At 56.5% G+C, this 56,412-nt stretch carries 53 protein-coding genes, 1 tRNA gene and 8 pseudogenes (2 of these 62 only partly in view); 31 read left to right on the plus strand and 31 right to left on the minus strand.

All coding sequences use genetic code 11. The features are described 5' to 3' along the window. Together AC0L7U_RS04165 and AC0L7U_RS04170 are read right to left on the minus strand one after the other, a co-directional pair. Window positions 1-582 carry the start of a TrkH family potassium uptake protein gene (locus tag AC0L7U_RS04165; protein WP_473695651.1) on the minus strand. Its footprint begins 843 nt before the window's first position, so the window shows 582 of its 1,425 coding nt (coding positions 1-582); its start codon is at window positions 580-582; its stop codon lies beyond the left edge, outside the window. A 292-nt stretch (window positions 583-874) separates the two neighbouring features. Beyond that, window positions 875-959, minus strand: a tRNA-Leu gene (locus AC0L7U_RS04170). A 237-nt stretch (window positions 960-1,196) separates the two neighbouring features. Here AC0L7U_RS04170 and map point away from each other — a divergent pair. Then, window positions 1,197-2,051, plus strand: coding sequence for a type I methionyl aminopeptidase (gene map, locus AC0L7U_RS04175; RefSeq protein WP_473695653.1), 855 nt, complete (start codon window positions 1,197-1,199; stop codon window positions 2,049-2,051). Continuing rightward, window positions 2,048-2,764: a RadC family protein gene (gene radC, locus AC0L7U_RS04180; protein WP_473694040.1), complete on the plus strand. Its 717-nt coding sequence runs from the start codon at window positions 2,048-2,050 to the stop codon at window positions 2,762-2,764. Before map ends, radC begins: the two co-directional genes overlap by 4 nt. 46 nt (window positions 2,765-2,810) lie before the next feature. On the opposite strand, the gene tenA is transcribed toward radC, so the two are convergent. Then, the gene (gene tenA / locus AC0L7U_RS04185) at window positions 2,811-3,503 is read right to left on the minus strand and encodes a thiaminase II (RefSeq protein ID WP_473694042.1); all 693 of its coding nucleotides are present in this window, start codon (window positions 3,501-3,503) and stop codon (window positions 2,811-2,813) included. Window positions 3,504-4,063: 560 nt separating this feature from the next. Here tenA and AC0L7U_RS04190 point away from each other — a divergent pair. Further along, on the plus strand, window positions 4,064-6,358 hold the full coding sequence (locus AC0L7U_RS04190) for a putative bifunctional diguanylate cyclase/phosphodiesterase (RefSeq protein WP_473694044.1): 2,295 nt from the start codon (window positions 4,064-4,066) through the stop codon (window positions 6,356-6,358). 111 nt (window positions 6,359-6,469) lie between these two features. Here AC0L7U_RS04190 and ppdK read toward each other — a convergent pair whose 3' ends face one another. Further along, the gene (ppdK, locus tag AC0L7U_RS04195; RefSeq protein ID WP_473694046.1) at window positions 6,470-9,160 is read right to left on the minus strand and encodes a pyruvate, phosphate dikinase; all 2,691 of its coding nucleotides are present in this window, start codon (window positions 9,158-9,160) and stop codon (window positions 6,470-6,472) included. 541 nt (window positions 9,161-9,701) lie between these two features. Here ppdK and AC0L7U_RS04200 point away from each other — a divergent pair. The 3 genes from AC0L7U_RS04200 to AC0L7U_RS04210 are packed head-to-tail and all read left to right on the plus strand — an operon-like array spanning window position 9,702 to window position 12,443. Then, window positions 9,702-11,045 carry a tetratricopeptide repeat protein gene (locus AC0L7U_RS04200; RefSeq protein ID WP_473694048.1) on the plus strand — a complete coding sequence of 448 codons (1,344 nt, stop codon included), beginning with the start codon at window positions 9,702-9,704 and terminating at the stop codon, window positions 11,043-11,045. Between the two features lie 46 nt (window positions 11,046-11,091). Continuing rightward, entirely contained in the window at window positions 11,092-11,532 is a 441-nt protein-coding gene (locus AC0L7U_RS04205; protein ID WP_473694049.1) for a tetratricopeptide repeat protein, read from the plus strand. A gap of 8 nt (window positions 11,533-11,540) precedes the next feature. Beyond that, on the plus strand, window positions 11,541-12,443 hold the full coding sequence (locus AC0L7U_RS04210; RefSeq protein WP_473694051.1) for a 4-(cytidine 5'-diphospho)-2-C-methyl-D-erythritol kinase: 903 nt from the start codon (window positions 11,541-11,543) through the stop codon (window positions 12,441-12,443). 12 nt (window positions 12,444-12,455) lie between these two features. Here the strand turns inward: AC0L7U_RS04210 and AC0L7U_RS04215 are convergent, their stop codons facing one another. Further along, the gene (locus AC0L7U_RS04215; RefSeq protein WP_473694053.1) at window positions 12,456-13,472 is read right to left on the minus strand and encodes a polyprenyl synthetase family protein; all 1,017 of its coding nucleotides are present in this window, start codon (window positions 13,470-13,472) and stop codon (window positions 12,456-12,458) included. Between the two features lie 164 nt (window positions 13,473-13,636). On the opposite strand from AC0L7U_RS04215, the gene AC0L7U_RS04220 reads away from it, so the two are divergent. Genes AC0L7U_RS04220 through AC0L7U_RS04230 form a run of 3 tightly spaced genes read left to right on the plus strand, consistent with a single transcriptional unit; the run spans window position 13,637 to window position 14,695 of the window. Then, entirely contained in the window at window positions 13,637-13,873 is a 237-nt protein-coding gene (locus AC0L7U_RS04220; protein WP_473694055.1) for a putative signal transducing protein, read from the plus strand. Continuing rightward, complete coding sequence (locus AC0L7U_RS04225) at window positions 13,857-14,105, plus strand: hypothetical protein (RefSeq protein WP_473694057.1); 249 nt, start codon at window positions 13,857-13,859, stop codon at window positions 14,103-14,105. The genes AC0L7U_RS04220 and AC0L7U_RS04225 overlap by 17 nt, the downstream gene beginning before the upstream one ends. Beyond that, a complete protein-coding gene (locus tag AC0L7U_RS04230) occupies window positions 14,069-14,695 on the plus strand; it encodes a tRNA1(Val) (adenine(37)-N6)-methyltransferase (RefSeq protein ID WP_473694059.1) in 627 nt (208 codons plus the stop codon). The genes AC0L7U_RS04225 and AC0L7U_RS04230 overlap by 37 nt, the downstream gene beginning before the upstream one ends. A gap of 79 nt (window positions 14,696-14,774) precedes the next feature. On the opposite strand, the gene AC0L7U_RS04235 is transcribed toward AC0L7U_RS04230, so the two are convergent. After that, window positions 14,775-15,503, minus strand: a complete 729-nt coding sequence (locus AC0L7U_RS04235) for an SDR family NAD(P)-dependent oxidoreductase (RefSeq protein ID WP_473694060.1) — start codon at window positions 15,501-15,503, stop codon at window positions 14,775-14,777. A gap of 44 nt (window positions 15,504-15,547) precedes the next feature. Between AC0L7U_RS04235 and AC0L7U_RS04240 the strand changes: the two genes are divergently transcribed. Then, window positions 15,548-16,549 (plus strand): AraC family transcriptional regulator, encoded by a 1,002-nt coding sequence (locus AC0L7U_RS04240; protein WP_473694062.1) that lies wholly within the window; start codon window positions 15,548-15,550, stop codon window positions 16,547-16,549. Window positions 16,550-16,762: 213 nt separating this feature from the next. Here the strand turns inward: AC0L7U_RS04240 and AC0L7U_RS04245 are convergent, their stop codons facing one another. Beyond that, window positions 16,763-17,200, minus strand: a complete 438-nt coding sequence (locus AC0L7U_RS04245; RefSeq protein WP_473694063.1) for a rhodanese-like domain-containing protein — start codon at window positions 17,198-17,200, stop codon at window positions 16,763-16,765. A 99-nt stretch (window positions 17,201-17,299) separates the two neighbouring features. On the opposite strand from AC0L7U_RS04245, the gene ftrA reads away from it, so the two are divergent. Beyond that, a complete protein-coding gene (gene ftrA, locus AC0L7U_RS04250) occupies window positions 17,300-18,322 on the plus strand; it encodes a transcriptional regulator FtrA (protein WP_473695655.1) in 1,023 nt (340 codons plus the stop codon). 13 nt (window positions 18,323-18,335) lie between these two features. Here the strand turns inward: ftrA and AC0L7U_RS04255 are convergent, their stop codons facing one another. From AC0L7U_RS04255 to AC0L7U_RS04290, 8 genes and pseudogenes are all read right to left on the minus strand, one after another. Then, window positions 18,336-18,860 (minus strand): L,D-transpeptidase, encoded by a 525-nt coding sequence (locus AC0L7U_RS04255; protein ID WP_473694065.1) that lies wholly within the window; start codon window positions 18,858-18,860, stop codon window positions 18,336-18,338. Window positions 18,861-19,106: 246 nt separating this feature from the next. Beyond that, a pseudogene (locus AC0L7U_RS04260) lies at window positions 19,107-20,221 on the minus strand (branched-chain amino acid ABC transporter substrate-binding protein). Window positions 20,222-20,383: 162 nt separating this feature from the next. Beyond that, on the minus strand, window positions 20,384-20,635 hold the full coding sequence (locus tag AC0L7U_RS04265; RefSeq protein ID WP_473694067.1) for a DUF6867 family protein: 252 nt from the start codon (window positions 20,633-20,635) through the stop codon (window positions 20,384-20,386). A gap of 34 nt (window positions 20,636-20,669) precedes the next feature. Continuing rightward, a pseudogene (locus tag AC0L7U_RS04270) lies at window positions 20,670-20,750 on the minus strand (hypothetical protein); the annotation flags it as partial. A gap of 10 nt (window positions 20,751-20,760) precedes the next feature. After that, entirely contained in the window at window positions 20,761-21,492 is a 732-nt protein-coding gene (locus tag AC0L7U_RS04275; protein WP_473694069.1) for an ABC transporter ATP-binding protein, read from the minus strand. After that, window positions 21,489-22,337, minus strand: coding sequence for an ABC transporter ATP-binding protein (locus AC0L7U_RS04280; RefSeq protein ID WP_473694071.1), 849 nt, complete (start codon window positions 22,335-22,337; stop codon window positions 21,489-21,491). Before AC0L7U_RS04280 ends, AC0L7U_RS04275 begins: the two co-directional genes overlap by 4 nt. After that, window positions 22,334-23,659, minus strand: coding sequence for a high-affinity branched-chain amino acid ABC transporter permease LivM (gene livM, locus AC0L7U_RS04285; RefSeq protein ID WP_473694073.1), 1,326 nt, complete (start codon window positions 23,657-23,659; stop codon window positions 22,334-22,336). Before livM ends, AC0L7U_RS04280 begins: the two co-directional genes overlap by 4 nt. A 3-nt stretch (window positions 23,660-23,662) precedes the next feature. Continuing rightward, window positions 23,663-24,595: an ABC transporter permease subunit gene (locus AC0L7U_RS04290; protein WP_473694075.1), complete on the minus strand. Its 933-nt coding sequence runs from the start codon at window positions 24,593-24,595 to the stop codon at window positions 23,663-23,665. Between the two features lie 401 nt (window positions 24,596-24,996). Between AC0L7U_RS04290 and AC0L7U_RS04295 the strand changes: the two genes are divergently transcribed. From AC0L7U_RS04295 to AC0L7U_RS04305, 3 genes and pseudogenes are all read left to right on the plus strand, one after another. Beyond that, window positions 24,997-25,533, plus strand: a complete 537-nt coding sequence (locus AC0L7U_RS04295; RefSeq protein WP_473694077.1) for a flavin reductase — start codon at window positions 24,997-24,999, stop codon at window positions 25,531-25,533. A 34-nt stretch (window positions 25,534-25,567) separates the two neighbouring features. Further along, window positions 25,568-26,573 (plus strand): annotated as a pseudogene (locus AC0L7U_RS04300) (P1 family peptidase). A gap of 124 nt (window positions 26,574-26,697) precedes the next feature. Beyond that, window positions 26,698-27,186 carry an Lrp/AsnC family transcriptional regulator gene (locus AC0L7U_RS04305; protein ID WP_473694079.1) on the plus strand — a complete coding sequence of 163 codons (489 nt, stop codon included), beginning with the start codon at window positions 26,698-26,700 and terminating at the stop codon, window positions 27,184-27,186. A gap of 29 nt (window positions 27,187-27,215) precedes the next feature. On the opposite strand, the gene AC0L7U_RS04310 is transcribed toward AC0L7U_RS04305, so the two are convergent. Beyond that, window positions 27,216-28,487 carry an NAD(P)/FAD-dependent oxidoreductase gene (locus tag AC0L7U_RS04310; protein WP_473694081.1) on the minus strand — a complete coding sequence of 424 codons (1,272 nt, stop codon included), beginning with the start codon at window positions 28,485-28,487 and terminating at the stop codon, window positions 27,216-27,218. Between the two features lie 210 nt (window positions 28,488-28,697). Between AC0L7U_RS04310 and rpe the strand changes: the two genes are divergently transcribed. Further along, window positions 28,698-29,369, plus strand: coding sequence for a ribulose-phosphate 3-epimerase (rpe, locus tag AC0L7U_RS04315; protein ID WP_473694082.1), 672 nt, complete (start codon window positions 28,698-28,700; stop codon window positions 29,367-29,369). Window positions 29,370-29,422: 53 nt separating this feature from the next. On the opposite strand, the gene AC0L7U_RS04320 is transcribed toward rpe, so the two are convergent. Next, entirely contained in the window at window positions 29,423-29,770 is a 348-nt protein-coding gene (locus AC0L7U_RS04320) for a hypothetical protein (RefSeq protein WP_473694084.1), read from the minus strand. Between the two features lie 239 nt (window positions 29,771-30,009). Here AC0L7U_RS04320 and purB point away from each other — a divergent pair, with 239 nt between their 5' ends. Further along, the gene (purB, locus tag AC0L7U_RS04325; RefSeq protein ID WP_473694086.1) at window positions 30,010-31,338 is read left to right on the plus strand and encodes an adenylosuccinate lyase; all 1,329 of its coding nucleotides are present in this window, start codon (window positions 30,010-30,012) and stop codon (window positions 31,336-31,338) included. 188 nt (window positions 31,339-31,526) lie between these two features. After that, window positions 31,527-31,895, plus strand: coding sequence for a hypothetical protein (locus tag AC0L7U_RS04330; RefSeq protein WP_473694088.1), 369 nt, complete (start codon window positions 31,527-31,529; stop codon window positions 31,893-31,895). Window positions 31,896-32,057: 162 nt separating this feature from the next. Here the strand turns inward: AC0L7U_RS04330 and AC0L7U_RS04335 are convergent, their stop codons facing one another. After that, window positions 32,058-32,378, minus strand: coding sequence for a hypothetical protein (locus tag AC0L7U_RS04335; RefSeq protein ID WP_473694090.1), 321 nt, complete (start codon window positions 32,376-32,378; stop codon window positions 32,058-32,060). A gap of 31 nt (window positions 32,379-32,409) precedes the next feature. Here AC0L7U_RS04335 and AC0L7U_RS04340 point away from each other — a divergent pair, with 31 nt between their 5' ends. Together AC0L7U_RS04340 and AC0L7U_RS04345 are read left to right on the plus strand one after the other, a co-directional pair. Next, window positions 32,410-32,514 carry a BA14K family protein gene (locus tag AC0L7U_RS04340; protein ID WP_473694092.1) on the plus strand — a complete coding sequence of 35 codons (105 nt, stop codon included), beginning with the start codon at window positions 32,410-32,412 and terminating at the stop codon, window positions 32,512-32,514. 243 nt (window positions 32,515-32,757) lie between these two features. Continuing rightward, window positions 32,758-33,300: an RBBP9/YdeN family alpha/beta hydrolase gene (locus tag AC0L7U_RS04345; protein WP_473694094.1), complete on the plus strand. Its 543-nt coding sequence runs from the start codon at window positions 32,758-32,760 to the stop codon at window positions 33,298-33,300. A 139-nt stretch (window positions 33,301-33,439) separates the two neighbouring features. Here AC0L7U_RS04345 and AC0L7U_RS04350 read toward each other — a convergent pair whose 3' ends face one another. Beyond that, the gene (locus tag AC0L7U_RS04350; RefSeq protein ID WP_473694096.1) at window positions 33,440-33,763 is read right to left on the minus strand and encodes a DUF1476 domain-containing protein; all 324 of its coding nucleotides are present in this window, start codon (window positions 33,761-33,763) and stop codon (window positions 33,440-33,442) included. Between the two features lie 399 nt (window positions 33,764-34,162). On the opposite strand from AC0L7U_RS04350, the pseudogene purC reads away from it, so the two are divergent. The 4 genes and pseudogenes from purC (at window position 34,163) to AC0L7U_RS04370 (ending at window position 36,370) form a co-directional block, all read left to right on the plus strand. After that, window positions 34,163-34,934, plus strand: a pseudogene (gene purC / locus AC0L7U_RS04355) (phosphoribosylaminoimidazolesuccinocarboxamide synthase). 164 nt (window positions 34,935-35,098) lie between these two features. After that, window positions 35,099-35,338, plus strand: coding sequence for a phosphoribosylformylglycinamidine synthase subunit PurS (purS, locus tag AC0L7U_RS04360; protein WP_473694098.1), 240 nt, complete (start codon window positions 35,099-35,101; stop codon window positions 35,336-35,338). A gap of 14 nt (window positions 35,339-35,352) precedes the next feature. Next, a pseudogene (gene purQ / locus AC0L7U_RS04365) lies at window positions 35,353-36,019 on the plus strand (phosphoribosylformylglycinamidine synthase subunit PurQ). 102 nt (window positions 36,020-36,121) lie between these two features. Beyond that, window positions 36,122-36,370, plus strand: a complete 249-nt coding sequence (locus AC0L7U_RS04370) for a DUF2164 domain-containing protein (RefSeq protein ID WP_473694100.1) — start codon at window positions 36,122-36,124, stop codon at window positions 36,368-36,370. Window positions 36,371-36,382: 12 nt separating this feature from the next. Here AC0L7U_RS04370 and AC0L7U_RS04375 read toward each other — a convergent pair whose 3' ends face one another. Then, on the minus strand, window positions 36,383-36,817 hold the full coding sequence (locus AC0L7U_RS04375) for a DUF1127 domain-containing protein (RefSeq protein WP_473694101.1): 435 nt from the start codon (window positions 36,815-36,817) through the stop codon (window positions 36,383-36,385). Between the two features lie 110 nt (window positions 36,818-36,927). On the opposite strand from AC0L7U_RS04375, the gene AC0L7U_RS04380 reads away from it, so the two are divergent. From AC0L7U_RS04380 to AC0L7U_RS04390, 3 genes and pseudogenes are all read left to right on the plus strand, one after another. Continuing rightward, complete coding sequence (locus tag AC0L7U_RS04380) at window positions 36,928-38,439, plus strand: aminotransferase-like domain-containing protein (protein ID WP_473694103.1); 1,512 nt, start codon at window positions 36,928-36,930, stop codon at window positions 38,437-38,439. A gap of 147 nt (window positions 38,440-38,586) precedes the next feature. Then, window positions 38,587-40,781: pseudogene (gene purL / locus AC0L7U_RS04385) on the plus strand (phosphoribosylformylglycinamidine synthase subunit PurL). Between the two features lie 72 nt (window positions 40,782-40,853). Further along, window positions 40,854-41,087, plus strand: a complete 234-nt coding sequence (locus AC0L7U_RS04390; RefSeq protein ID WP_473694105.1) for a BolA family protein — start codon at window positions 40,854-40,856, stop codon at window positions 41,085-41,087. 9 nt (window positions 41,088-41,096) lie between these two features. Here AC0L7U_RS04390 and AC0L7U_RS04395 read toward each other — a convergent pair whose 3' ends face one another. Beyond that, window positions 41,097-41,270, minus strand: a complete 174-nt coding sequence (locus AC0L7U_RS04395; RefSeq protein ID WP_473695928.1) for a hypothetical protein — start codon at window positions 41,268-41,270, stop codon at window positions 41,097-41,099. On the opposite strand from AC0L7U_RS04395, the gene AC0L7U_RS04400 reads away from it, so the two are divergent. Then, on the plus strand, window positions 41,232-42,053 hold the full coding sequence (locus tag AC0L7U_RS04400; protein WP_473694107.1) for an RNA methyltransferase: 822 nt from the start codon (window positions 41,232-41,234) through the stop codon (window positions 42,051-42,053). The two genes, AC0L7U_RS04395 and AC0L7U_RS04400, sit on opposite strands and share 39 nt — an antisense overlap. A 97-nt stretch (window positions 42,054-42,150) precedes the next feature. Here AC0L7U_RS04400 and AC0L7U_RS04405 read toward each other — a convergent pair whose 3' ends face one another. Next, entirely contained in the window at window positions 42,151-43,881 is a 1,731-nt protein-coding gene (locus AC0L7U_RS04405; protein ID WP_473694109.1) for an EAL domain-containing protein, read from the minus strand. A gap of 688 nt (window positions 43,882-44,569) precedes the next feature. Between AC0L7U_RS04405 and rpsD the strand changes: the two are divergent. After that, a pseudogene (gene rpsD, locus AC0L7U_RS04410) lies at window positions 44,570-45,188 on the plus strand (30S ribosomal protein S4). Window positions 45,189-45,321: 133 nt separating this feature from the next. Then, window positions 45,322-46,320, plus strand: a complete 999-nt coding sequence (gene ttcA, locus AC0L7U_RS04415; protein ID WP_473694111.1) for a tRNA 2-thiocytidine(32) synthetase TtcA — start codon at window positions 45,322-45,324, stop codon at window positions 46,318-46,320. Window positions 46,321-46,473: 153 nt separating this feature from the next. On the opposite strand, the gene grxD is transcribed toward ttcA, so the two are convergent. The 4 genes from grxD to AC0L7U_RS04435 form a co-directional block, all read right to left on the minus strand. After that, window positions 46,474-46,812 carry a Grx4 family monothiol glutaredoxin gene (gene grxD, locus AC0L7U_RS04420; RefSeq protein ID WP_473695657.1) on the minus strand — a complete coding sequence of 113 codons (339 nt, stop codon included), beginning with the start codon at window positions 46,810-46,812 and terminating at the stop codon, window positions 46,474-46,476. A gap of 130 nt (window positions 46,813-46,942) precedes the next feature. Then, window positions 46,943-47,830, minus strand: coding sequence for a DUF1028 domain-containing protein (locus AC0L7U_RS04425; RefSeq protein ID WP_473694113.1), 888 nt, complete (start codon window positions 47,828-47,830; stop codon window positions 46,943-46,945). 85 nt (window positions 47,831-47,915) lie between these two features. Further along, window positions 47,916-48,455, minus strand: coding sequence for a GNAT family N-acetyltransferase (locus AC0L7U_RS04430; RefSeq protein ID WP_473694115.1), 540 nt, complete (start codon window positions 48,453-48,455; stop codon window positions 47,916-47,918). Between the two features lie 12 nt (window positions 48,456-48,467). Then, window positions 48,468-49,034 carry a helix-turn-helix domain-containing protein gene (locus AC0L7U_RS04435; RefSeq protein ID WP_473694117.1) on the minus strand — a complete coding sequence of 189 codons (567 nt, stop codon included), beginning with the start codon at window positions 49,032-49,034 and terminating at the stop codon, window positions 48,468-48,470. Between the two features lie 429 nt (window positions 49,035-49,463). Between AC0L7U_RS04435 and AC0L7U_RS04440 the strand changes: the two genes are divergently transcribed. Beyond that, window positions 49,464-50,678, plus strand: a complete 1,215-nt coding sequence (locus tag AC0L7U_RS04440; RefSeq protein ID WP_473694118.1) for an NADP-dependent isocitrate dehydrogenase — start codon at window positions 49,464-49,466, stop codon at window positions 50,676-50,678. 259 nt (window positions 50,679-50,937) lie between these two features. Then, window positions 50,938-52,575 (plus strand): annotated as a pseudogene (locus AC0L7U_RS04445) (Na/Pi cotransporter family protein). Between the two features lie 64 nt (window positions 52,576-52,639). Here the strand turns inward: AC0L7U_RS04445 and AC0L7U_RS04450 are convergent. The 5 genes from AC0L7U_RS04450 to AC0L7U_RS04470 form a co-directional block, all read right to left on the minus strand. Continuing rightward, window positions 52,640-53,746, minus strand: coding sequence for a bifunctional transcriptional activator/DNA repair enzyme AdaA (locus AC0L7U_RS04450; RefSeq protein WP_473694120.1), 1,107 nt, complete (start codon window positions 53,744-53,746; stop codon window positions 52,640-52,642). 104 nt (window positions 53,747-53,850) lie between these two features. After that, window positions 53,851-54,543 (minus strand): aspartate/glutamate racemase family protein, encoded by a 693-nt coding sequence (locus tag AC0L7U_RS04455; RefSeq protein ID WP_473694122.1) that lies wholly within the window; start codon window positions 54,541-54,543, stop codon window positions 53,851-53,853. A gap of 36 nt (window positions 54,544-54,579) precedes the next feature. Then, window positions 54,580-55,854, minus strand: a complete 1,275-nt coding sequence (locus AC0L7U_RS04460) for a cyclic nucleotide-gated ion channel (protein WP_473694124.1) — start codon at window positions 55,852-55,854, stop codon at window positions 54,580-54,582. A 77-nt stretch (window positions 55,855-55,931) separates the two neighbouring features. Next, on the minus strand, window positions 55,932-56,291 hold the full coding sequence (locus AC0L7U_RS04465; RefSeq protein ID WP_473694126.1) for a GGDEF domain-containing protein: 360 nt from the start codon (window positions 56,289-56,291) through the stop codon (window positions 55,932-55,934). Between the two features lie 63 nt (window positions 56,292-56,354). After that, window positions 56,355-56,412, minus strand: the end of a protein-coding gene (locus AC0L7U_RS04470) for a hypothetical protein (protein ID WP_473694128.1). It continues 632 nt past the right edge of the window; the window shows 58 of its 690 coding nt (coding positions 633-690); its start codon lies off the right edge, out of view; it ends in the stop codon at window positions 56,355-56,357.

Genomic DNA, 56,412 nt, shown 5'->3' on the forward strand with positions numbered 1-56,412 from the left:
GCCCGTCATCAGATAGGCAACGATGCACAGAAACGTCAAAAACACATAAGCAAAGCCAATAAGGCGGATCAACTCAACCGACCGGCTGACGATCTTTTCTGAGCGATCCGAATTTTCGCTCTGGAACAGCTGCATACCACCGATGCGCAGAAACGGCAGCAGCACAATGGCCATGACGATAATGCCGATCCCGCCCATCCATTGCATGATCGACCGCCACACCAGCAATCCCGGAGGCAGGCCATCCAGGCCTGACAGCGTCGTGGAGCCGGTCGTGGTGAAGCCGGAGACCGCCTCGAAAACCGCGTCGGCGAATCCGACACCGAGGCCAAGAAACGGCAGCGCACCGAAGATCGGCAGCGTCGACCAAGCCAAGGTCGTCAGGATGAAGGTTTGGCGGGTGGTCAAGCCGTGTGCCAGTGACCCGGACAGGGCGATAGACAACAACAGACCAACAAGACCGGTCAGAAGCGCGGAAAAGACAAAGGCCTGCCAATCGGCATTCTTGTTTGCGACATCCACCATCGCCGGAATGAGCATGGCCGTCGCCAGCCCAACATAGACAAAGCCGAGAATATTCAGAACGGGACGAATGGTTTTCAACTAAGAGCTTCCCGGCTTGGTTTAAGCCCTTGGGCGCAGCATGCAGCCATGAGAGCGGGTAGATCGCATCCATGAAGAAACCTGTCAGGTCCTTCTCATCCTGATCTTCCCTACACTGACACGCCCAATTTGCCAACGGGTCGTCACAGTATCATCTCCCCAACTAGCAGGCGTGCTGTGCGGCATCCAACTCGGGGAAAAGCACTTTTCACACGAAGCGAGCAGCCAATCTGACAATGACGGCGTACAAGCCGAAATCTGTTCGGCAAAATGGTACGGGCGGCGGGACTCGAACCCGCACGGCCTAGGGCCTCCGGATTTTAAGTCCGGTATGTCTACCATTCCATCACGCCCGCATGGTGAAGACACGTTCTGGGTAGCCTTCCCCCTTGCATGTGCAAGCCACTTTGAAGGTTTTTAAAGGGCTTTTGCAGGGTCCTTGATAATCGCGCTCTAGCCAGATCCGTTTCAACACGATATTTCAATATCAGAACATATTGATCCTGAGGCTGGTGGCGACCCGATAAGACGCGCCTGATGGCGCGATCCCCGGTGTGAACGCACCGCCTGTGAACGAAAGCGATAACGGACGCATGGTCACCTACATCGACGCCGCCGGGGCCCCTTTGAAGAATACCGGTCAGATCAAGCTCTATGGTCCTGAGGATTTTGCCGCAATGCGCAAGGTCTGCAAGATCACCACAGGCTGTCTTGATGCACTGGCCGATTTCGTCAAGCCCGGTGTCACGACACAGGAGATCGATGACTTCGTCTATGACTACGGCGAGGCACATGGGGTCGGCTCCGCATCTCTGAATTATCGCGGCTACAAAAAGATCTGCTGCACCTCGATCAACCATGTCGTTTGCCACGGCATCCCCAATGACAAGGCGCTCAAGGAAGGCGACATCGTCAATGTGGACGTCACCTTCTACCGGGACGGCTGGCACGGTGATTCCAGCCGGATGTATCCCGTCGGGGAATTGAAGCGTGCCGCCGAGCGCCTGATCGAAGTCACTTACGAATCGCTGATGCGCGGTATCGCCGCCTCGAAACCCGGCAACACCACCGGAGACATCGGCCATGCCATCCAATCTTATGTCGAGGCAGAACGTTGTTCGATCGTTCGTGATTTTTGCGGTCACGGCGTTGGTCAGGTGTTCCACGATGCGCCCAACATTCTGCATTACGGTCGCCCCGGCGAAGGTGCCGAGTTGAAGCCTGGCATGATCTTCACCATTGAGCCAATGGTGAACCTTGGCCGCCCGCAGGTAAAAATCCTCAATGATGGCTGGACCGCGGTGACCCGTGATCGCTCGCTCACCGCCCAGTTCGAACACACCGTCGGCATCACGCCGGAGGGCTGCGAGATCTTCACAACGTCGATGAACAACACCGATATGCCTCGGCTTCCCGAGAGGCTAGGCGCAGGCAGGAGGCGGCAATGAGTGAGAAAATCACGGGATTGGAAGAACGCCCGGCTTTCTCCGCCGACCTCAACAAGGGTCACCGGGACCGGTTGCGAGACCGCTTCCGCTCCAGTGGCCCGGACAGTCTGCCTGACTACGAGTTGCTTGAACTGCTTCTGTTTTCAGCTATTCCCCGGCGGGACACCAAGCCGGTCGCCAAAGCGCTTTTGCAGCGCTTCGGGTCGTTTTCCGGTGTTCTGGCAGCTCCGCGCGCCCGCTTGATGGAGATCAAGGGCGTCGGCGAAACCGTAGCCGACACCCTGATGGTGGCCCACGCCAGCGCTGTGCGCTTCACCCGACTTGAGATGGACCGTCGCACGCCCCTCTCCTCCTGGTCGAAAGTCATGGACTATATCCATACGGCCATGGCCTATACGGAGATAGAGGAATTTCGCCTGCTGTTTCTCGACAAGCGCAATGGTCTGATTGCCGATGAGGTTCAGCAGCACGGCACTGTCGATCACACACCGGTCTATGTCCGTGAAGTCATCAGACGTGCGCTTGAACTGTCATCGACTGCGCTGATCCTCGTCCACAACCACCCCTCCGGTGATCCGACCCCGTCACGGGCCGACATTGCCATGACCCAGCGGATTATTGAAACCGGAGAGCCTTTGGGAATTGCTGTCCATGACCACATCATCATTGGCCGCAATGGGCATGCAAGCCTCAAGGGCATGCAACTGATCTAAGGGAACCTCCCCCATCACAGGTACAAACGAGGCTGCGTTGGTCCAGTCACACCCGCCAGGTTTCCTTCTCCCAAGCCGATTGCCAGAACATCCATTCATATTGACTGGCACGCTTGAACGCCGTCATCATCGCCGTCCGCTCTGAGGGAGATGCCTGAGCCGCCGCACGATCCGTCAACTCAATAACCTCGCGCGTGCTGTCCGCAAACTTCGGATCGCCGTAGGTCTCGATCCACGCCTGATAGGAATTTCCGTCACGCTTGGGTTGCGCCTTGATGGCTTCGCCAACGTCCATATAGATCCAGAAGCAAGGCAAGATCGCCGCCAGCCCAACGGCATAAGAGCCGGACTGCACGGTGGAGAGAATGTAACTGGTGTAGCCAAGACATGTGGGCGACGCCTGAGCCTGCGTCAGGTCATCAATCGAAATGCCGAAGGTTTCAAGAAAGCCGGAATGAAGATGGCGTTCCACGACAAGTGCGCCTTGCGCTGACTCCAGAAACTTCAACATGGTGCCATTGTCCGGCGCCTTGGCCGCAACCAGCGCGAGCGCCTTTGCATATTCGCTCAGATACAGCGCATCCTGTTGAATATAGATGCGAAAGACATCGCCTTCGAGCGACCCGTCCGCCATTTCCTGCAAAAAAGGCATCGCGTGGATCGCATCCCGGATATCGGCAATCACTTGCCAAGCCTCTTGTGAAAACGTGTGGTTCGTCAACGTTTGGCGATCTGTCATGATGATCTCACTTCCTGTCAAGATAGGGCAGCCATACGTCCCACGGGAGGGCTATTTCATCGCCACCAAAGCGCATGAAACAATCAATCACTTCGCACTTTTGCAAGCCCGTCAGCTTATCAAAAAGGCTTGTCCCCCACACGGCAGCGCAAGACCGAACGCCCGAACACGAAAGCGTGACTACTAGAACATCCTCATTGTGAAATTCTCTTCTCGAAAATACGGTCGGAGATTTTGTAAAGTAAATAAAACTATGTAAAATCACATGATACTATGAATAGAGAAAATTTAATTTTTCAAAATTAAAGCAAAAGAAAGAAAAAATTGACATGTTAATAATTTGAAATCCATAAAAGAAACAATGTGGAAAATATCAGAAGTAAAAATCAGATCATAACCAAATTTTACCATTTGATCTTTTTATTTATCCTAGGAGATTGAACAAAATAGCTTTTTTCAGGCTTAACCATTAATTTCCGGCATTCGTTAAGAGCTAGATGCTTTACTCTTTCCCGTCATACGTGTCTTAGACTCAAAGTTTCAGGAATTCCGGTTTTCGTATGCAGCATCAGCGCGCTGACAAATCAGGCGGACAAATTGCCAATGCGATCATCATCCCGATGATCGCAGTCGTGGTTATTGCCTTGGCTTGCGTGGTCGGGCTCGTGATCTGGTCATCGCGCATCACCGACACGACCGCCAATGAAAACCAGAAAAAGCTGGTTCAGGGCGCGCTCGAGCTGATGTTCGAGAAAGTGACGGATGCGCAGAAAAGTCTAACCTATGAAGATCAAAGGTCGCTGAAGACTGCGTTAGAAAACGCGGATTATAGCTCGCTGAAAAGAACCATCGGCGACCAGATGCTGCACGCCCACAACATCAATAAAGCCTTGATTGTCGGGCGAAATGGCGAAACGCAGTTCACTTATTCCAACCCTTTTCGCCCGGGCTGGAACACCGAAGAATTTCAGCGGCAAATTGCCATTCCGCTGGCACAAGTGCGCGTGGCCTATGCGGCGGCAGCCGAAAAGATAGAAGCTGGACGCCCCTATCTTTATACCGCACCGCCTTTGATCCAGAACGAAGACACAGAAAAAACCGGCTTCGTCAGAATTGCCGAGGACGTTTATCTTTTCAGTGCCATGCCTCTGTTTCGCACACTCGATACTTTAGCTGCAACAAACGAAAATCCCGCTATCCTGATCAATCTCGTGCCGATGAACAACGAGATGCTGCGGCAACTGGAGAGGCTTTCCGGCAACAAGCAGGTTGGTCTATCGCAGACCCAGCCCGAAGGGGCCGCGCCAGTGTCTCTGGCTTTGAAAAGTCCAGATGGAAAGGTCATTGCCTATCTCAGTTGGAAAAGCCTGACGCCTGGGACCGAGATCCTGACCCGCCTGTCTCCCATCCTGGTCATTCTGGCGCTCGCGATCTTGTGTCTGACAATTGTGGTGATTGATTTCACCCAACAGACCACCCGAAAATTGGCACGAAGTGAAGCGCAGGCCGTCTATTCCGCCCGACATGATTCGTTGTCGGGTCTGCCCAACCGCGATGAACTGGGCCAGATGCTGAATGAGTTTCTCAGCCAGAACTCAAAGGCGTACTCTTGGATGGCGGTGGTTTACATCGACCTCGACCGCTTCAAGGACATCAACGACACACTGGGACATGCCGCAGGGGATGAAGTCATTCGAGCGGCGGCGGCACGACTCAAGGCCGGCACTCCCGATGACAGCATCATCGCCCGCATCAGCGGCGATGAATTCGCCATGCTTCTGCCTGGCAACGGACGTGTCAGTCAGACCGAGGACATACTCAACAAGGTTTTGGAGCGGTTTTCACGGCCCTTGCGTATTGATGGTTCGGAACTGCACGTCAGCCTGTCGATGGGCGCTTCGCTCTATCCACGCGATGGCCGTGATGCCGGCGAATTGCTTCGCAAGGCTGACATCGCGCTTTATGACGCCAAGGGAGCGGGCCGCGCACGCTGGTCTTTCTTTGACCATACCATGCAGGAAAAGGTGATTGCCAAGGACAAGCTTTACCGTGAGCTACGCCATGCCATTGACCACGATAAGCTGGAAGTCGCCTACCAGCCACAGACCAACCACGATGGCTCCAAGATCATCGCAGTGGAGGCACTCGCCCGCTGGCCACATCCGGATATGGGCAACATTTCCCCCGCCCTTTTCATTCCGCTGGCTGAGGAAACCGGGCTGATCAATGCACTGGGTTTGTGGGTCTTGCAGCGTGCTTGCCGTGAATCGCATCTGTGGCCCGATCTGATTATCTCAGTCAACGTTTCGCCCAATCAGTTCAAGCACCCCTTGTTCGTGGACGAGGTCCTAAACACGCTCAACCGCTACAAAATGGATCCGGAACGGCTGGAGCTTGAAGTGACCGAGAGCCTGTTTGCCGGTCATCAGAAGGGTATTTTAACGGCGCTGCAACGCCTCAAGGGACTAGGCATCAAGGTGGCGCTCGATGATTTCGGCTCGGGCTACTCCAGTCTGAGTTACCTGCGCAATTTCCCGTTCGACACGCTGAAGGTCGACCAGACATTCCTGCACTCGATGGATCAGGACAAAACCGCTCAGGCGGTGCTCAAGACCGTTATCGATCTGGGTAAGGCGCTTGGCATGAATGTCGTCGCCGAAGGTGTCGAGACTCGCGAACAGCTTCAGATCCTGTCAGCAAATGGCTGCGACCGATTGCAGGGCTACTATATTTCACGTCCGCTGAATGCCAATAATGTTGCTGATTTCCTGGAAGACTATGACGTCAATCGGGAAATGAAGGCGACACAGGAAGCCTCCGCGCAAGTGGACAACGAAACCACCAAATACGCCTGACCAACCCGATCTCTTTATGAAAGAGTAAAAAGACTGACAGTCGCCGTGTTCTTCTGCGGCTGTCAGTCTTCATATTCGGCATATGCCGCGACCTGCTCTGTTTGCGGTCTCTCAGGCCTGCGCTTTCGTCTTGAGACGCGGCGCTTTCAACCGGGCCTGTGCTGCCGCAAGCCGGGCGATTGGCACACGATAGGCCGAACAAGACACATAGCTGACGCCAAGCTCTTCAAGATACGTCAGAGTATCCGGATCACCGCCCTGCTCACCACAGACACCCAATTGCAGATCCGGGCTTGTCGTGCGTCCCCGCTCACTCGCCAAGCGGATCAACTCGCCAACCCCATCCTCGTCGAGGCTGACAAAGGGGTTTTGCAACAACACCTTCTCGGTACGATAGACATCCAGAAAACTGGTGGCGTCATCCCGTGACAGACCGAAAGCCGTCTGGGTCAGGTCATTGGTGCCGAAAGAGAAGAAGTCACAACACTCTGCCAGACTTGCTGCAATCAATGCCGCTCTTGGCACCTCAATCATTGCTCCGACACGATAGGTAAAGGTGAAACCACTTTCACTTGCCACCTGCCTTGCCACATCTGCGATGATCGCCTTGATGTGCAGCACTTCTTGCTTCAACGAGACGAAAGGCACCAGAATTTCGACATCCGGCGCTTGCCCGGTATCGCGCAGGGTCAACACCTGCGCCTCGAAGATCGCCCGCGCCTGCATCTCGACGATCTCGGGGTAACAAATCAGCAACCGGCAGCCGCGATGCCCCAGCATTGGATTTGTCTCCGCCAACGCTTCCGCCTCGCCCTTCAGCTCTTCCAGATCCACCTGCATCGCCTCGGCAACCGGGCGCAATTCCTCGTCGTTTTTAGGCAGGAATTCATGCAAGGGCGGATCGAGCAACCGAATTGTTACCGGCTGGCCTTGAGTGGCAGCAAACAGGCCCAGAAAATCATCCCGCTGCAAAGGCAACAGGGATTCCAGCGCTTGCCAATAATCATCACGCCCCGTGCTCAGGATCATCTGCCGCATCGCCAGGATGCGATCACCGTGAAAGAACATATGCTCGGTGCGACACAGGCCAATGCCTTCTGCACCGAACTTGCGCGCCACCGCCGCCTCGGGAATCGTATCAACGTTAGCACGCACCCCCATGCCGCGCTCGTCATCCGCCCAGCCGAGAAGCGTTTCGACATGCTGTGAGAGATGCGGCAACTGCATCCTCACCTCGCCATTCATGACGCGCCCGGAACTGCCATCAATGGTGATCAGGTCTCCTCGGTGCAAAACACGACCATCGACTTCAAGGCGTTCGCGCATCGCATCAACCTTGAGATCTCCCGCACCACAAACACAAGGTTTCCCCATACCACGCGCAATGACGGCCGCATGAGAGGTCATGCCGCCCCGCGCTGTCAGAATGCCTTCAGCCGCGTGCATGCCATGGACATCTTCCGGGCTGGTTTCCTTGCGCACCAGGATTGCCTTGTCACCAAGCTTGCGCGCAGCCTCCGCATCCTCTGCCGTAAATACCAGTTTGCCAACAACCGCACCGGGTGACGCGGGCAAGCCCTTGCACAACACATCAAGACGAGCATCTTCTGCCAACCTTGGATGCAGCAGACTTTCCAGCGCCAGCGGATCAATGCGCAAAAGGGCGTCCTGACGACTGATATGCCCTTCTTCCGCCAGCTCAACAGCAATGCGGATCCCGGCTTCGATCGAGGTTTTGGCATCGCGTGTCTGCAACAACCAGAGTTTCCCGGCCTCAACCGTGAATTCCACTTCCTGAACTTCGCCGAACTGGCGCTCCAGCTCGCGACAAGTGTTCAACAGCGTTGCATAAAGATCCGGCGCACGGGCTTCGAGCGAGACCTCCGTTTCCCGTCCGATTTCGCGCGCCTGCGACAGGCTCAAAGGATCGGGTGTGCGGATGCCCGCAACAACATCTTCGCCTTGCGCATTTGCGAGAAATTCACCGAACAGGCGTTTTTCCCCGGTCGAAGGGTCGCGTGTGAAGGCAACTCCGGAGGCCGAAGTCTCGCCGAGATTGCCATAGACCATCGCCTGCACGGTCACGGCCGTCCCCCAGGTTTCGGGAATGGCATGCACCTGCCGGAAAACTTGAGCACGGCGCGACGACCACGAACCGAAAACCGCCTCAATGGTGCGCCAGAGCTGCTCTTGCGGATCTTGCGGGAACGGTTCCTCGAACGCATCCAGCACATGAGATTTGAACAGCTCGACGATTTTCTCCAGTCCGTCCGCCTGAATTTCCGTATCAAGCGTCAGGTTCTGAGTGGCCTTGTAATCCTCGATAATCTCCTCGAACTCTTCCGAATCAAGATCAAGAACCACCTGCGCATACATCTGGATAAACCGCCGATAGCAGTCGAAAGCAAAGCGCATGTCGCCCGTGCTTTTGCCAAGCCCTTGCACCGTCTCATCATTCAGTCCGAGATTAAGCACAGTGTCCATCATGCCGGGCATCGAGACGCGCGCACCCGAGCGCACAGACACCAGAAGCGGTGCCTCGACACTGCCGAAAACGCGGCCCGTCTCGCGCTCAAGCACCACCATTGCCGCCCCGACCTGATCCCGCAGACTGCGCGGATAGGCCCCGCCCGCATCGTGATGATACGCACAGACGTCGCTCGTGAGCGTGAACCCCGGCGGAACCGGCACACCACGGCGCTTCATTTCTGCGAGATTGGCCCCTTTGCCTCCCAACAAAGCAACCAGATCCGCGCGGTCGGCCTGTTCAGCCTCACCGAAGCCATAGACCCATCTGGTCAATAGAATTCTCCTTTCGGAATCCCGAATACCCCTCAGGTATACACCAAATGATGCTGCACCGCACAAAAACCCCTCCACTGCACGGTATCGCAGCAACTTCCCACAAAAGAATTGTCATATCTATCAGGCTGAAAAGTCCAGCGCCGTGACTGACGTAAGTTCATAAATGCGCTTTAGATGGCACCATAAACGACGGCAGGCCGCAAGGATGGGGTCAAAAAGCGGGTTTTGATCGATTGAGGCCTCAGTGTCAGGCAGACCACAGTCTTGGTGACAGTCGACAGGATCTGAGCGAATCCCCTTCACGGATCTCTGCAACTCTTTGAAAATCTGGTGACTTCCAGTGAATCCATCCCCACATGGAGGGCGAACCTCTTTCAGCCATCTGAAACGCATTTATCTGAGGCCACCGTAACGCGCACCGCCCCTGTTTGAGTAGTGTATCTTTTCGCGCTGCCCTTGCTGTCACGCCTTAAAGAGGCCATTGTCCATATGATATTGAAGAGGGTCGGGCGCAGACGATCCATAGTTGAGAGGTGATATGACCGATTTGACCAGAGCCATTTTTCGCAGTTCTCGCAATCGGTCGAGCGTCAGTCGACTTGCGCTCGTTGGCTTTCTCGCTCTCGCAACGGCTAGTCCCGCGCTGGCCGAAAAAAACAATGACGCGACAATGCCCAAAGGCACGCCCTTGGATCTTCCAGTGACATTGGCCGGAAGCTATCTTTCTGGTCGAATCGCTGAATTTTCCAAGCAATACGGGACGGCAGCCGCCTTTTATCAGGAAGCATTGGCCGCAGACCCTGAAAACACCACGCTTGTTGAGCGCACATTCGTGCTTAAGCTGACGGATGGCGACATCCGCGAGGCCCTGAGCTTTGCTGCTCAACTGGACGATCAGGATCAAGGCAGTTTCCTCACCCGCCTGGTGCGTGCCTCTGATGCCATCAAGCATGGCAACTACGGCAATGCCGCCATGTTGGCGCACGGCAAGAAGGCTGGCCCCATCGGCGACGTTTCGCTGGGCATCGCCAAGGCTTGGGCGCAGGCTGGTAGCAACAAGTTCAAACAGGCTCTGCAAACGCTTGATGCTTTGAATGGCCCACGCTGGGTCAATGTTTTCAAAGGCACCCATGGCGCATTGATTGCCTATGACGCTGGGAATTTGAAGCAGGCCCTGACGTATGCCGAAACCGCCTATAAGGCCGATGACGGCGCCATTCGGGTGATCGAGATCTACACCCGCCTGCTTGCGCTCAACGGCAAGGCCGACGAGGCCAAGACGATCTTGCGCAAATACGGCGCGCAAAACGCTGGCAATGCAGTGCTCCACAAGACCTGGGAAGACATTTCGTCCAACAAGGCGGCCAATAATCTCAAGACAGCTCCGGCTGATGGCCTGTCTGAACTCGTCTACGGTCTGGGCACAGCAATCGGCCATGACGGTGGTCAGGAACTGGCGATCTCCTATCTCCAGATCGCGCTGTATCTAAACCCTGATGCTGACTATGCAGCGGCAGCCCTTGGCCAGATGTATGCGCAGATGGATCTGCCAGCCAAGGCAATTGACGCTTTCAAGAAGATCCCGACATCTTCTGAATTGAAAGACGAAGCCGAAATCCAGATCGGCCTGAGCTATAATGAAATGGGCGACGTTGATGATGCCCGCAGTCATCTTTCGGCGCTGACAAAGGCAAACCCCGACAATCTTCAGGCCTTCATGGCGCTTGGCAACGTGCTGCGTGCCAACAAGATGTATGGCCCTGCGGAAGGCGTTTACACCAAAGCGATCAAGCTGATTGGTACACCGTCACGCAATGACTGGCCGGTGTATTATTTCCGCGGCACTGTACGCGAACGCCAAAAGGAATGGCTAAGGCGCTGAAAAGGATCTGCGACAGGCGCTGAAGCTGGAAAAGGATCAGCCTTTGGTGCTGAACTATCTTGGCTATTCCATGGTCGACCGGGGACAGAACCTCGACGAAGCCTTGCAAATGATCCAGAAGGCCGTCGCTCTGAAACCGCAGGACGGTTACATCGTCGACAGCCTCGGCTGGGTCTATTATCGCCTGGGTCGCTATCAGGATGCCGTTAACGAACTTGAGAAGGCGGTCAACCTGCGCCCTGCCGATTCAACCATCAATGACCACCTCGGTGACGCTTTGTGGAAGGTTGGACGCAAGATCGAAGCGCATTTCCAATGGAACCATGCCCGGGACCTTGATCCGGACAAGGCTGAGTTGCCGAAGATCCTCGACAAGATCAAGAATGGGCTGGACAGTTCTAACGAGGCGAAAGGTCCGGCGGCTCCCGTCAAACCTGCGGCGTCTGGCATGTCCAAGCCGGATGCGACCGCCGGTCAAGACAACTGACAAGGCCCATGGTGACGCCCTTGGCTGCCCCTGCCTCTGACGTGCAGACGATACATCTCGCCTGCGCGAAGGTTAATCTGTGTTTGCATGTCACCGGCCAACGCGAGGATGGCTACCACCTGCTTGATTCGCTGGTGGCTTTCCCGCAAATCGGTGATCAGCTCACTTTGCGCCGCGCGCCAGATACTGATGAGACGTCGCGCCTTTCCCTGAGCGGCCCGTTTTCACCGAGTTTGCAAGCAGAGCCGGACGACAATCTGGTACTGCGGGCCATTGCTCTTTACTGCGAAGCCATTGACCAACCGAACCTGCGGTTTCACGCTCATCTTGAGAAAAACCTGCCGATTGCCTCGGGTATTGGCGGCGGGTCAGCCGATGCCGCAGCCACTCTGCGTGCTCTTGTCGACCTGACAGGCGAGATCCTTGACGCAGGCACGCTGCTGACTGTGGCTGCCCGTCTTGGGGCAGATGTTCCGGTTTGCCTGTCTCCCGTTCCTCAGCGGATGCAGGGGATCGGCGACAGACTAACCCCTTTGCGTGCCCTGCCCGTGCTCGGCATGGTGCTGGTCAATCCACGCATGTCCGTTTCAACCCCGGCGATTTTCCGGGCCATGACGACGCGCGACAACCCACCCATCACCATGCGACATGCCGACCTTGGCTCGGCTCATGGCCTGATTGAGTTTCTGAAAACTCAGCGCAATGACATGCAGGCGACAGCCACCGACCTGTGCCCGCCGATTGCCGAGGTGATGGCCGCGCTTGAAGCCGCACCAAAAAGCCTGCTGGCGCGCATGTCCGGATCAGGAGCCTCCTGTTTTGCGCTTTGCCTGCCCGGAGAGGAAAGGCACATTGCCTCTCACATACAAAAAAGCCACCCGACATGGTGGGTGGCTTCTTCGCAAATCTGATCGCTGATCCTGTCAGCTCACGCGGGAGATACAGAACTCAACTGTTTCTGCCAACGCATCCCGCAACGGGCTGTCCGGCAACCCTTCAAGCGCTTTCAACGCCTTGGCTCCATACTCGCGCGCTCGCACGACCGTGTCGGCAATCGCATTATGCTTTTTCAAAAGGCCAATCGCCTTTTCCAGATCGCCATCCTGAATATCACCGTCTTCCAGCGTTCGCCGCCAGAACACGCGCTCTTCATCCGTGCCACGCTGCACCGCCAAAACGATGGGAAGCGTAATCTTGCCTTCTCGGAAATCATCACCGACGTCCTTACCGAGGTCTGCCGCCGATCCGCCGTAATCCAAAGCGTCGTCAACAAGCTGAAAAGCAAGACCAAGTTCCATACCGTAAGAGCGGGCAGCCGCCTTGATGTCCGCCCCCTCATTGGCAATAACCGGACCGACTTCGGCAGCGGCGGCAAAAAGGGCGGCCGTCTTGGCTTCGATAACACGAAGATATTCGGCCTCGGTTGTGTTGATGTTCTTGGCCGCACCCAGCTGAAGGACTTCACCTTCGGCAATGACCGCTGAGGCATCAGACAGAATGCCAAGGGCTTCAAGAGAGCCGACATCAACCATCATGCGGAACGACTGACCAAGCAGATAATCACCCACAAGAACCGAAGCCTGATTGCCCCACAATTTGCGGGCGGCCTGCTTACCGCGGCGCATATCACTTTCATCGACCACATCGTCATGCAGCAAGGTTGCAGTGTGCATGAACTCGACACTGGCCGCCAACATGACATGCCCTGTGCCCTGATAACCGACGATATCAGCCATCGCCAGGGTCAGCATGGGCCGCAGCCGCTTGCCGCCGGAGGAAATCAGGTGCTTGGCGATTTCCGGAATAAGGTCCACGTTGGAGCCTGCCTTGGACAGGATGATCTCATTGACCTCATCCATGCCCACCTGCACCAAATCGATCAACGGCTGGATCGAGGGCTGTCGTTCTGTCTTTTCGGATACGTTTTGAGCCAAAGTCACCAACTAGTCTCCGGTTCTGAGTTGACCGGACAATATGGTGCGAGATGCTTTCGAGCAAGAGACCATTGCATTGACAAACAGATGAAAACCGACTCACTTGACCAACTTGCAACAAATTCGACACCCGGCGCGTTTGTCAAAGGCTTGAAACAGAGGGTGCTTTCATGGAAGAACTGCTGAGAACCAATGATCCTGTGCTGATCTCCTTTCTGGAGTCGCTTTTCCAGGAGGCGAGCATTACGCATCACATCGCGGATGCAAACATGAGCCTCATGGAAGGATCAGTCTCAATCATCCAACGCCGTGTGCTGGTTGATCGTTACCAGATCGAAAGCGCCCGCCAATTGATGCGGGATGCCGACTTGGCCAACGAATTGCCCGACAATGGCACCACCGCCTGAGCCTTTCTGGATAATGTCGACCGCCGCAGCCTCGCTTGCCAACCTGGGACCTACCACCCGCGATGCCTTTCTGGGGGGCGGGCCTATGTCTATCAGCCCGCCAAGGGCCGGCACCGCGCCGGACTGGATGCTGTCTATCTGGCCGCGGCCCTGCCCGATGGCACGCGCGGCCATGTTGTCGACCTTGGCGCAGGCGTGGGCACAGCAGGGATGTGCGCAGCCGCCCGGCTAGAGCCAATTACCGTCACTCTCGTCGAAATTGATCCGCTGGCCGCGCATCTGGCGCGCCATGCCCTCACAGACCCTTCCAACGCCCATTTTTCCCACCGTGCCAAGGTTCTGGAAACCGACATTGCCGCCAAAGGCACACAAAGACACGAAGCCGGACTACATTCCGACATGGCAGACCATGTCATCATGAATCCGCCGTATTATGAGGCGGGGAAGTTTCGTGCCTCCCCCGCAGACGCCCGTGCCGGAGCCCATATGCTCGACGAACGGGGGCTGGAACCCTGGGCGCGCACCGCAACGGATGTCCTACGCGAGGGCGGCACTCTGACCGTAATCTTTCGGGCAGACGGCTTGCAGGAGCTTCTGACCGCTTTGCGCGGGCGCTTCGGCGCAATCGACATCATTCCCTTGCACCCACGCCCCAATGCCCCCGCAACCCGCATCCTCTTGCGTGCTGTACGCGCCAGCAAGGCCCCCTTGCAACTCATTCCAGGCTTTATCCTGCATCAGGAAAACGGCTCTGATTTTACCGATCAGGCCCGTGGCATCATGCGCGACGGCCACGGGCTTGGCCTTGACGCACGTCGCTAGACCCGGGCTGACGGTGCCGTCGCTTGCCCCGGTTTATGTTTACAGTCGGGACAAGCAATGCTGTGATTTTGAGGGCTGCTTACCAGCCAAGCTCTCGTTGATCGTTAAAGAAACGACCGGTCGCGCCATCCGGGTCATCAACGATCGCCAAATCAACAATGATTTTGGCTGCCTCTACCGTACTGCGATAACCGCTGTGCCCGTTAAAGTCCGTCTTGGTGTATCCCGGATCAGCACTGTTCACCCGTATTCCCATGGGAGACAGCGCCTTGGCAAATGACAAGGTCACCGCATTCAAAGCTGTCTTGGAGCTGTTGTAGCCAAGGAAATTAACGCCATAAAACTCGTTTTGCGGATCCGACAAGGAGGTCAGTGATCCCAACTCACTGCTGACATTCACGATATTGGCAGAGCCAGAAGCCCTCAATAACGGCAAGAACCCCTGAATGAGCCGGATTGGCCCCAAGACATTGATTTCATAAACCTGCCGGATATCATCTGGCTCCTGTTCGGTCGGAGCCGTGAAGGTTCCCGAAACGCCCGCATTGTTAATGAGCACGTCAAGTTTGCCATCTTCCGCCGTCACGCGTGCAACGGCGGCCTTGATCCGGCCAGCATCCTCGACAGCAAGATCGAGAGCGCGAACATCATACCCTTCGTCCCGCAGAGTTTGCGCCGCCGCTTCTCCTCGCGCCGCATCCCGAGCCCCAAGCCAGACCCGATAGCCAAGTTCTCCAAGGCGGCGAGCCGTTTCAAATCCAATGCTTTTGTTGGCACCGGTGATCACAACATTTTTCGTCAAAGTCATTCTCCATATTGACGTATGATGGAAATATGGAGAGCGATGGATGCATGCGCCTGCCAGATCCTGCCGAGTTTTTGCTCGATCCTGTCCGCCTGCTTGTGCGTTCGCCCCTTCAATGCGATCCTGTGTCTATGACCCAATCGGTTGACGATCTGAAAACGCTGATTCTGGCGCATGCAGCCACCACTGGCATCAGCAGAACCGCACTCCCCAATATCCTGCTCCTGAAGGCTATCCGCCAAACAGAGCCGAGCCCGAACATGTTGAAACCCATCATGTGTCTGGTGTTGCAAGGCGCAAAACGCGTAAGCGTGGGCGATGAAAGCCTGCGCTATGGGGCAGGAACATATTTTATTGCCACGATGGAACTTCCGGTGATGGGCTACGTCAGTGAGGCAAGTCACGACGAACCGTTTCTTGGATTAAGTTTCAACTTCGATCCGCTCATCATCGCGGAACTCGCCCTTGAAATGCCACAACACAATGACCCGGAATATATCAGCGGGATTGGCGTCAGCGAAACTGCGCCTGAGCTTCTGGACGCGTTTTTGCGCATGACACGCTTGCTTGACCATCCTACGGATATCCCTGTTCTAGCACCTCTCATCGAACGGGAAATCCTGTTTCGCCTGTTGCAGGGACCGCAAGGACCGAAACTGCGCCGGATTGCACAGGTTGATGGCAGTCAGACCCAAGTTAAACGTGCTTTGACGTGGATACGCGACAATTACGACAAGCCATTCAAAGTCGAAGATCTGGCCAGATTGGCAGGCATGAGCGTTTCGGTGTTTCATCGCCAATTCAAGACCTCAACGCGCATGACGCCGATCCAGTATCAAAAGCGATTTCGCCTGCATGAAGCGCGCCGTCGCTTACTGGAGGCCCCAGACGATGCCACCCGCATTGCTTTTTCGGTCGGCTACGAAAGCGCCTCTCAGTTCAGCCGGGATTATTCTCGAATGTTCGGTATGTCACCAGCACGTGATGCTCGCGCCCGCGTCAACGCCCTTGCAACGCACACCGAAGATGTTGCGGCCGGTCTGGAATAAAAAACAGGCGAGATTGGCCCCAACCTGCTCCGTTAGCCCGCGCCAGAAATATTGAAAGCACTGCCTCTCACCGCGAGGGACGGAATCCATAAATACGTTTCAAATGGTCTGATCAGATTTGCCTTCCTAACGTCAAAATGATGGCGATCAATCTGCGCCAGACGACGTTTTGGGTTATAAGGCCATTTAAAAGCTCTTTCCTGAGACCATACGCTAAACGCCCATAAAATCTGACAGGCAACCGGGGGCGTTGCCGGTGGCGAATGGCAACTCTTCGTCGGCCCAGCCCGTCAGTCCACCGATCATCACCTTCACCGGGCGGCCGTGCTGTGCCAGCTTTAGCGCCGCCTTGTCAGCCCCATTGCAGTGTGGACCAGCGCAATAGACCACAAAGAGTGTCTCCTGCGGCCAGCGCGAAAGCGTTTCCAGCGTCATTTGGCGATGTGGCAAATGAACAGCGCCGGGGATATGGCGCTGCGTATAGGCCTCAGCCGTGCCAACCACATGCAACAACACGAAGCCAGCGGTTGTTGTACCACTGCGCAAGGCTGTCGCCACATCGTCACAATCCGTCTCCAGAGACAGGCGCCTGGAGAAATGGGCAGAGGCCGTTTCCGCCGAAGCAAATGGCGTTTTCGTGACATCATTCATGGCTCTGATCTTTCCTGCGAATGGGGCACCGGCCAGTATTTACGACAGTGCATGGCATCGATCATACGCGATCTTCTGTCCGGCTTGCGCTTGGCGGATATGCCGCTTATCGTAAATATCATGCCAAACGTAGTCTTCTCACAATCGCATCCAGCCCCCCAGCAAGGCCCCAAGCTTGTGGCCCTGGCCTATGATGGATTGTGTCTGTTCGAGTTCAGCATCGCCGTGGAGATTTTCGGCCTTGAACGCCCGGAGCTTGGACCGGACTGGTATCGCTTTGCCACTGCGACCCTCGAGACCGGTCCTCTTCACGCCACAAGCGGTGTGCAGATGCATGTTGACGGCGGTTTGGAGACAATAAAAGAGGCGGATATCGTTCTGGTGCCCGGATGGCGCGGGCCAGACCAACCGGTGCCAAACGCGCTATGCGATGCACTGCGCCACGCACATCAGCGCGGCGCGATCCTCATGTCCATCTGCTCAGGCATCTTCGTTCTCGCTGCCACAGGCCTCTTGAACGGGCGGATGGCCACGACCCATTGGCGCTATATCGACCAGCTTGCCGCACGCTATCCCGACATCACTCTGGTGCCAGACGTGCTCTATGTCGACGAGGGCGATCTTCTGACATCAGCAGGCACGGCAGCGGGACTGGACCTCTGCCTGCATTTGATCCGCAAGCAGAAGGGAGCAGACGCTGCCAACTCGGTTGCGCGCCGTCTTGTCATGCCAGCCCACAGAGACGGCGGACAGGCGCAATTCATTCAAAAAGCCGTGCCGGATACGCATGAAGGCCACCGGCTATCGCCCGTCCTCGATGCGATGAGAGCCAAGCTCAATCACAGTTGGACAATTGCGAACCTTGCCCAAAGCGCAGGCATGAGCGAGCGAACCTTCCTGCGTCGTTTTGCGGATCTAACCGGCAACACACCAGCACGCTGGCTGTTGATTCAACGCCTCAGCCGCACGCGAGATCTACTTGAAGAGACTCAGCTTTCCATTGATGAAATCGCCGATGTCAGCGGTTTTGGCACGGCAACCAACCTGCGGCACCATTTCCGCAAAGAATACGCAACAACTCCAACAGGTTATCGAAAGGCGTTTCAGCGCTCCCTCACCTGACGTAGATCGTGTCTCAGCGGATGACGTAGACTGGCGTGCGCACATGCACGCGCTTGAAAAGATCCGTGATATCCTTGTTGTGCATACGGATACAACCATAGCTGACGGCGCGGCCGATAGAGCCTGGACGATTTGTGCCATGAATGGCGTAATTGCCGCCAGCTAATGTCATCGCGGCCACGCCCATCGGGTTATTGGGTGCACCACCCGGGATGACATCAGGCAGTTTGGGAAAATCATGATGCACTTCCGGCGAAGGCGACCATGCAGGGTGCAGATACTTCGCCTTGATCTGGCTTCTGCCGAACCATTGCTTGCCGCGCCGCCCCACCGCCACACGGTATTGCAGAGCGCGCCCCTGCCCCTCGATCAGATAAAGCCGCCGCTCTCCCGTCTTGATGACAATGGAACCTGCGTCAAAGCCGCGTGTATCGAACCGCACCAATTGAGCACTCGCCTGCGCTGCCGTCATCGCCGCCAGCAACAGGCCTGCCGCCAGAAGAGCACCGGAGACATATGTGAATGAGGCAAAGCGCATGACGAAACCCTTAGACGATGAGACCGGAACCTGACCGCAAAACATCCGGCAGGCCGCATTGACTATGCCGTGCCCCTGTCAAAAGCCGCAAGTATACGTTGTAATTAGCGTTAACCGGCATTTCAGTACAACTCAGCCCCCATCATCGGAACAGCGCCTCCACAAACACACGAAAGGCGCTCCCCATGACAGGAAGCGCCTTTCGAAAAGCGTTCAGGCGACCCGGCACCCCGGATCAGCGAATGCTTATTTCATGTCCTTGGCGTAGCCGTACTTGCCGTCATGCCAGACATACCAGACATAGCCCGGAAGATTGACGTCACCCTTGTCGTTGAACGACAGGTCACCAAGAACCGTCTGGAACTTGCCCTTGTTGAGAGCATCAACAACAGCGTCATAGTCGGTGGACTTGGCTTCCTTGACAGCATCGGCCCAGTGCGCTGGATCGCTGCATAGGTGTAAAGCGTATAGCCTTCTGTCGGACGACCAGCCTTCGTCAGCTCGGCAACAATCGGCTTGGCAATGTCGTTCAGGCGGGGATCCGGCGGGAATGTCATCATGGTGCCTTCGCCAGCCGGACCAGTGATGGACCAGTACTCGTCCGTCACGAGAGCATCACCCGAAACGAGGATGGTCTTCATGCCCTGCGCAACCATCTGACGCTTGATCAGACCAGCTTCGGTGAAGTAGCCACCGATGTAGACGACGTCGATGTGGTTGGCCTTCAACTTGGAGACAAGGGCCGTATAGTCCTTTTCACCAGCCGTATAGGCTTCGTACATGACTTCCTTCTTGCCCATCTTGTTCATGGTTGCCTTGGTCTCATCGGCCAGGCCTTTGCCGTATGCAGTCTTGTCCTGCAGAATGGCAATGTTCTTGTCCTTGAACTTCGTGGCAAGCATCTTGCCCGCGACTGCGCCCTGCTGGTCATCACGACCACAGACACGATAGATACCCGGACCAGGGCGTTCGTCGGTGAACTTCGGGTTGGTCGAGGCTGGCGTGATCTGCACGATGCCTTCATCGGCATAAACAGCACTGGCCGGGATCGAAGAGCCCGAGCAGAAATGACCCGCGACGAAAACAGCGCCCTTACCAACAAAGTCATTGGCAACAGCAACGGCCTGCTTCGGGTCACAGGCGTCATCGCCTACTTCCAGCTTGATCTTCTCGCCCAGAAGACCGCCCTTGGCATTGATGTCTTCAACTGCCTGTTCGGCACCTGCCTTCATTTGCGCACCGAACGACGCGTACTGACCCGTGATCGGGCCTGCAACGCCGATCACGATGTCGGCATACGCCATGCTCGACATGGTCATGCCCACTGCCGCGGCCATGCCTGCCATCAAATACTTTTTCATCATCAAACTCCCATCGTCACACATCAAAACCATTGTGACTCATCGCGAAGAAACTTCGCCTAGGGGTTGCCCCCGGTTTTGATCCGCTGCGGCTTTTTTAGTGTCACCGCTTGACGGACCGCTTCCCCACCGGCGCCGGACGCCGCTGGAATTCCTGAAAACTCAGTGGGCGTAAGGGTCTTCCGCCCCGTTTTTCAAGCGCCAGCCCAAAGGACCGACACGCTCGTAAAGCCAACTGTATTGACTGGTCATCTGTCGGGCGCGCGTAAAGCGCCACCCGGCATAGGCGATGGCCAGCAAAATAATAAAATCGGACACGATGAATTGAGGCACCAGCAAGGGTTCCTGAAACAACGCAAAGCTGAGAAACCGTGTGCCGAGCGACACCAGAAACACGAACCAAGGCCAGCACATAAAATGGCCGCCAGGTCTGGGCGACAGCCCGTCCGGTCATCCAGGCCGCAGCACCGCCCAAAATCAGGACGATGCCGATAAACACCAGGATGTTGGATGCATACAAGATACCCATCTGAGTCCCCTTAGTGCCGACCGCCTTCGAGATAAGCCGCTTGCACGTCTTCTCTCGAAAGAAGGTCTCGTCCTGTTCCGGACATCGTAATCACACCATTGACCATAACATAGCCGCGATGCGCCAATTTCAATGCATGATATGCATTCTGCTCCACCAGAAAAACGGTCAGGCCATCAGACTGGTTGAGATCCCTGATCGCATCAAAGATCTGCTTGACAATCAATGGCGCAAGACCAAGCGAGGGTTCGTCCAGAAGCAACAGGCGCGGACGGCTCATCAAGGCACGAGCAATGGCCAGCATCTGCTGTTCACCGCCCGATAATGTTCCACCGCGCTGGTTGCGCCGCTCCTTCAACCGCGGGAACAGATCGAACACGCGCTTCAGGCTGTCATCCATATCATCGTTGCCCGCCGTCTCTCCACCCATGATGAGGTTCTCATTAACGCTCATGCGGGGAAAGATACGGCGACCTTCCGGCGATTGGGCAATCGACTTGCGCATGATCTCATGCGTCGGCAGATTGGTGATGTCTTCGCCTTCATACAGAATCGACCCGGAGTAGGCTTGCGGCGATCCGCAGATCGTCATCATCAACGTGGATTTTCCGGCACCGTTGGCCCCGATAAGGGTCACGATTTCACCGGAATCGACGGTCATGTCGACACCACGCAGCGCGACAATCTTGCCATAGCGTGCTTCGACATTACGAACATCGAGCAAGGGCTGTGCCGCACTCATGATATGACCTCCTGTTCAACCTGCTCGACTTCGTCATCCGGCACCCCAAGATAGGCCGCGATAACGCTTGGGTCACTTTTGACCTCGTCCGGCGTGCCGTCCGAGATCTTTTCACCATAATCGAGCACGATGACATGGTCGGAGATTTCCATCACCACGCTCATGTCGTGTTCAATGAGAAGCAACGACGTGTCGTGCTCCTTGCGAATAAATTGCAGAAGTGTGTTCAGCTCATAGCTTTCACGCGGGTTCAGTCCTGCAGCTGGTTCATCAAGACACAGAAGCTCCGGACCTGAGCACATGGCCCGCGCAATCTCAAGACGTCGCTGATCACCGTAAGGCAAGTCGGCAGCCGGCGCATCCGCCCGGTCGAGAAGATCGGTTTTCTCAAGCCAGTAACGTGCCCGCTCAACAGCCGCTTTTTCAGCATTGCGAAAATGCGACAGTCCCAGAATGCCACCAAAGGTATACCCGGAGGCCAGCATCAGCGGGTTGTGCTGCGCGATCATCAGGTTTTCCAGAAGCGTCATACCGCCGAACAAACGGATGTTCTGGAAGGTTCGCGCCACCTTGGCCTTGGCAGAGATCTTGAAATCCGCCATCCGCTCAAGCAGATGCTTCTCTCCGTTGGAGCGATGCATCACGACCCGACCTTCTGTCGGCTTGTAGAATCCGGTGGTGCAGTTGAAAACCGTGGTCTTGCCCGCTCCGTTGGGACCAATCAGGGCGGTGATGTCCCCGCGCCCGACATTGAACGACAGGTCGTCAACGGCCACCAGACCGCCAAACCGCATGGTCAGATGTTCAACCGTCAGAACAGGATTGTTGTTCCACTGCTGGGTCATCCGTGGCCCTCCTGAACCAGATCGGCACTGATGCCCTTGGCCTTGCCACTCAATGAGATCGAGGGTTTGCGGATCGAAATCAGTCCCCGCGGGCGCCACACCATGATGAAGACCATCAGCAGACCGAAGACCAGCATGCGGTACTCGGCCAGCCCACGGAAGAACTCGAAACCACCGATCATCACCACGGCGGCAATAACAACACCGATCTGACTGCCCAGACCGCCCAGCACCACGATCGCCAAGATCACGGCGGATTCCATGAAAGTGAAACTCTCTGGCGAGATGAACCCTTGACGGGTGGCGAAGAACGAACCGGCAAAGCCGCCGAACATCGCGCCCAGCGCAAAGGCTGTCAGCTTGGTGTTGGTGGTGTTGATGCCAAGCGACCGACAGGCGATCTCGTCTTCCCGAAGCGCTTCCCACGCACGCCCCACCGGCAATTTGCGCAAGCGCAAGGTGATGAAGTTGGTGAACAATGCCATCGCCAGAATGAGATAATACAGGAAAATCACACGATGGATCGAACTGTAATGCAGACCAAAGAAGGCAGCAAAACCATCCGGACCCCGGTCAAACTCAAGCCCGAAGAAGCTTGGCCGCGGAATGCCGGAGATCCCGTCTGGTCCGCCAGTAAACTGATACCAGTTCAGCAGCACCACCCGGATGATCTCTCCGAAGGCCAGCGTGACGATGGCCAGATAGTCCCCCCGCAATCGCAGGACCGGGAAGCCGAGGATCAGACCCCAGGTCGCCGCCAGAATGCCCGCGAGCGGCAGGCAGATCCAGAAGGAAAAGCCGAAATAATGCGCCAGCAAAGCGTAAGAATAGGCCCCCACCGCATAAAAGGCGACGTAGCCAAGATCGAGAAGCCCCGCCAGACCCACAACGATGTTGAGGCCCCAACCGAGCATGACATAGGTGGTGACGAGAACCGCAAGATCGAGGTATTGCCGCGACCCGCGCGAGCCCAGCGTCATCATCAAAATGAACGGCAGGGCGATGCCGAGGATCAGAAAGAAGGGAACGGCATATTTGCTCAAGCCGCCAGTCGATTTGGGCACATAGCCCCAAAGCAATTTGTTGAGCGGGCGGTCCGACTTCCAGACAAGAAGGTTAAGCAGGAAACGACCGGCAAAGACCACCACGACGGCAAGACCCACAGACCACCAGCGATAGTCGATCACCATGGCACCCCCGGTGCCACTCTCGACTTTGGCGTGCATCCCGATCATCACGCTGAACAACGCCAGCGCGATCAGTCCACCCGCAATGGAATCCTTCAGTGAGGAAACCAGAAGGCTGTCATTGTTTTTAGCCATGGATCAGACCTTCTCCACTTCCGGCTTGCCGAGCAGGCCTTCGGGCATGAAGATCAGCACGATGGCGAGAATGGAAAACGCGGCAACATCCTTGTATTCCACCGAGAAATAACCGGACCAGAAGGTCTCGATCAGGCCGATCAGCAGACCGCCAAGCATGGCGCCTGGCAAAGACCCGATCCCGCCGAGAACGGCGGCAGTAAAGGCTTTCACCCCGGCCAGAAAGCCGATGTAGAAATCAATGACGCCGTAATAAATCAGGAACATCAGCCCCGCGACCGAGGCGAGCGCGGCCCCCATGACGAAGGTCAGCGAAATCGTCCGGTCGACGTTGATGCCCAAGAGCGAGGCCATCTTGCGGTCCTGTTCGCAGGCGCGCTGCGCCCGTCCCAACGATGTCTTGTTGATCAACAGAGTAAAGCCGATCATCAACACCACCGTCACTGCAATGATCATGATCTGCACATACGACAATTGCACAATGAAGCCCTTGCCACCATCGCCATCACTGAGCTTGAACCCACCCGGGATCAGCGGCTGCAAGGGTTTGTTGCGGGCACCCTGTGCCAACTGCACGAAATTCTGCAAGGTAATGGAGGCACCGATAGCCGTGATCAGCGGCGCGAGGCGGAAAGACCCGCGCAATGGCCGATAGGCAATGCGCTCGATCGTCCACCCCCAGACCGACGTCAGCGCCATCGACAGGGCCAAAACCCCAATCAGCGCCAGGATCAAGAGCATCAACGGCATGCTGGCCGTGATCCCGAAGGCAACGATAAAAATCAGGGACAAGAACGCCCCGACCATAAAAATGTCACCATGTGCGAAGTTAATCATGCCGATGATCCCGTAGACCATCGTGTAACCAATAGCGATGAGGCCATAGATCGACCCCAGCGTCACGCCATTGATCAGCTGTTGAAGGAAGTAATCCATCTTGCCAATTGTTCCCCTCGAAGGCCTTTTGGCCTAATTTTCTGAGCTTTTTTATCTTTATAAAATTGTTAGCAACCAAAACGTGAATGCACAATTGCCGCGATGGCGATGTGTATATAAAAATATTTTTTTCTTAAATACGCGGTTCAGGCGATTTTTTATTCCTATTAACGCCCCGATTAGGATCATTTTCAGCATTCTATTTGCAAGCGACCCCGCTTGAGTCCCTGACAGTGGCCGTTCCTGCAAGCGCATGGGCTTTCCCAAACTTACAGCTTCTTTCATGCTCTTGGCATGATTACGGATATTGCATGTCACTTGTGATATTGCTCGGTGCTGCTATCTAAGATCCGAGAGCGTCGCCGCGCACTCGCATGACCCAATGAGACAAGGAAGCACAGTTGACCTCCCCGAATGATCCGGTTGTATCCCAGCAAAACCCAACCTCCGATGTCGTTGATGGTCACGCCTTCCGCGAGGCGATGAGCCGAATTCCGGCCGCCGTCCATATCGTCACAACCAAAGGTGTCACCGAGCGCACCGGCTCGACCATTTCTGCGTTTTGCTCCGTGACCGATCAGCCGGCAACCGTACTCATCTGCGTCAATCGCAACAGCCGGGTTCACGAAGCGGTTCTGGCGAATCGCTCTTTCTGCGTGAACACGTTGGAATTTGACCACGAAAAACTGTCGGATCGCTTTGCCGGACGGTTTGAGCTGTCGATGGAAGAACGCTTTGAGCACCACGACTGGGTCACCCTTGAAACCGGCTCTCCCGCCCTCACTACGGCCCGCGTCTGTTTTGACTGCGTGCTGGACGAGGTCATGGAAACCGCAACCCACTCCATTTTCCTCGGCAAGGTTGCAGCTCTCGCCATGCGCGATCCCGGCGATGCGCTGCTGCATGTTCATCGTCGCTACAAGCGCCTGGAAGCCTGAACCGAAGCCCCGCGCTCCCCCTGAGCAATTCACCATGCCCGAACGCCTCAATCTGATCACCGATGTTCCCGGCTTGAAGGTCGGCAATGCCTCTGACGACATGATCAAGACAGGGGTCACTGTTCTTCTGCCTGATGGTCCGGCAGTTGCTTCCTGCGCCATTCACGGCGGCGCACCAGGCACCCGCGACGTGGCCTTGCTTGAACCGGAACAGACGGTTCAGGCCATCGACGCGTTGGTGCTGTCCGGCGGATCGGCCTTCGGGCTTGATGCGGGCGGAGGTGTCCAATCAGCTCTTGCAGCTCAGGGCCGAGGCTTTGCCGTTGGCGGTGTCCGTATTCCAATCGTTCCCTGTGCCATCCTGTTCGACATGCTCAATGGCGGCAACAAGACGTGGGGCGACACTTCACCCTATCGCAGTCTCGGCTCTCAGGCGGCCTTGTCCGCTGACCGACAGTTTGACATTGGCAGCGTCGGTGCAGGCACTGGGGCCACAACAGCCACACTGAAAGGCGGCACTGGGGTCGGCATCCATGACGCTTGCCAACGGCGTCACCGTTGGCGCGCTGGTCGCGGTCAATGCCCTTGGCAGCACCACACTTGCCGATAGCCCTCATTTCTGGGCTGCCCCTTTCGAAGAAGAGACTGAATTCGGTGGCTTGGGGTATCCATCACCAATCCCGGCTGAGGCGCGTCTTCCACGCACCAAGCTTGGACCCATTCAGCCCCAGACCAACACCACAATCGGCATCATTGCCACGGATGCCACTCTGACGAAGGCAGAAGCCAAGCGGCTGGCCGTTATGGCGCATGACGGATTGGCCCGCGCGATCTGGCCAGCGCATACGCCCATGGACGGAGATCTCGTCTTTTCCTTGTCGACAGGGAAGAGACTGCTTGCTGATCCCCTGTCAGACATGATTGATCTCGGCGCAGCCGCAGCTTCAACCATGGCGCGAGCCATTGCCCGTGGCGTCTACGCAGCCACGCCGTCGCCACACGACAAAGTACCAACGTGGTCCAGTCGTTTCGACAGGTAAGCCGACAGCAGACAACTGTGGTTTACGAAGCGGCTTGAAAAAATGCTTTTTTCTTCGCACGCCTGTTTTTTACTCTCAATCTGCGGTACTCAGAATTCTTCCCTTCATTCCTCAAAGCGCCTTGATGATAGATTCTAGCCCCCTTTCCCCCTCAGATCTCCGCATTCTCCGCATTTTGCAGGGCGACGCATCGCTGTCGATTTCCGAAGTTGCGAAACAGGCTGGCATGAGCCAGACGCCCTGCTGGCGACGGATCAAGAAACTGAAGGAACTGGGTGTTATTCGGCAGGTTTCCGCCATTGTCGACCGGGAAGCGATCGGCCTGCCGTTTGTGTCCTACGCCTTCGTCAAACTGGTTATTCCCAGCCGCGAAAACATGCTGGCCTTTGATCAGAAAGTCTTGAGCTGGTCGGAAGTCATCGTCTGCGAACGCATCACCGGCGCATCGGACTACCTGCTCAGAGTTGTAACATCAGGCATGAAAGCCTACGATGAATTCCTGCGCCTCAAGCTTCTGGACAACAATCTGGTCTCCGACGTCCAGTCTCGCATCGTCGTGTCCGCGGTGAAGGAAAGCTGGGAACTGCCTATCCTTGACCCGGATGCGGCCTGACGCTTTTTTGCGTCTATCTCCGTCTCCCCCTAATACGCGAAATAACGCAGCGGCGAATAGGGCGTCATATTGACTGAGGGTGCCCGCTCCAGCAATGCATCGGCCAGAAGACGTCCCGCCACCGGACCAAGGGTAAATCCATCCGTCCCATGGCCGAAATTGTACCAAAGATTGCGATGGGCCGGCGACCGGCCGATGATGGGCAGCCCATCAGGTAGCCAGCCAAACATTGTCGACACCGTCTTGCGACTGCCGGTATTGGCCAGCGGAAAAAGTTGATTGGCCAGACCACGCAGGCGTTCGCGCTCGGCCATCTGCCGCGCCTCAGACAGATTGCCGCTAACATCCTGCCCCCCGATCACCCGCACCGTGCCCTCGATAGGCGAGAGGGAAACGCCTCGATCCACATTGACGATCGGGCGTGACATCGACACACCGGATTCCGGATAAAACGACTGGTAGCCGCCGCGCACCTGCATAATGGGAAAACTGTCGCCAAATCGCTCTGCTACTGGCCCCGACCACGCGCCCAGCGCCACCACCAGATGCGGCGCCTCGATCGCCTTGCGAAAGGTTTCAAGCCGCCAGTGGATCTGCCGCTTGTCGATGCGTGTCGCATCGCCAGACAGAAATACGCCGCCGATCTGGATAAAGTAACGCCAGAAGATTTCAGTCACCACGGCCGGGTTCGACACCGCCAGACTGTTCGGCCAATAGATCGCCTGATAATCTTCTGTCTCAAGCCCGCGCTCCAGATAACCAAACTCATTCTCACCCAGATCCTGATAGACGATCCCGTGAATGCGGGCATAGTGGCGCTCAATATCCATTAATTTCTGACTGCGCGCATTGCGATAGATCTGCAACCACCCCGTCTTGCGATAGAAGCGATCAGCGTTGGCACGCACCAGCAGATAGATATGTTCCTCTCGGGCCAGCGCCCTGAGTGCGCCCATGCCGCGTGCATAGCGCGCAACCCCATGCTCGGTGGAATTTGATTTCGAATAAGACCGTAACCAGTTGAAATTCTGCAAGGTGTCGGAAACCCGATCCCGCACGCTGCCCGGCCCGTTTGACGAACGCCCCAGTGAAAACAGGTCACGAACAACAGAAAGGTCCGCTGGCAACCGTGGCGGATGGAAGCCACTTGCCGAGATGACACCCGTCCCGGCCCCTGACGCCTCGTCACCCGGGAAACCACGATCGACAAGCACAACGTCAAGTCCACGCAAGCGCAAATGGATCGCAGTGCAAACGCCTGCGATCCCGGCTCCCAGAACAATAACATCAGCTCTGTGCAACGTGCCCCCACCTTCCGTATCGTCGTCACATAACGCTTTCCCTCAGCCCTCGACAAGCGTCCGCGGCGTCAACGCTGCTCCCCTCACAGAAAACTCCGCTTGATCAGGGGGCTGCCGGTTGCTTTTGCGCCTAAGCCAGACCAAATTCATGGAAATTGCCCGCGTCGGCTTTACACAACGCGTCGCGCACGGCCAGAGAGGAAAACCTTCATGTCACGCGATATTGCCATTGCTCCGTCGATTCTTGCCAGCGACTTTTCAAAAGCGGGCGAAGAGGTTCGCTCAGTGATCGACAGTGGCGCGGACTGGATCCATCTCGATGTCATGGACGGCCACTTTGTGCCCAACATCACCTTTGGTCCCGCAATGGTCGCAGCTCTGCGAGCTCATACCGACAAGATCTTTGATGCACACCTGATGATTGCTCCCTGCGATCCCTACATAGACGCGTTTGCCGAAGCAGGCGCCGACATCATCACGGTACACGCAGAGGCAACCCCGCATCTCGATCGGTCTCTTCAGGCGATCAAGAGCACAGGCAAAAAGGCCGGCGTCGCTCTCAACCCGCATACGCCAGAGAGTGAAATCGCCTATGTGCTTGATCGTGTTGATCTCATCCTCGTCATGACGGTCAATCCCGGTTTTGGCGGACAGCAATTCATCCCCGCCATGCTCGACAAGATCCACCGTATCAAGGCGATGATCGGAGATCGGCCAATCGACATTGAGGTGGATGGTGGCATCACCCCGGAGACAGCCCCTTTGGTCTGTGCTGCTGGTGCCAACATCCTCGTTGCCGGGTCCGCCGTTTTCAAGGGCGGCGCCTCGGCCTATGCGGGTAACATTGCCGACATTCGCACTGCCGCCGAGACGAGCCGGTAAGAGCAGAAACACACACAAACGCCCCTGCTCGACCTACCTTTCCCGAGACCTGCTCAGGGAAGGTAGGTGAAGCCATCCAGAACCAGCTCACCGTCCATTTTGGAAAAGCGCACGATGACGGACTTGTCGGAAAGTTCCTCGCCGTCTTCCCACTCAGGATCGTAGCGACAGGCGACCGAGACAAGAGATGTGCTGGTCTTGCCCTGCTTCTCATCATAGCCGTAGGACCAGACCGGATCCTCATCGCAATGTCCAAGATTGGCGACAGCCGCCGCCAGCGCACTGGCCCCTGCCGGGGTCGCCATGAAACGCGGAAAGTCAATGCCATCCGCCGCCATTGCAGATGTGCTGAGACAGGCGGTCACGCAGGCCGCCGCGAAATAAGTCTTTTTGAAAATCATTGATTTGCCCCAAATGTTCAGTCCCTTGGGCAAATCAACATAACAGCCGCGTGGAATCCAGAGGCAGACGCCACGTTCAACGGACTGTGAACACAGCCGCGCTCTCCAAGTCATACAACATACGCCAGGCTGCGCACCGAGCCGCAGAAACACGCGCCCTTACGGCAGAGTTTTCGTTGAGCCTCGTCCCACTTCCTGCTATGCCGCAGCCAACTCTTCCCATTTAACGAGGTCTCGCGATGATCCCGCGCTACTCCCGCCCTGACATGGTGTCTATCTGGTCCCCCGAATCCAAGTTCCGGATCTGGTTTGAAATCGAAGCCCACGCCTGTGATGCACTGGCCGAGCTTGGTGTCATTCCCAAAGACGCCGCCAAGACGATTTGGGAAAAGGGGAATGCCGCAACCTTCGACATTGACCGCATCGACGAGATTGAACGCGAGACCAAGCATGATGTCATCGCCTTCTTGACGCATTTGGCCGAAATCGTTGGCCCGGATGCCCGCTTCGTTCACCAGGGCATGACCTCCTCGGATGTGCTCGACACCTGCTTCAGTGTCCAGCTTGTACGTGCCGCCGACCTGCTTCTGGCCGACATGGACGCTCTACTGGCTGCGACCAAACGCCGTGCGATGGAACACAAGGACACGGTCTGCGTCGGCCGCTCACATGGCATCCACGCCGAGCCCGTGACCTTCGGTCTCAAGATGGCCGAAGCCTACGCCGAGTTTGACCGCTGCCGCACTCGTCTGATCAATGCGCGCGAAGAAATCGCCACTTGCGCCATCTCGGGCGCCGTCGGCACTTTCGCTAATATTGATCCGCGTGTGGAAGAACATGTCGCTGAAAAGCTGGGCCTTCAGGCCGAGCCTGTGTCGACACAGGTGATCCCGCGTGACCGCCACGCCATGTTCTTTGCGACGCTCGGTGTCATCGCCTCGTCTATCGAGCGTGTGGCTACCGAAGTGCGTCACCTGCAACGCACCGAAGTTCTGGAAGCGGAAGAATTCTTCTCCAAAGGCCAGAAGGGCTCTTCCGCCATGCCGCACAAGCGCAATCCGGTGCTGACGGAGAACCTTACGGGGCTGGCTCGCATCGTGCGCTCTGCCGTAACCCCGGCGCTGGAAAACGTTGCCCTGTGGCACGAGCGCGATATTTCGCATTCCTCCGTTGAGCGCATGATCGGCCCGGATGCCACCGTCACGCTCGACTTCGCGCTGGTGCGCATGACCAACGTCATCGACAAGCTGATGGTTTATCCTGATCGCATGGTCAACAACATGGACCGTCTCGGTGGGTTGATCCACTCACAGCGCATTCTGCTGGCCCTGACGCAGGCTGGCTCTTCGCGCGAGGATGCCTATCGCCTTGTACAGCGCAATGCCATGAAGGTCTGGGACAGCTATCAGCTCGCTGGTGCCGCCTCTGTCGACTTCCTGACAGAACTGCTGTCAGATGAAGACGTTCGCAAATATCTCTCTGAAGACGAGATCCGCTCGCGCTTTGATCTGGGCTATCATACGAAGAATGTCGACGTGATTTTCAAACGGGTTTTCGGCGACAGCTAAAATCCTGAAAAACCCACAAATTACGCTTAAAAAACCCGCAATGGGCTTTTACGAGGTTCGCTGGCGCATGCTGGCGGACCTTCTTTTTTGTCAGGTCTGCCGTCACTGAAAATACGTTCGTTTTGCTGTCCTGCGGGAACGGAAATCTGACTCCCGCATTACCTAAAAGCACAAGGAGATTACGAACAATGTTTGTACATACCAAGAAGACCAAACTGTCCCGTCGACTGGTAAGCGCCGTTGCCGCTGCTGGCCTGCTTTGCGGCACCGCATTGACTGCAACAAGCGCATCTGCAGCACAGGTCATCACCATCCAGTCCGGCAAACATGCTCCGGTCCAGGTTATTGACTACCGCAAGGGCTTCAAGAAGCACGGTGGCCATTATTATTACAACGGTCATCGCGGCGACCACAAGTACCACAAGGGTTGGAAAAAGTACCACGGCTACTGGTTCCCGCCGACAGCGTTCGTGATCATCCACAAATCTGCTCCGAAGCATCACAAGATGAACCATTCGGACCACAACCAGAAGCATGACGACCACCACAAAGGCTAAGCCTTTATCGCTGGATTGCGCGATCTTTAGGTCGCGCAATCCCACTCAAGGTATCGTCAACGCAGCGCCATGTTCCTGAACATATGATGGAACACTTCCCCCGGACGACGTTGAACAATTACCACAAGGGAGATGGACATAATGTTTTCTAACACGCGTAAGTCAAATCGCAGCCTTGGCCGCACGATCGTGGCGGGCCTCTTTGCAGGCAGCCTTGCGCTCGGAACAGCTCTCGGCGGTCAAGCAGCGTCGGCAGCTTCGATGAGCTATCAGAGCAGCAACGACGGCCTCCTGGTTCAGGTCGCTGACCACCATCGCGGCTTCTATCGCCACAACGGTCACTCCTACTACAATGGCCACCGCGGTGATCGCCATTATCACAAGGGCTGGCGTCGTCATAACGGCTGGTACTTCCCGCCCGCAGCCTTTGCGCTCGGCGTGATCGCTGGTCAGAATGCGCACCGTCCGGCTGCCCGTCGTCATGCTCCTCGCATCCGCATGACCCGTCGTCACGTTGCCTTGGTGTCAGCGTCATTACCGGTCCTACCGGGTCCGCGACAACACCTTCAATCCCTATCATGGCCCGCGCCGTCAGTGCGTAACGCCTTTCGATAGATAAGACGTCCGGTTTCATCCGGAGCATTTCAAGGGCGCCCGCTCAGCGGACGCCCTTTTTGTGTGTTTGACGTCAGACGCAAGAGTTAGCAGCGAAAACCGTCCTATCTTTCCGCCAGACATCGACGCATTGACATGACGCGCAATCGCGGTATGTCAGAGATCAAACTGCCCGCTCAAGCTGCCGCGTCCCCTTTATGGAACGCCGCCCGGACAAGCCCATTCGATCCCCGAGAAGGTCTACCTCGTGAAAATTTCAGAAGCCGATATTCTTCTCATTCCCGGCTATGGACAGATGTTGCCCAGCCACTGGCTCCTGCGCTGGCAAGACAAGATGGCCAACGCCCATGTGGTAAAACAAAAGAACCTGACCCAGCCAAGTCGCAAGGCCTGGCTTGAAACGCTTCATCAGGCGGTCAATGCCTGCGAACGCCCTATCGTGCTGGTCGCGCATTCTCTCGGCACCATTCTGGTGGCGCATGGCGCACATCAGTTGCCGAAAGACAAGATCAAGGGGGCGTTTCTGGTCGCTCCATCCGACTGGGACCGGGACGGGCTGGTCAAGGGATTCGATGGTGGCGATTTCCGCCCGATTCCCCACGATCCACTGCCCTTCACCTCACATGTTGTCGCCAGTCGCACCGATCCCTATTGCGACTATGAACGCGCCGAAGCCTTCGCCAAAGCCTGGGGCAGCACCTTGCAGGACGCCGGTGACGCCGGCCACATCAACGTCGAATCGGGTCACGGCCCTGGCCGGAAGGCGTCATGTCCTTCGCCCATTTCATGAAACGTCTCGGCTAACAGAGACATCTCTCGGCAGTGCCCACAAAAAAAACTCCCGACCGCAAGATCGGGAGTTTTCAATTTCAGTCACCTCAGAACGGTAACAAGCCCGCAGAATGAAGGATTGCAGGCGCGTCTGGCGCTTATTCGGTGGCCAGAATCTGCTCGGAAGCCTTTTGCAGAAATTCCATCATGGTGCGACGGATCTGATGGTCGGACTGCTCTATTTTTGCAGCATCGAAATCACCGCGGATCTTGCGGAAAACATCTTCCTCACCAAGGCTCTGGAAGTCGGCACGCACCACTTCGCGCGCATATTCCTCGGCTTTTTCGCTATCCAGCCCCATCTTTTCGGCAGCCCACAAACCCAACAGCTTGTTGCGCCGGGCAATGGCCTTGAACTTGAGTTCTTCGTCATGGGCGAACTTGTCTTCGAAGTTGCCCTGACGGCCGTCGAATGTGCTCATCGTCAATCTCCAGATTTTTCGCCGTTTTTATCGGCGAGCGCTGTTCAATTAGCGGCATCTTGCTGCAAGTGCAAATGAAGAAGAATTAATCGCAATGCAAGCCGTCGCACGCAAGTTCACCCTTATTCAAAATACAGGCATCAACGGCTTTATGCCGCAAATGTTTCCAGACACCTGAATGGATCTGGCACAAATGCGATCGAAAATCGCGAGATACGGCGGGGCTTTGCGCGTCGGCATTGTACTTTCCCGCGCCTTCAGGTAAGTTCCGCGCCGCTAGCTCCTTTCTTGTCCTGCCATGTGCAACACTTCGTGACAGACAGGAGAATGCCGAGGACCAGAACGCGCACCGCAACCTGCCCTCGCCACGATTTTCTAGAACGAACAGGGTGTCTGCCCATGAATCGCCGCCGCCGCATCTATGAAGGCAAGGCCAAAATCCTCTATGAAGGTCCGGAACCGGGAACCCTGATCCAGCACTTCAAAGACGATGCCACCGCCTTCAACAACAAGAAGCACGAAATTGTTGACGGAAAGGGCGTGTTGAACAACCGGATTTCCGAATTCATCTTCAACCACCTGAACGCCATTGGCATTCCGACGCACTTCATCCGTCGCATGAACATGCGTGAGCAGCTCATCCGCGAAGTTGAGGTCGTCCCCCTTGAAGTCGTGGTGCGCAATGTCGCAGCCGGCTCCATTGCCAAGCGCCTTGGCCTGGAAGAAGGCACGCAACTGCCGCGCTCCATCATCGAGTTCTATTACAAGAACGACGCCCTCGATGATCCGATGGTTGCCGAAGAGCATATCACCGCTTTTGGCTGGGCCTCCCCGCAGGAACTCGACGACATCATGGCGCTTGCCATTCGCGTCAATGACTTCCTGTCCGGTCTTTTCCTCGGTGTCGGCATCCGCCTCGTCGACTTCAAGATCGAATGCGGTCGCCTGTACGAAGGTGACATGATGCGCATTGTGGTTGCCGACGAGATTTCCCCGGACAGTTGTCGTCTGTGGGACATCGAGACCAACGACAAGATGGACAAGGATCGTTTCCGCCGCGATATGGGCGGCCTCCTTGAGGCTTACCAGGGAAGTGGCCAAGCGCCTTGGCATCCTGAACGAAAACGATCGTCCGGCCACCTCCGGCCCGACACTCGTCCAGACCGACTGAGACCAATCTTGCCCCTGAAGATGCGGATCAGCCGCACCATCAGGGGTGCATGCCGGGTGTGAACTCGCAAATCAGGTCTTCCAAGATCGAGGCTCCTCGGGTATGAGGAGCCTCATTCTGTTTCAACCATCACAAGTCCGCTTATCGCAACGGGAAAAAGTGTCATGAAAGCACGCGTGATCGTCACCTTGAAAAACGGTGTCCTCGATCCTCAGGGAAAAGCAATCGAAGGCGCTCTTGGCGGTCTCGGCTTTGAAGACATCGGTTCGGTTCGTCAGGGCAAGGTGTTTGACCTCGACGTGCAGGCAAGCGACGAAGCTGCTGCACACGCGGAGCTTGAACAGATGTGCGAAAAGCTGCTGGCCAATACCGTCATCGAGAATTACGACATCCAGATCGGCTGAACGGGAGCGACCTGATGAAATCGGCTGTCATTGTCTTTCCGGGATCCAACCGTGACCGGGACATGTTTCACGCTCTGGAATTGATCACCGGAACCCGCCCGCAAGCCGTGTGGCACACGGAAACCACGCTGCCGGATGTGGATCTTGTTGTCGTTCCGGGAGGCTTTTCCTACGGCGATTATCTGCGCTCCGGCGCGATTGCAGCGCGCTCACCGATCCTGCGGGATCTGGTGCGCAAGGCCGAGAGTGGCACTCGCGTTCTAGGCGTCTGCAACGGCTTTCAGATCCTGACCGAAGCTGGCCTCTTGCCCGGTGCGCTGATGCGCAATGCCGGTCTCAAGTTCGTCTGCAAGGAAGTGATGCTGAAGACGGTCAATTCGGCCACACAGTTCTCGACCAGCTTCACCAAGGATCAGGTCTGGCGCTGTCCTGTGGCACACCACGACGGCAACTATTTTGCCGATGCAGACACACTGAAATCCATCGAGGACAACGGTCAAGGTGGTCTTTCGCTATGCAGAGGGCACCAATCCGAACGGCTCTCTCAACGATATTGCCGGCATCATGAATGCCAAGGGCAATGTTCTGGGCATGATGCCACACCCGGAAAACCTGGTTGAAGAGCTGCAAGGTGGCGTCGAAGGTCGTCTGTTGTTCGAAAGCCTTCTGACAGCGGCTTGAGGTCAGGCGTCACGCTTGATGCTGAAAGCCTGCTCCAGACTCGCGTCTGAGCGATCGTCATGGCATCTTCGCAGCAGAAGCCTGCCAACAACGGAGCCAACGATGTCTGATCTGAAACTGTCTCGCGAGGATCACATGCACCTCGCGGGGCGCATTCAATCCTTCTGCCTGGAGGAACTGGATGTGGACCTTGGCAACATGGAAGCCGGATCTCTGCTCGACGAACTGGTCGAGACCCTCGGAGCCTGGTGCTACAACAAGGGCATTCAGGAGGCCGCAGACCTTCTCTCCCGCAAGTCGGAAGATATGACCCACGACCTCCTCGCCATGGAAAAACCCATCACTCGATAGTTGCGCGTGTTTTCAAGCGCCTTTTTGATCAGCCAATCCTTTTGGTCCTGCCCGATCAATCGGACCCTGCGGGCTTTGCCGCTCGACTTCAAGAAATAGAGCCTTTGTGTAACCGAGCCCGGCGGGTTTCCCCCTGTTAGCAATCGGATAGCCCGCGCTGTCATAACGATTATCGTGATGTGCCTGCTGTCCATCCCAAAACGGACGCGAGGCCTCGTATTCCGCATAGGCACGAGACAGTCCGAGATCATTCAACGCATCATCCGACAGGCCCGCAAGGTCCCGGCGGCTACGCCGCATGCGTCTCCAGGCGACCAGCTTTGAAACTCCAAGGCGAACAAGTGCGCCAAGACCACGCCACCGGCCCACAGGCTGCGTTACGTCCGGAAGCGCGACCGGAGCAACGTCTCCATAAGTCGAACATTGTATCGATTCAATTTGTGACATATTTTTCTCCATCGGTTAAATTGAACCTGTTTTGAATGACACAATTGATGAATTGACTCTCAATTTGAATCAAGGTAGCAAATTGTAACCGATACAAATTGGATTGAGACATGGACACTTGGCTTCCCGCACTCCCCGATGGCAATGGCCCGCTGTACATGCGGCTGGCGGATCAGATCGCGGAAGACATTTGCTCTGGAACGCTGCCCGTGGGCGCCAAACTCCCACCGCAGCGCAATCTGGCCTTCGACCTTGGTGTCACTGTGGGCACCGTGGGGCGCGCCTATGGCGTCATCCGGTCGCGTGGGCTGGTCAGCGGCGAAGTCGGGCGTGGCACGTATGTTTTAGGGTCGGAGGATCATGTCTCGCCTGCGATCATACAGGCGGGCGGCGCGGCGCCTAACACCGCTGACAGCTCTGCGCCCGCTATCCAGCCCTTGCAGATCATGGCAGCCCGCCAGCGCTCGACGTTCACGCTGTCGACCAGCTTTGCGGGAACCCGCACAGAAGATCCAGCGCCACACACCATCCGTCTTGATGCCTCGGCGGCGCCCGAGGTCAATCAATCCGCAACGATTGAACCCCTTCTTCTGCAAATTGTCCGCGACCATGGCGATGAAGTGGCCTCCTACCGCCGTAATATCCCTGAAAACTGGAAGACATCCGGCGTGCAATGGATGAAACGAGCGGGCTGGACCCCTGATGCGGAAAGCATTGTCCCCACGCTTGGGGCTCATTCGGCCTTGATGGCCGTTTTGACGGCAACCACCAGCCCTGGTGACCGTATTGTTTTTGAAGATGTCACCTATTCGTCCTTTGCCCGCAGCGCCACGCTGACCGGACGCCGCACGGCAGAGGTCGCGCGCGATGCCGATGGCCCCCTGCCCGAAGCACTGGAACGGCTCTGCGCCCAGCAGCACCCCAAAGGCATTTTCCTGATGCCGGACATTCAGAACCCGACCGTTTCCCACATCAGTGAAGAACGCCGCCATCAGATTGTCGACATTGCCCGACGATACAATCTCTGGATCTATGAAGATGAAGTCTTCGGAGCCTTGCGGCCTGAGTCGCACCTGACGCCACTGGCGACCTTGGCCCCGGACCGCACGTTTCACATCAGCAGCCTGTCCAAGGCTGTGGCCGCCGGCATCCGCGGGGGCTGGGTCAGTTGCCCGCCTTCCCACGTTCAGCGCGTCTACATGGCACACAAGATGCTATCAGGCGGCAATGCCTTTCTCCTGTCAGAGCTGGCAGCTCGCCTTGTACTTGAGGGCCATGCAGACCGCTTGCGCCGCGAAGTTCTGGCCGAGATCAAGACGCGCCACGCCATCGTCACCGACCACCTCGCCGGGTATGAATTCGAGCATGCCCCCGACATCCCCTTTATCTGGTTGAAACTGCCGGAACCCTGGTTGTCCGGTGCCTTCAAGAAAGCGGCCTTGAGTGAGAATGTGCTGATCGACGACGAGGACGAATACAAGCCCTGTCGCACGGCACATCAATACTACCGCGCCCGCATCGGCTTTTCCTGTGCCAACTCGCGCGATGGCCTGTCGGCAGGACTGGAACGCCTGCGCGGACTGCTGGAAGATTCGCCCGTCTGTGTGGACAGTTTTGCGTAAAAACACCTCTGCCGGATAAAAAACGGTAAGCAAGCCTGAAACCGACCGCCAAGAAGCAAGCTTTGCCTCTCCCATTCTGGCAAGTGATCTGCTACACGAACGGAGAATTCAGTCACTGGCTTGCAAGCCACAAGTATCCGGACCGACATGATTCCCAACGATATCAAGATCACGCCCGACCTCATTGCCTCTCATGGCCTCAAGCCAGATGAATATGAGCGTATCCTCGACCTCATCGGTCGCGAGCCCTCCTTCACCGAGCTGGGCATCTTTTCTGCCATGTGGAACGAGCATTGCTCGTATAAGTCCTCCAAAAAATGGCTGAAGACCTTGCCGACCGAAGGACCGCGTGTGCTTCAGGGCCCGGGCGAGAACGCCGGTGTCGTTGATATTGGAAATGGCCAAGGCCGTCGTGTTCAAGATGGAAAGCCACAATCACCCGTCCTACATCGAGCCGTATCAGGGCGCTGCCACAGGCGTTGGTGGTATCCTGCGCGATGTCTTCACCATGGGCGCACGTCCCATTGCGGCGATGAACGCGCTACGTTTCGGTGACACTGAGCACCCACGCACACGCCATCTGGTGTCGGGCGTCGTGTCGGGCGTTGGGGGCTACGGCAACTCCTTCGGTGTGCCGACGGTGGGCGGCGAAGTCGAGTTCCACAAGAGCTATAACGGCAACTGCCTGGTCAATGCTTTCGCGGCTGGTCTGGCAAAGTCAGACGCAATTTTCCTGGCCAAGGCGGAAGGCGTCGGCCTGCCCGTCGTCTACCTCGGAGCCAAGACCGGTCGTGATGGTGTCGGCGGCGCAACAATGGCCTCGGCCGAATTCGACGAGACGATCGAAGAAAAGCGCCCCACAGTGCAGGTTGGCGATCCATTCACCGAAAAATGTCTGCTGGAAGCCTGTCTGGAACTGATGGAGACCGGTGCTGTCATCGCCATTCAGGACATGGGCGCTGCAGGTCTTACCTGTTCTGCGGTGGAAATGGGCGCCAGTGGCAATCTTGGCATCGAATTGAACCTCGACATGGTTCCGGTGCGCGAAGACAACATGACCGCCTATGAAATGATGCTATCGGAAAGCCAGGAGCGCATGCTCATGGTGCTGCGCCCGGAAAAGGAAGCGCAGGCCGAAGCCATCTTCAAGAAGTGGGACCTCGACTTTGCAATCGTCGGCAAGACGACGGACACGCTGCGTTTTCTGGTCAAGCATCAGGACGAAATCGTTGCCGACCTGCCGATCAAGGAGTTGGGCGACGAAGCTCCCGAATATGACCGCCCCTGGGTGGAAACACCCAAACGCGCAGTGCTGACTGCAAGCGACATTGAAGAGCCAGCCGATTATGCCGAAGCCCTTCTCAAGCTCGTTGGTGGCGCAAACGGATCGTCACGCCGTTGGGTGTACGAGCAATATGACACGCTTATTCAGGGCAACAGCGTCGAAACAGCCTGGTGGCGATGCCGGATTGGTGCGGGTGGATGGCTCCAACAAGGGCCTCACCTTCTCCGTCGACGTAAACCCGCGCTACTGCCAGGCCGACCCTTATGAAGGTGGCAAGCAGGCTGTGGCTGAGGTCTGGCGCAACCTGACCGCCATTGGCTCCGAGCCGCTGGCCGCGACCGACAACCTGAACTTCGGCAACCCGGAAAAGCCGGAAATCATGGGCCAGCTCGTCGGCTGTATCAAAGGCATCGGTGAAGCGTGTACGGAGCTGTCATTCCCGATCGTGTCGGGCAATGTGTCTCTCTACAATGAGACCTTCGGCGAAGCCATTCTGCCGACCCCTGCCATTGGTGGCGTCGGCTTGCTGCCGGATGTAACCTGTCGCGCGCAGGCGGCCTTCAAGCGCCCCAAGGAAGCCATTGTCGTCATCGGCGGCAAAGGAACCCATCTGGGCTCTTCGCAATATCTGGCCGAGATTCTTGGCCGGGAAGAAGGAGCGCCCCCTCCCGTCGATCTCAATGCCGAACGTCGACGCGGCGAACTGGTGCGCAATTTCATCGGCGCGGGTCGTATTGATTGTGTCCACGACATTTCTTCGGGCGGACTGGCCGTTGCACTTGCAGAAATGGCGATGTCTGGTGGCATCGGCTGCCGGGTCTCGATCGAGGGGCCAACTCATGCGGCGCTCTTCGGGGAAGATCAGGGGCGTTATCTGATCAGCGTTGCCCACGACAAGCTCGACGCTCTTCTGGAAGATGCCATTGATGCGGGCATTGAAACCCACCATATCGGAGAGACGGGTGGCTCTGATGTCGTTGTTGAAGACATCTTTACCCTATCGATTGAGACACTGAAACAGGCACATGAAAGCTGGTTCCCCAGCTATATGGCCTAAGGCTGACGCGACAGCCGTTTCAGATGAATAAGCGCCCGCGCGGCGCGCGTGACAGGAGAGGACCAGACCATCATGCCCATGGACGCCAACGAGATTGAAACCCTCATCAAGGCAGCGCTGCCCGACGCCAAGATCGAGGTTCGCGATCTGGCCGGAGACGGCGACCATTATGCGGCCAATGTGGTCTCCGAAGCCTTCCGCGGTAAAACCCGCGTCCAGCAGCACCAGATGGTCTATCAGGCGTTGCAGGGCAACATGGGTGGTGCCCTGCACGCGCTGGCCCTGCAAACCAAAGCGCCCGACTGACACTCCGTTTTAAACACCACCCGGCAGATCCTGATTGATTTGCCGGGTGTTTTTATATCCGGCGTACGACAGATCGATCAGGTTCCAGCCACCACACGTCAATTGCCACTTTTCTTCTAGCCCGGCTTCAGCTAAATCCCCGCCATGACCAGAAACGCCAATATCCGCGACGAAGCGTTGCACGTGGACTTGCGCCCGCCTGCAATCATCCTATGTGAGCCTCAGTTAGGTGAGAACATCGGCACGGCTGCCCGTGCCATGGCCAATTTCGGCCTGACCGACCTGCGCATCGTCAATCCACGCGATGGCTGGCCCAGCGAGAAGGCCCGGGCCGCCGCAAGTCGTGCGGATCATGTGATCGACAAGGTTCAGGTTTTCGACAGCGTTGAAGCCGCCATCGCCGATCTCAAGTTCGTTTATGCCACCACGGCCCGCTCTCGCGAGGTGTCCAAGCCTGTGCGCGGTCCGGACGAAGCCGCCGTCACCCTCACCGACTTCGGCCGTCGCGATCTGCCGACTGGCTATCTGTTCGGACGCGAGCGTTGGGGCCTTAACAACGACGAGGTGGCACTGGCGGATGAAATCGTTACCCTGCCTGTGGATCCCAACTTCGCCTCGCTCAACATCGCGCAGGCCGTGCTGGTGTGCGCTTACGAGTGGCGCAAGACCGCCACATCCGGCACACTGCCGTTTCGCCTCGACGAAGAAGAGCACCCGCCCGCGTCCAAGGAGGACGTTGTGCGCTTTTTCGAGCATATCGAGGGCGCCCTCGATACGGTCAACTTCTTCCGTCCGCCGGAGCGTCGTCCGCACATGGTGCTGACCCTGCGCAACATCTTCCAAAAGGCCAATCTGACTGAACAGGAAGTCCGGGCCTTGCGAGGCATCGTTGCTGCCCTTGAAAAGCGCCAGACGCGCCCGCGCGCAACAATCCCAGACGCCGAGAAGACCAACAGCGAAGACTGAGACACGCTCTTGAACCAACGAAAACGGCCATGGCTCTTTCCCAGAGCCATGGCCGTTTTCGTTTTAAAGTCATATCTAGCGAGCAGCGAAAAGCCTCTCAGCTTTCCTCGCCGAAATTGCGAACCACAAACCCATCATCCGACCGTTTGGCCAGTTTCTTGAGATTGGCAAGTTCGGCATTAACCTGATCAAGCTGAATCATGCGGCCCACCGGCACGGTGACCATAGAAATTGAACAATCCAGCAAGGCAAAGCGCTGTTGGTTGCCCATACGGTCGGCGGCCTCGATATATCCGAGCTTACGGTGCTCGGCATTATAAAAGCTCTCCACGTCCTTGCGGAAGGTCCGCTTCAGCGACAGAAGCTGTGCTGCGATCTCGGTCTGATCTTCATCCTTGATCGCTGCGAAGAAATCATCTCCGCCAATGTGGCCGCAGAACTGCCCGGACGACACAAGATGCTTCTTCAGAAGATCGCTGAACAGGATAATTGCACGGTCCCCCTGACGATAGCCATAGGTATCGTTGAACGGTTTGAAATTGTCGAAATCGAAGTAACAGAAGTGCCGTTCCAGACTGACAGACCGCCCGAGACTTGTGACGAACCGGTTGATCGCCGCATTGCCCGGAAGACCGGTCAAGGGGTTCTGATCCTGCGCTTCTTCAACCCGCTTTTCATGAATGATCTTCAACAGCGAGGTTGCAGTGAGAAAGCCCTTATAGCGGAAGTTCTCAGTGATGACGATGCCATCGGAATTGATCGACGAGGCAAAAGTCACCAGCAGCATGTCGGCATTGGTGTCTATATCGGCAATCGGACAGGACTGCACAAAAGTACGAATGGGAATTTCCAGCGCCGACTGTGTATCGCTCTTGCCCTGCTGCGCACCAGCATAAAGATAAGCTTTCACATCCCGCTCATGCACCAAACCGCGGGGCTCATTGTTGTTGTCGACCACCGGCACCATGGAGATATCCTGGTCGGACAGAAACAAGTCGAGCAACTCCCGCAGCGTGGCGTCATAGCGGATGGATGGCAACTTGGCGAGTTCGCCGCGGATTTTCCAATCTTCCTGACGGCGCTGCGGTTCCAGTGTGTCCCGGCGGATATGATCATAAAAAAGCCGGGCCTGACGCTTTTCCTCAAACGGCTTGGCCACATAGTAGCCTTGCAGCAGATCGCAGCCCGCATCCCGGCAGGCCTTGTATTCGCTTTCGGTTTCAACACCTTCCGCGATCACGCGAGCGCCCAGAACGTGTGCCAGATTGGCCACGGTGGTTACAAACAGCTTACGGCGCGGATCGGTATCAATGCCTGACAAGAAGAAGCGATCGATCTTCACGTAGTCCGGTGAAATATCATAAAGCAGGCGCAGTTCGGAAAAGCCCTGACCAAATTCGTCCAGCGCCAGCATAAAGCCGGTACGGCGCAAACTTCCTAGCGCATAGTCCTTGGCATCATCATAGTCGCCCTGTTTGCGATCAGAAAGTTCAAGGCAGATCTGGCTGGGATTATAGTTCTTTTCCCAGATGCGTTCGCTCAACAGCAACCGCGCATCCTCATTGTCGCCAAGGCCACGCCCATCCAGATTGAAAAACAACTTAGTGCCGGCAGCCTTGGTCAGCTTGCTGAAAGCTTCGATGGCCTGAGACAAAAGGGCCGGCTCAAGTTCACCCAACGCACCAGTTGTGAAAGCCCAGTCGAACAGATCACTCGGCTGGGAAAAGCCGAGAATCTCGAAATTCCGAACCAGCGCCTCATATCCGTAGACAACTCCCGTTCCGAAATCGACAATAGGCTGAAACGCATATCGGACAGTGCTCAGCACGGTCTCAATTTCAAGATCGAGTAAGGTTGGTGACAGGCGGTTGCTCCGGGGCCACAGCTTCAGGCTGTGCCGAAGACAGATCCAGAACAGAAATTTTCTGCCGAAGTATGCCCACTCTCGCCTCCTGACAGGCTTAGATACGTTTAGTTGGCTTGTTTATACTTATTTCTGCCATTGTACATAGCTTCATTGTCGCTTTGATCCATTAAATAATCCTAAAATCGCCAGAAAGATTCAAAATTGAGATGGAGCAATCACGCTCTATCCCGCCTAATAATCAGGCAAGTGACGGAGCAGAGGAAATGAAAGTGTAAAATAATACAAAATTGTGACAAGTCGTCGCACATTGAATGCTTGATTCGCCTGATCCCGGCGAGAACGACACGATTGGTCTTGTGCGTGTTTGAGTGCCGACTACATGGTCAGATCATTCTGACGACGCAAGAAACCGTAGGCAAGCGGCAGCTTTTCGCAAGGCCCATGATTGACTCCATCCCCCTCTATGTATATCAACGCGCGGTCTGTTGAGGAAACTCTCCGGACATACGCACCCGTGGGCGTTCGGTCGGCGCCGTCTTGCCGAGCCCCTGTCGATCTTGCCGTGATCTGACACATGTCAGATACAAGCGAGATAAAGGAGGGCGCGTTTCCTTGATAATATAAACGCGAATTCAAAGGAAACCGCGATATGTCGAAGCGCCATAGCGTTAAGCACAAAATTGATCGCCGGATGGGTGAAAACATTTGGGGTCGTGCCAAGAGCCCAGTCAACCGCCGTGACTACGGCCCAGGTCAGCACGGTCAGCGCCGCAAGGGCAAGCTGTCTGACTTTGGTGTTCAGTTGCGTGCCAAGCAGAAGCTCAAAGGCTACTACGGCAACATTTCCGAAAAGCAGTTCTTCAAGGTTTATGTTGAAGCATCCCGCCTGCGCGGTGATACCTCCGAAAACCTGATTGGCCTGCTGGAGCGTCGTCTCGATGCGCTCGTCTACCGTGCCAAGTTTGTTCCGACCGTTTTCGCAGCGCGTCAGTTCATCAACCACGGCCACATCAAGGTCAACGGCAAGCGGGTCAACATCCCGTCCTACCGTTGCCGTCCGGGCGATGTCATCGAAGTTCGCGAAAAGTCCCGTCAGCTCGGTCTGGTTCTGGAAGCTGTTCAGTCTGGTGAACGCGATGTTCCGGATTATGTCGATGCAGACCACTCCAAGATGACTGCAACCTACGTACGCGTTCCGTCTTTCACAGACGTACCGTACCCGGTTCAGATGGAACCGAAGCCTGGTCGTCGAATTTTATTCGCGTTAAGGTTCAGGTCTTCAGACTTGCATCAAGGGCCGCCGCTTTGGCGGCCTTTTTTGTTTGTTTTCTCTGCCAGTCCACCCCATCCTGACAGCCAGAGGACAAGGGGCGAGGCCCAACGCGCCCAAGGAGCACTCTCATGGCCGACAGTCTTTCAGATGCAAACCTCATTCAAGAGCACAAAGCTCCGGAAGCATCCGACAGTGTTCCTGCCTTGCTGCGTCAGGCTCCCTCGTCCGTCGAGTTCAAGAAGTTACGCAAACGCCTGTTGCGTCAGACCCGCGAGGCGATCAGCGATTTTGCCATGCTGGAACATGGCGAGAGTGGTGCTGCCTCGACAAACCCTCCGGCCAAACGTCCTAAATGGCTCATCTGTCTATCCGGCGGCAAGGACAGCTACACGCTGCTGGCCGTACTGACAGAACTGAAGTGGCGCGGCCTGCTGCCTGTGGACCTTGTGGCCTGCAATCTTGATCAGGCGCAGCCCGGCTTCCCGACGGATATCCTGCCCAGGTTCTTTGAAGAAAACGGCATCGAAAATGTCATCGTTCGCGAGGACACTTATTCGATTGTCACGGACAAGATCCCGGCGCATCGCACCTACTGCTCGCTCTGCTCTCGCCTGCGACGCGGCATTCTTTACCGGATAGCCCGCGAGCAGGGCTGCGAGGCCATTGTACTGGGCCACCACCGCGACGATATTCTTGAAACCTTCTTCATGAACCTCTTTCACGGTGGCCGTCTAGCCTCCATGCCGCCAAAGCTGGTCAATGACGATGGTGATCTATTGGTGCTGAGACCTTTGGCTTATTGCGCCGAAGCTGACATCGAGAAATTCTCCAAGGGGATGCAGTTCCCCATCATTCCCTGCAACCTTTGCGGATCACAGGACGGCTTGCAGCGCGACGAGGTCAAACGCATGCTTCAGGGATGGGAAAAAGAAAGTCCGGGCCGTCTCAGCATCATGGCGCGCGCGCTCGGCAACAGTCGGCCTTCGCATTTGATGGACCGCAGTCTTTATGACTTCGCCAACCTGCGTCCCGCCACCGCACAGACCGCAGAAAACACAAGCAGCGATACCGCGGAAGAACCCTGCGCGGCCAGCACTGGCGATGACCGCCAGTATCTTTGCGGCTGAATAGAGCAACCACACGACGAAACTTCGCCGCTCGCCCCGGGCTACGCTCGGGGCGAGATGGAACGTGTTGCAGCCTTCGCCGCCGGCTGATAAAAAAGCCGGAGCGAATGCCCCGGCTTCTTCAAGTTGCTCAAAACTCATGGTCGCGGGTGATTACGCGCCCTGGGTCTGTGTTTCGACGCCCTTCTCACTGAGCAAGGCTTGCAATTCCTGATTCTGGAACATTTCACGGATGATGTCACAGCCGCCAACAAATTCGCCCTTCACATAGAGCTGCGGAATGGTTGGCCAATTGGTGAATTCCTTCACACCCTGGCGCAGGTCGTCATCTTCCAGAATGTTGATGCCCTTGTAGGGCGCACCAACGTAGTCGAGGATCTGCACAACCTGACCGGAAAATCCACATTGCGGAAAGTTCGGCGTGCCCTTCATGAAAAGCACGACATCATTGGTTTCGACTTCGTTCTTGATCCAATCCTGGATGCTCATAATCTTGAATCCATTGTCTGTGGTGAGACCGCTGCTTGGTCTTCTTCGCTACTAAACTCTGCCCTTTAGATAGTAGACGCCATGCAGTGTGTCGAGACCTGGCTCTTCACCTTTCTGCGGTCATTTTCCGCGATCAGGCAGAAGTGGGCGGGTGACATATCTGATCAGGTCGCACGCGCAAGTCCTCCAACACTTCCTGATCTATGGTCGCGTCGTCACGCAACCGATTGTCATAGTTTGCCATGCCCATGAAGCGCTTCAACGAAACAATATCTGTCTCCAGCCAACTGGAGCCGACGCCCACCTCATAGCCCCCTTCGCGCAACAGAGCGCGCAGTTCATCAACCAGCGCTCCTTCAATGGGCACCAGCTTGTCCGGATCTGAGGGGAAATAGGACAGCCGGTGCAACCGGTAACATCGCGCCAGTTCCTCGATCGGGGTTGGATGATCATAAATCGAAATATCGACATGTCGGCCAGAGCGCCCGCCATAGCCGCCATCCTCCTTGACCACCAGCAGGGCAGCGCTTTGCTGACCACGCAATTCGCCGCCAGCATCGCGTCCGGCCTGCAAGGCAGCAATCAGCCGCGCGCCAAGTTCGCCCATCGAATGCTCGAAGGTGTCGATCATGGCGAGGATCACTGCATCTGAGGTCAGGGCATTGCCCGTAGCAACGCTGTTAATGCCGACACGCCCGTCCGCCACACCTTCCCACCCGGCAACATCATCGCCCGTGAAAAAGGCGGGCGTACCAGTCAATGTCAGAGCCGCCACCTGCCGCTCGCGCGCGTTTGCATCATTCCGCAGAAGAATTTCCAGCGCCTCATGTGGCGCAGCACCATCTTGCAGAAGGTCCAACCCGGTCTCACCATGCGCAGGATTGGCAAAGGCCTGTGTCGTCAGGCAACCTGCTCCCGCCCGACCATGCAGCGTGATGGTCCCGACACCAGGAAACTTCGACTGGATCGCTGCGCCGACCTCGCCTGTGCGGATGTCACGTCCAATGATGGAATATGTCATACTGCCCCCTTGCCTATAGCCTCGCCCCATAAATCCGATCGTTGACACCCGGCCTCCCTGCCCGGTTCCCGTGCCAACAGGCGCGTCATATCTGCTTGTAGAACACTGTGGTCGCTTTCATCGTTCCTTGTCCAGACAAGGCGTAGCCGGGGATGGAGCCGATTTCCTGAAAACCGCAGGACCGGTAAAGCTCCTCGGCGACATCGCCAGTCACCGTGTCGAGCACAAGCAATGTGCGGCCAAGCTCGCGTCCATGGGTTTCAATGGCATTCAGCAGTCGACGTGCCACCCCCAAACGTCGGTACGCTGGATGCACCATCACCTTTGCCACATCCGCCCGGTGCGCGGCATTGGGCTGATGGGCGGGCACCAGCATCGCACTGCCTGCCACCGTTCCATCAACGAGCGCCAGAAAGACATGGTGCGTTCCCGCAGCAACGGAAGTCGCCGTTTGCAGCCAGAAACCCTGCGCCACCTCAGCGTCCAGAGGCGCCAGAAAGCCGATCCCTGCATCACCATCGACACAGGCCACCAACAGTGCGCTCAGATCATCGAGACTTTTTCGAAGACTGTTTGCATCCGCCAGCACAAGCTGCACCGTCCCTGCTTCATTGTTCAATTTCATGTCAGGTGCCTCCTAGGAAGTGGTCCCATAAGGCTGGACCACAAACAGCAAATAACGCGCAGGTATCTCTGCGAGGGAGCGAAAGGAGTTGCCACCATTGAGGATGAAGCGCAAACAGTCGCCGGCCTGCAAACAATAGGTTGCCTCCGGCAATTGCAGTTCCAGAGTGCCGCTTTGCAACAGCAGATGGTGCTCCAACCCCGGCAAGGGTGTATCCGCGTAGGTGATGTGTGTCTGTGGCGCAAGTTCGCCCTGAATGACAGATCCTCGATAGGGCAATCCGGCAGGCGAAACACTGCGGCGCTGATAGCCATGAACGCTGTCCTGCCAAAGCGGCTGCTCGTCCACCCGCATCAAAGCCGGAGCGTTGGCCACATCGGCGTCGCGAAACAGATCCGCCATGGAAATTCGAAAGGCCGTCGCCAACTTGCCCAGCACATGCGCCGTCGGACTGGTCTCACCGCGCTCAATGCGGGAAAGCGTTGCACGGCTGAGATCAGCAAGCCGAGCCAGATCCTCGAGCGTCAAATTCCGGGCCTGTCGCAGGCTCGCCACCCGGCGTGCTAAACCACTGTCCATACCGTCATTCCCCAAGTCGATTGACGTCATATCCCATATATGAGAAATTTTCTCAATAACAAGAATTCGTCTTTATTGTCTGTCACACGAGCGACGGGATTGTCTGAAAGGGTTAAGAACAGATTGCGCCCGACCACAGGACACTCGGCCTCAGATAAAGTGCCGACGAGCCTGTTCAAGACGCAAGCCGAAACCAGTTCATCTCTTGCGGAGCAGGCCTTGCGTTTGCCAAGGTGAGACCTCAGAAATGCCGCTTCAAAAATTTTACAGGCCGCGCCACAGTGTCTTGCAAAGAGGTCTCATCCAGCCGCCTTCCCTGTCATCAACCAAACTCGGGCAAGGGGCTGGAAATTGATTGCGTACCAACGTATACACTCTTCAAGCCCGGAAACGGGAAGCCCCAATCGTCAAAATGAGGTCTGAAACGCCATGGCCAAGATCAAGGTAGACAACCCGGTCGTCGAACTCGACGGCGATGAAATGACCAGGATCATCTGGCAGTTCATCAAGGACAAGCTGATCCACCCGTATATCGATGTCGATCTGAAGTACTACGATCTCGGCATCGAAAAGCGCGATGAAACCGACGATCAGATCACCGTTGATGCGGCTGAGGCCATCAAGAAGTACGGCGTCGGCGTCAAATGTGCGACGATCACACCGGACGAAGCCCGCGTCGAAGAATTCGGCCTGAAGCGCATGTATCGCTCGCCGAACGGCACGATCCGCAACATCCTTGGCGGTGTTATCTTCCGCGAACCAATCATCATGGACAACGTGCCGCGGCTTGTTCCGGGCTGGACCCAGCCGATCATCGTTGGCCGTCATGCTTTTGGTGATCAGTACCGTGCGACCGACTTCAAATTCCCCGGCAAGGGCAAGCTGTCGATCAAATTCATTGGCGAAGACGGTCAGGAAATCGAGCACGAAGTCTATGACGCGCCGTCTGCCGGCGTTGCCATGGCGATGTACAACCTCGACGATTCGATCCGCGACTTTGCACGCGCGTCCTTCAACTACGCTCTACAACGCGAAGTGCCGTGCTATCTGTCGACCAAGAACACCATCCTCAAGGCCTATGATGGCCGCTTCAAGGATCTGTTCCAGGAAATCTTCGATGCCGAATTCAAGGCTGCCTACGAAGAAAAGAAGATCTGGTACGAACACCGCCTGATCGACGACATGGTCGCCTCTGCACTGAAATGGTCTGGCGGTTACGTCTGGGCCTGCAAGAACTATGACGGCGACGTGCAGTCCGACATCGTGGCGCAGGGCTTTGGTTCGCTTGGCCTGATGACCTCGGTTTTGATGACACCGGATGGACAGACCGTAGAAGCAGAAGCGGCCCACGGCACCGTGACCCGCCACTTCCGTCAGCATCAGCGCGGCGAAGAAACCTCCACCAATCCGATTGCATCCATCTTCGCATGGACGCGCGCACTGGCCCACCGCGCCAAGCTCGACAGCAATGATGAATTGGCCAAATTCGCCGCAACGCTGGAAAAGGTCTGCATCGACACGGTGGAAAGCGGCTTCATGACCAAGGATCTGGCGCTGCTGGTCGGCCCGGATCAAAGCTGGCTGACAACCAATGGCTTCCTCGACAAGATCGACGAAAACCTTGAAAAGGCCATGGCCGCCTGATCCATCGAGTCAGAGACATCAAAAATGTCTTGCAGAGGCGGTCCCACGGGCCGCCTCTTGGCGTTTCAGGCAAGATTTGTTCAAATGAACATTTTATGCAGCCACGCCACATGCCAAATGCCCCTCCACGAGGTTCAGGCACAAAAAAGCGTGCTGACCGTGTATCTATGATCTCTTGACTGATCTCTAATTCGGTTCATTATCGAAGATTCCGAAAATGAAATGAAACCACCTCAACCTCTCAGGAGTGTTCTAACAAGTGCAGTCGCTTTCCATCTTTCTTCAACTCGCAGGGGCCGTGTCTCTTCTGCTGTTTGGGCTCCGTCTCGTCCGCGACGGCGTCACCGACGCATTCGGCATCAAACTGAAGATGGTTCTCGGGCTCGGGACCCAGACGACTGCCCGCGCTGCGCTTTCTGGTCTGGTGGCGACGCTCGGGCTGCAATCGTCGACGGCCACGGCCTTGATGACAGCCTCCTTTGTTGAACGCGGCCTGATCCGCACCCGCATGGCACAGGTGGTCTTGCTGGGCGCCAACATCGGAACGGCTCTCACCGCATGGATCGTGTCATCAGGCGTTGAGGCAATTGCCCCTTTGTTGTTGCTTGTTGGCTATGTCCTGCGACGCCAGAAAAAGGCCTCGTTAACAGGAAGTGGGCTGGCGTTGATTGGTATTGGCCTGATGCTTGTGTCCTTCGGCCTTCTCAACCATGCCACCGAACCACTGCGCGCGTCGCCTGCAATGGCAGCCTTTCTTGCCATGTTGAATGACAGCCTGTAGCCGGTTGCCTTGCTCTGCGCCGCCGCAATTGCGCTGTTCTGCTCGTCCTCCCTTGCCGCCGTCATGCTGATCCTGTCGCTTGGCCTGCCAGCGGATCTCACGGTGGTAATGGTCCTGGGTGCCAATCTTGGCGGTGCCGTTCCACCCGTGATCGCCACGCTGCAATCCGGCACGGCGGCACGGCGTGTCACTCTTGGAAATCTTGTCATTCGCGGCATCGGATGCCTGATCGCCTTGCCTTTTGCGTCTGCCGCAGGACTGGTGCTTCTGGATCTGCCGCTACCGCATACAGGGCTTGCTGTCGAAGCCCATCTTGCCTTCAACCTGCTTCTCGCTGCTGTCATTTGGCCATTCACCGGCCTGTTGTCCTCGGCAACCCGCTATCTTGTGCCGGATCAGGAGCAGCAAAAGGACGTCGCGCCTGCGTGGCTTGATGAAGCCGCTCTGGAAACGCCTACGGTAGCACTGGCTGGAGCAAGCAGAGAGGCTTTGGCCATCGGTGACGCCATCGAACGCATGCTGATCCAGACCCGGGCTGCTTTCACGCACAATGATCCTGCCTCGCTGGCCGAGGTCTCGGTGCTCGAAACCCGTGTCGATCGACGACAGCAAGAAGTAAAAACCTATTTGTCCCGCCTGGGAAGGGAGGCTGGCGAAGAAGACAAGCGACGCTCCATCACGGTGTTGGATTACGTTATCAACCTGGAACACGTCGGCGACCTGATCGAGAGAGGATTGGCCGTCGAAGTGCGCAAGAAGATTGGACTCGGTCTGCGATTTTCCAAGGAAGGCTATCAGGAACTGGATTCCATGTTTCTGATGACACTGGAAAACCTGCGCGCAGCCCAAACCGTTTTCATGACCAGAGACAAGAAGCTCGCCCAATGGTTGATGGAAGTGAAGGTGGAAATCCGGCGGCTGGAACGACAGTCGGCGCAAAAACATCTTATCCGCTTGCGCGAAGGCCATCCCGAAAGCCGGGAAACATCGTCACTGCATCTGGATATTCTGCGCGACTTGAAACAGATCAACGCCCATATTGTTTCTGTGGCGCACCCTATTTTGGACGAAGAGGGGCTGCTGATTGAAAGCCGCTTGCGGTCTGTACAGCAATAGACTGCCTTTAGCGGAGTGAGCTGTCAGAGATTTCACGACAAGAGCACGACTTAGGACGTCGACCCTAAAGAGATGGGTATTCCTCTTCATCGGGTTTCAGCATATTTGCGTCACCGGTCACCACCCCGAACGCTTGTTCAATCTCCAGAAGACGCTGCTTGCGCCAGAGACCGCCACCATACCCCGTCAGCGAACCGTCAGCGCCAATCACCCGGTGGCAGGGGATCAACAAGGCAATCTGGTTGGCTCCATTGGCCCGGGCCACGGCTCGCGTGGCAAGAGGTCTGCCAATGTCGCGCGCCAGTTCCGAATAGGTGCAGGTTGTACCTGCCGGTATCTGCTGCAAGGCCTCCCAGACGGCTCTCGTAAACGCACTGCCCGCAAGCCCGAGAGGCGTCTCGAACCGGCTGCTTTCGCCTGCGAAGAACCGACGCAATTCATCCTTCACCTGCTCTGTTGGCGCATAGCTGCCAAGCCCGAGATCACCTTTGACACTGCGCATCAGCCGATCGACCTCGCGCGGCAACGCCTTTCGCTCGGTAAATTCCAGAAGATGCAGATGTGAGGCGCTGCTGATGGCAATCATGTCGCCAAGCGGCGTGGCGATCCAATCCGCCAGCAACAGACCACTGCGTTTCAGGTCGCCCGGCGCACAGCCCAGCAACCGCGCAAATGCGGCCCGAAAGGCACTGGCACTGTCAAACTGTGCAGCCTGTTGAGCGGCAATAACCTTGCCACCGTCTGATAGCGTGACAAAGCCAGCCTGCAAGCGGCGCAAACGTGCCATTTCCAGAAAGGTCATTCCGAATTGACGCTTGAACGCCCGTCGCACCGTCGACAGGTCCAGCCCCATGGCAACGATATCATCCTCTCCCCATCGCCGCGCTGGCTGCGCCTCAAGGGCGGAAAGCAATGTCTGCACCGCCGGGTCAGCAGTCGCAGAGGGGCGTAAAGGATGACAACGCTTGCAGGGCCGGTATCCCGCTTCGATGCACTCGACAACGCTGGCAACGAAGGTGCAATTCTCGGACTTCGGATTGCGAGCCGGACAATTCAACCGACAAAAAATCCCGGTTGTGGCCACACAAACGAAGACGCGCCCTTCGAAGCGCTCGTCGCGTGCCACCAGAGCGTCATAAAGGGTGTCATGGTCAGGTAGATCGTACATCATGCAACCAGAGTATCAGGTCCCTCGAAGCGCGCCGCCGCAAATCAGGCGTGGATGTGGGAAAACTCAGCCATCAGAAAAGCTTGCATGTCAGAGCCTAATTCCCTTCAGCCGAGCGCAAACTCAAGCGCTGCTCTTGCATGAAGTTCGGTCGTGTCGAAACACGGGATGCCGACATCTTCCGGACGGATCAGCAGACCAACTTCCGTACACCCGAAGATGACGCTGTCTGCACCTCTATCCCGTGCGCTGGCGATCACATCGAGATAAGCCTGCTTGGACGTCGGACGGATTTCGCCCTGACACAGTTCATCATAGATGATCCTGTGAACGGTTGCCCGCCCGGCCTCATCTGGTGTTTTCACTGCGATGGCATGACGGTCCTGGAGACGTCCCTTGTAAAAGTCCTGCTCCATTGTGTAGCGCGTTGCCAGCAAAAGCGGAGCCGAAACATCTGCCGCTTTGATGGCCTCTGCGGTGGTGTCGGCAATATGGATCAGCGGAATACCAATCGCCGCCTGAACCTCATCAGCCATCTTGTGCATCGTGTTGGTGCAGATCAGCAAACAGGCTGCGCCACCACGCTCAACCCGGCGCGCCGCATCCACCATCAAGGCCGTTGCCCGCTCCCAATGACCAGCCGCCTGACAGGCCTCTACCTGCGCAAAGTCAAAGGACCACAAAAGGATTTCGGCCGAGTGCAGCCCACCCAGCCGCTTCCGCGCCATGCGGTTGAGAAACTGATAGTAGGTCTGCGTGCTTTCCCAGCTCATACCACCGATCAGGCCGATTGTTTTCATGTCTTTGATCGCTTTAAAATGATGTCATGTCAGAGTTTAAAACAACTCCGGCTCGTCAGCCTGAGGTTCACGCGCATCCGCCTGTGCCAGTTCTTCCTCCGCCAGATCGCCGTCATGGCGGTTCAACGCCGATGCCCGCTCTTCGGCAACGCGGCACAGAATATCGGCCACATCCTTTTCCCGCTGCATCAGCCGCCCCAGATCATCAGCTTCCAGCACCATGAGCTGGCAATTTTGAGCGGCCACAATGGTCCCGGTGCGGCGACGTCGCTGCAACAACGCCAACTCGCCAAAGAAGTCGCCCTCGCCGAGATAAACGATTTCATGCTCAAGTTGAATTTCAACCGAGCCTTCAACAATGAAAAACATCTTGTCCGCAACATCTCCGCGCTCGGCAATCACCTGCCCTGCCCGCACATTTTGAGCATGGAGCAACTTGGACACTTCTGCGATGGAGGCAGCTTTCAGATCCTGAAACAAAGGCACACGTGCCACCATGGACCATGTCACCACGAAATCCCGACTGTGGATCTCACGGGAGAATGCTGATGCGACAATGCCAACCGGCAACGCCAGCAGTCCGTAGCCCATCAACATCACCAGCCCGGCAATCAGTTTCCCCGGCACGGTGACAGGCACCACATCGCCATACCCAACGGTGGTGATGGTCGCAACCGCCCACCACATCGCCTCGGGAATGCTGCCGAAGACCTGCGGCTGGCGTTCATGTTCCACGAAATACAGCAGTGTCGCCGCCAGCAAAATGACCCCACCAATAAGGACGGTCGATCCGGCCAGAGCCTGACGCTCGGCCGCCAGCGCCTGCAACAGAGAGCGCACGGCGGGGGAATAACGGGCCAGCTTGAGAAACCGCATCAAGCGCAGCACCACGACAACGCTAAAGGCGCTGTCCTGCAAGACGAAAGACAGGATCAGCGGCAAAGCCGCCAGAAGATCAATCACCGCATCCAGATGCAACGCATACCGCACCCTTGCGCCAAACGGACCATAGCGTCGCAAAGGCGGGTGCAAATCTGAAACATAAAGACGCAGAAGATATTCGGCCAGAAAGACCACGCCGGACACACCCTGAACGACATTGAGAACAGGGCCATAGGAAGCATTAATGGCGGGAGTTGTCTGAAGGACAGCCAGCAAGACGTTCAGCAGAATGAGAGCCATCAGACTGCGACGCAGCCCATGCGCAAGCGCGCGTCGACGGCCAGTTCCCTCAAGAATATCAAACAGCACTGTCTTGAAGGATGTTTCGGGCACTGTGCGAAGGTCTCTGGATGGATTGGTGAACGACATGAACACCTCTTTCTCTGTCACGCAGACGGGTTCCACGTCAACGTACCTTGCGCCAGCGCGCCCTCAGATCGGCGCGTTCAGGCCGCACCGCCCACCAGATCTCCGGTAAAGCGACGAAAACAATCACGACCGCCTTCCTTCGATGCGTAAAGCGCCAGATCTGCCTGCTTGAAAAGACTGTCGAACTCGCGGCCCGCAGCTTTGGTATCGCTCAGGCCAACGCTGATGCTGATTTTCAGCGTCTCCCCTTCATAGTCGATACGCAACAGACGTGCCGCCTGACAGATACGATCAGCCAGTTCGTCCAAGGCCTTGCCTGTTTTCTGACTTGCAAAAATACCGAATTCCTCCCCACCAAGACGACCACAGATCACGTTTTTAGTGGCGAAGGAAGTCAAGAATTCAGCGAATTTTCGCAACACTATATCGCCAGCCATATGGCCATGACGATCATTGATCTTCTTGAAATGATCCAGATCAATGACGAGTAGAGTGCTGCCCTAGGGGCTCGACACAGAGAGCAATCGACGCACATGCTGAATGAAGGCACGGCGATTA

The sequence above is a fragment of the Roseibium sp. 10G30-5 genome (genome assembly GCF_055809635.1).

What these genes read in the sequence shown, in the direction of transcription:
- AC0L7U_RS04455 (WP_473694122.1), bottom strand. Translation starts at nt 54,543, where the DNA reads ATGAAAACAATCGGCCTGATCGGTGGTATGAGCTGGGAAAGCACGCAG.
- purB (WP_473694086.1), top strand. Translation starts at nt 30,010, where the DNA reads ATGATCCCGCGCTACTCCCGCCCTGACATGGTGTCTATCTGGTCCCCC.
- AC0L7U_RS04320 (WP_473694084.1), bottom strand. Translation starts at nt 29,770, where the DNA reads ATGATTTTCAAAAAGACTTATTTCGCGGCGGCCTGCGTGACCGCCTGT.
- radC (WP_473694040.1), top strand. Translation starts at nt 2,048, where the DNA reads ATGAGTGAGAAAATCACGGGATTGGAAGAACGCCCGGCTTTCTCCGCC.
- AC0L7U_RS04390 (WP_473694105.1), top strand. Translation starts at nt 40,854, where the DNA reads ATGCCCATGGACGCCAACGAGATTGAAACCCTCATCAAGGCAGCGCTG.
- rpe (WP_473694082.1), top strand. Translation starts at nt 28,698, where the DNA reads ATGTCACGCGATATTGCCATTGCTCCGTCGATTCTTGCCAGCGACTTT.
- ttcA (WP_473694111.1), top strand. Translation starts at nt 45,322, where the DNA reads ATGGCCGACAGTCTTTCAGATGCAAACCTCATTCAAGAGCACAAAGCT.
- tenA (WP_473694042.1), bottom strand. Translation starts at nt 3,503, where the DNA reads ATGACAGATCGCCAAACGTTGACGAACCACACGTTTTCACAAGAGGCT.
- map (WP_473695653.1), top strand. Translation starts at nt 1,197, where the DNA reads ATGGTCACCTACATCGACGCCGCCGGGGCCCCTTTGAAGAATACCGGT.
- AC0L7U_RS04255 (WP_473694065.1), bottom strand. Translation starts at nt 18,860, where the DNA reads ATGCGCTTTGCCTCATTCACATATGTCTCCGGTGCTCTTCTGGCGGCA.
- AC0L7U_RS04435 (WP_473694117.1), bottom strand. Translation starts at nt 49,034, where the DNA reads ATGGACAGTGGTTTAGCACGCCGGGTGGCGAGCCTGCGACAGGCCCGG.
- ftrA (WP_473695655.1), top strand. Translation starts at nt 17,300, where the DNA reads ATGCCGCTTATCGTAAATATCATGCCAAACGTAGTCTTCTCACAATCG.
- AC0L7U_RS04305 (WP_473694079.1), top strand. Translation starts at nt 26,698, where the DNA reads ATGATAGATTCTAGCCCCCTTTCCCCCTCAGATCTCCGCATTCTCCGC.
- AC0L7U_RS04450 (WP_473694120.1), bottom strand. Translation starts at nt 53,746, where the DNA reads ATGATGTACGATCTACCTGACCATGACACCCTTTATGACGCTCTGGTG.
- AC0L7U_RS04440 (WP_473694118.1), top strand. Translation starts at nt 49,464, where the DNA reads ATGGCCAAGATCAAGGTAGACAACCCGGTCGTCGAACTCGACGGCGAT.
- AC0L7U_RS04335 (WP_473694090.1), bottom strand. Translation starts at nt 32,378, where the DNA reads ATGACGACGGGCAGCCGGACGGTGCGCATTCTGACCAGCGATCACGCC.
- AC0L7U_RS04240 (WP_473694062.1), top strand. Translation starts at nt 15,548, where the DNA reads ATGCGCCTGCCAGATCCTGCCGAGTTTTTGCTCGATCCTGTCCGCCTG.
- AC0L7U_RS04460 (WP_473694124.1), bottom strand. Translation starts at nt 55,854, where the DNA reads ATGTCGTTCACCAATCCATCCAGAGACCTTCGCACAGTGCCCGAAACA.
- AC0L7U_RS04400 (WP_473694107.1), top strand. Translation starts at nt 41,232, where the DNA reads ATGACCAGAAACGCCAATATCCGCGACGAAGCGTTGCACGTGGACTTG.
- AC0L7U_RS04220 (WP_473694055.1), top strand. Translation starts at nt 13,637, where the DNA reads ATGGAAGAACTGCTGAGAACCAATGATCCTGTGCTGATCTCCTTTCTG.
- AC0L7U_RS04370 (WP_473694100.1), top strand. Translation starts at nt 36,122, where the DNA reads ATGTCTGATCTGAAACTGTCTCGCGAGGATCACATGCACCTCGCGGGG.
- AC0L7U_RS04265 (WP_473694067.1), bottom strand. Translation starts at nt 20,635, where the DNA reads ATGTGCTGGCCTTGGTTCGTGTTTCTGGTGTCGCTCGGCACACGGTTT.
- AC0L7U_RS04330 (WP_473694088.1), top strand. Translation starts at nt 31,527, where the DNA reads ATGTTTGTACATACCAAGAAGACCAAACTGTCCCGTCGACTGGTAAGC.
- AC0L7U_RS04210 (WP_473694051.1), top strand. Translation starts at nt 11,541, where the DNA reads ATGGTGACGCCCTTGGCTGCCCCTGCCTCTGACGTGCAGACGATACAT.
- AC0L7U_RS04290 (WP_473694075.1), bottom strand. Translation starts at nt 24,595, where the DNA reads ATGGATTACTTCCTTCAACAGCTGATCAATGGCGTGACGCTGGGGTCG.
- AC0L7U_RS04280 (WP_473694071.1), bottom strand. Translation starts at nt 22,337, where the DNA reads ATGACCCAGCAGTGGAACAACAATCCTGTTCTGACGGTTGAACATCTG.
- AC0L7U_RS04425 (WP_473694113.1), bottom strand. Translation starts at nt 47,830, where the DNA reads ATGACATATTCCATCATTGGACGTGACATCCGCACAGGCGAGGTCGGC.
- AC0L7U_RS04245 (WP_473694063.1), bottom strand. Translation starts at nt 17,200, where the DNA reads ATGAATGATGTCACGAAAACGCCATTTGCTTCGGCGGAAACGGCCTCT.
- AC0L7U_RS04380 (WP_473694103.1), top strand. Translation starts at nt 36,928, where the DNA reads ATGGACACTTGGCTTCCCGCACTCCCCGATGGCAATGGCCCGCTGTAC.
- livM (WP_473694073.1), bottom strand. Translation starts at nt 23,659, where the DNA reads ATGGCTAAAAACAATGACAGCCTTCTGGTTTCCTCACTGAAGGATTCC.
- AC0L7U_RS04350 (WP_473694096.1), bottom strand. Translation starts at nt 33,763, where the DNA reads ATGAGCACATTCGACGGCCGTCAGGGCAACTTCGAAGACAAGTTCGCC.
- AC0L7U_RS04235 (WP_473694060.1), bottom strand. Translation starts at nt 15,503, where the DNA reads ATGACTTTGACGAAAAATGTTGTGATCACCGGTGCCAACAAAAGCATT.
- AC0L7U_RS04465 (WP_473694126.1), bottom strand. Translation starts at nt 56,291, where the DNA reads ATGGCTGGCGATATAGTGTTGCGAAAATTCGCTGAATTCTTGACTTCC.
- AC0L7U_RS04200 (WP_473694048.1), top strand. Translation starts at nt 9,702, where the DNA reads ATGACCGATTTGACCAGAGCCATTTTTCGCAGTTCTCGCAATCGGTCG.
- AC0L7U_RS04275 (WP_473694069.1), bottom strand. Translation starts at nt 21,492, where the DNA reads ATGAGTGCGGCACAGCCCTTGCTCGATGTTCGTAATGTCGAAGCACGC.
- AC0L7U_RS04225 (WP_473694057.1), top strand. Translation starts at nt 13,857, where the DNA reads ATGGCACCACCGCCTGAGCCTTTCTGGATAATGTCGACCGCCGCAGCC.
- AC0L7U_RS04375 (WP_473694101.1), bottom strand. Translation starts at nt 36,817, where the DNA reads ATGTCACAAATTGAATCGATACAATGTTCGACTTATGGAGACGTTGCT.
- purS (WP_473694098.1), top strand. Translation starts at nt 35,099, where the DNA reads ATGAAAGCACGCGTGATCGTCACCTTGAAAAACGGTGTCCTCGATCCT.
- AC0L7U_RS04430 (WP_473694115.1), bottom strand. Translation starts at nt 48,455, where the DNA reads ATGAAATTGAACAATGAAGCAGGGACGGTGCAGCTTGTGCTGGCGGAT.
- AC0L7U_RS04190 (WP_473694044.1), top strand. Translation starts at nt 4,064, where the DNA reads ATGCAGCATCAGCGCGCTGACAAATCAGGCGGACAAATTGCCAATGCG.